General features: G+C 65.8%; 42 protein-coding genes. 22 read left to right on the forward strand and 20 right to left on the reverse strand.

What is annotated here, in order from left to right; translation table 11 throughout:
• Positions 1-34 precede the first annotated feature (34 nt).
• Entirely contained in the window at positions 35-433 is a 399-nt protein-coding gene (locus VVR85_RS09705; protein WP_368520692.1) for a PaaI family thioesterase, read from the reverse strand.
• Between the two features lie 86 nt (positions 434-519).
• On the opposite strand from VVR85_RS09705, the gene paaZ reads away from it, so the two are divergent.
• From paaZ to VVR85_RS09735, 6 genes are all read left to right on the forward strand, one after another.
• A complete protein-coding gene (gene paaZ, locus VVR85_RS09710; protein ID WP_368520693.1) occupies positions 520-2,628 on the forward strand; it encodes a phenylacetic acid degradation bifunctional protein PaaZ in 2,109 nt (702 codons plus the stop codon).
• A 44-nt stretch (positions 2,629-2,672) separates the two neighbouring features.
• Positions 2,673-5,525, forward strand: coding sequence for a leucine--tRNA ligase (gene leuS / locus VVR85_RS09715; RefSeq protein ID WP_368520694.1), 2,853 nt, complete (start codon positions 2,673-2,675; stop codon positions 5,523-5,525).
• A gap of 226 nt (positions 5,526-5,751) precedes the next feature.
• On the forward strand, positions 5,752-6,966 hold the full coding sequence (locus tag VVR85_RS09720; protein ID WP_368520695.1) for an ABC transporter substrate-binding protein: 1,215 nt from the start codon (positions 5,752-5,754) through the stop codon (positions 6,964-6,966).
• A 15-nt stretch (positions 6,967-6,981) separates the two neighbouring features.
• Positions 6,982-8,088, forward strand: a complete 1,107-nt coding sequence (locus VVR85_RS09725; RefSeq protein ID WP_368520696.1) for a FecCD family ABC transporter permease — start codon at positions 6,982-6,984, stop codon at positions 8,086-8,088.
• Positions 8,089-8,090: 2 nt separating this feature from the next.
• Positions 8,091-8,849, forward strand: coding sequence for an ABC transporter ATP-binding protein (locus VVR85_RS09730; RefSeq protein ID WP_368520697.1), 759 nt, complete (start codon positions 8,091-8,093; stop codon positions 8,847-8,849).
• 77 nt (positions 8,850-8,926) lie between these two features.
• The gene (locus VVR85_RS09735; RefSeq protein ID WP_368520698.1) at positions 8,927-9,796 is read left to right on the forward strand and encodes a hypothetical protein; all 870 of its coding nucleotides are present in this window, start codon (positions 8,927-8,929) and stop codon (positions 9,794-9,796) included.
• A gap of 169 nt (positions 9,797-9,965) precedes the next feature.
• On the opposite strand, the gene VVR85_RS09740 is transcribed toward VVR85_RS09735, so the two are convergent.
• Together VVR85_RS09740 and VVR85_RS09745 are read right to left on the reverse strand one after the other, a co-directional pair.
• A complete protein-coding gene (locus VVR85_RS09740) occupies positions 9,966-10,721 on the reverse strand; it encodes a hypothetical protein (protein WP_368520699.1) in 756 nt (251 codons plus the stop codon).
• On the reverse strand, positions 10,721-11,701 hold the full coding sequence (locus tag VVR85_RS09745; RefSeq protein WP_409338205.1) for an MDR family oxidoreductase: 981 nt from the start codon (positions 11,699-11,701) through the stop codon (positions 10,721-10,723). Before VVR85_RS09745 ends, VVR85_RS09740 begins: the two co-directional genes overlap by 1 nt.
• A gap of 124 nt (positions 11,702-11,825) precedes the next feature.
• On the opposite strand from VVR85_RS09745, the gene VVR85_RS09750 reads away from it, so the two are divergent.
• Positions 11,826-12,386, forward strand: coding sequence for a VanZ family protein (locus VVR85_RS09750; protein ID WP_368520701.1), 561 nt, complete (start codon positions 11,826-11,828; stop codon positions 12,384-12,386).
• On the opposite strand, the gene VVR85_RS09755 is transcribed toward VVR85_RS09750, so the two are convergent.
• From VVR85_RS09755 to VVR85_RS09765, 3 genes are read right to left on the reverse strand one after another with little or no spacing between them, the layout of a single operon-like run.
• Positions 12,383-13,405: an FAD-dependent oxidoreductase gene (locus VVR85_RS09755; protein ID WP_368520702.1), complete on the reverse strand. Its 1,023-nt coding sequence runs from the start codon at positions 13,403-13,405 to the stop codon at positions 12,383-12,385. The two genes, VVR85_RS09750 and VVR85_RS09755, sit on opposite strands and share 4 nt — an antisense overlap.
• Positions 13,405-14,010: a response regulator gene (locus tag VVR85_RS09760; protein ID WP_368520703.1), complete on the reverse strand. Its 606-nt coding sequence runs from the start codon at positions 14,008-14,010 to the stop codon at positions 13,405-13,407. Before VVR85_RS09760 ends, VVR85_RS09755 begins: the two co-directional genes overlap by 1 nt.
• Positions 14,011-14,057: 47 nt before the next feature.
• Positions 14,058-15,218 carry a sensor histidine kinase gene (locus VVR85_RS09765; RefSeq protein ID WP_368520733.1) on the reverse strand — a complete coding sequence of 387 codons (1,161 nt, stop codon included), beginning with the start codon at positions 15,216-15,218 and terminating at the stop codon, positions 14,058-14,060.
• A gap of 165 nt (positions 15,219-15,383) precedes the next feature.
• On the opposite strand from VVR85_RS09765, the gene VVR85_RS09770 reads away from it, so the two are divergent.
• Genes VVR85_RS09770 through VVR85_RS09780 form a run of 3 tightly spaced genes read left to right on the forward strand, consistent with a single transcriptional unit; the run spans position 15,384 to position 17,876 of the window.
• Complete coding sequence (locus VVR85_RS09770) at positions 15,384-16,397, forward strand: ABC transporter permease (RefSeq protein WP_368520704.1); 1,014 nt, start codon at positions 15,384-15,386, stop codon at positions 16,395-16,397.
• A gap of 1 nt (position 16,398) precedes the next feature.
• On the forward strand, positions 16,399-17,079 hold the full coding sequence (locus VVR85_RS09775; RefSeq protein ID WP_368520705.1) for an ABC transporter ATP-binding protein: 681 nt from the start codon (positions 16,399-16,401) through the stop codon (positions 17,077-17,079).
• 59 nt (positions 17,080-17,138) lie between these two features.
• Complete coding sequence (locus tag VVR85_RS09780; RefSeq protein WP_368520706.1) at positions 17,139-17,876, forward strand: TIGR02206 family membrane protein; 738 nt, start codon at positions 17,139-17,141, stop codon at positions 17,874-17,876.
• Here the strand turns inward: VVR85_RS09780 and VVR85_RS09785 are convergent.
• Both VVR85_RS09785 and VVR85_RS09790 read right to left on the reverse strand, forming a co-directional pair.
• Entirely contained in the window at positions 17,859-19,343 is a 1,485-nt protein-coding gene (locus VVR85_RS09785; protein WP_368520707.1) for a bifunctional ADP-dependent NAD(P)H-hydrate dehydratase/NAD(P)H-hydrate epimerase, read from the reverse strand. The two genes, VVR85_RS09780 and VVR85_RS09785, sit on opposite strands and share 18 nt — an antisense overlap.
• Positions 19,344-19,352: 9 nt before the next feature.
• Positions 19,353-20,165: an Fpg/Nei family DNA glycosylase gene (locus tag VVR85_RS09790; RefSeq protein ID WP_368520708.1), complete on the reverse strand. Its 813-nt coding sequence runs from the start codon at positions 20,163-20,165 to the stop codon at positions 19,353-19,355.
• 577 nt (positions 20,166-20,742) lie between these two features.
• Here VVR85_RS09790 and VVR85_RS09795 point away from each other — a divergent pair.
• Positions 20,743-22,239 (forward strand): DUF1846 domain-containing protein, encoded by a 1,497-nt coding sequence (locus tag VVR85_RS09795; RefSeq protein ID WP_368520709.1) that lies wholly within the window; start codon positions 20,743-20,745, stop codon positions 22,237-22,239.
• A 53-nt stretch (positions 22,240-22,292) separates the two neighbouring features.
• Entirely contained in the window at positions 22,293-23,231 is a 939-nt protein-coding gene (locus tag VVR85_RS09800) for a rhodanese-related sulfurtransferase (protein WP_368520710.1), read from the forward strand.
• 603 nt (positions 23,232-23,834) lie between these two features.
• Here VVR85_RS09800 and rplI read toward each other — a convergent pair.
• The 7 genes from rplI to VVR85_RS09835 form a co-directional block, all read right to left on the reverse strand.
• Positions 23,835-24,287: a 50S ribosomal protein L9 gene (rplI, locus tag VVR85_RS09805; protein WP_368520711.1), complete on the reverse strand. Its 453-nt coding sequence runs from the start codon at positions 24,285-24,287 to the stop codon at positions 23,835-23,837.
• A 51-nt stretch (positions 24,288-24,338) separates the two neighbouring features.
• A complete protein-coding gene (locus VVR85_RS09810; protein WP_368520712.1) occupies positions 24,339-24,944 on the reverse strand; it encodes a single-stranded DNA-binding protein in 606 nt (201 codons plus the stop codon).
• Positions 24,945-24,997: 53 nt separating this feature from the next.
• Positions 24,998-25,288 carry a 30S ribosomal protein S6 gene (rpsF, locus tag VVR85_RS09815; RefSeq protein ID WP_210400092.1) on the reverse strand — a complete coding sequence of 97 codons (291 nt, stop codon included), beginning with the start codon at positions 25,286-25,288 and terminating at the stop codon, positions 24,998-25,000.
• A gap of 127 nt (positions 25,289-25,415) precedes the next feature.
• Positions 25,416-25,604 carry a hypothetical protein gene (locus VVR85_RS09820; RefSeq protein WP_368520713.1) on the reverse strand — a complete coding sequence of 63 codons (189 nt, stop codon included), beginning with the start codon at positions 25,602-25,604 and terminating at the stop codon, positions 25,416-25,418.
• Positions 25,605-25,606: 2 nt separating this feature from the next.
• Positions 25,607-27,010, reverse strand: coding sequence for a glycosyltransferase family 87 protein (locus VVR85_RS09825; RefSeq protein ID WP_368520714.1), 1,404 nt, complete (start codon positions 27,008-27,010; stop codon positions 25,607-25,609).
• 28 nt (positions 27,011-27,038) lie between these two features.
• On the reverse strand, positions 27,039-29,303 hold the full coding sequence (locus VVR85_RS09830; protein ID WP_409338206.1) for a transglycosylase domain-containing protein: 2,265 nt from the start codon (positions 29,301-29,303) through the stop codon (positions 27,039-27,041).
• A 105-nt stretch (positions 29,304-29,408) separates the two neighbouring features.
• Entirely contained in the window at positions 29,409-29,783 is a 375-nt protein-coding gene (locus tag VVR85_RS09835; protein ID WP_368520715.1) for a DUF5318 family protein, read from the reverse strand.
• 231 nt (positions 29,784-30,014) lie between these two features.
• On the opposite strand from VVR85_RS09835, the gene VVR85_RS09840 reads away from it, so the two are divergent.
• From VVR85_RS09840 to dnaB, 5 genes are all read left to right on the forward strand, one after another.
• The gene (locus VVR85_RS09840; protein WP_368520716.1) at positions 30,015-31,109 is read left to right on the forward strand and encodes an inositol-3-phosphate synthase; all 1,095 of its coding nucleotides are present in this window, start codon (positions 30,015-30,017) and stop codon (positions 31,107-31,109) included.
• A 74-nt stretch (positions 31,110-31,183) separates the two neighbouring features.
• Positions 31,184-31,672: a MarR family winged helix-turn-helix transcriptional regulator gene (locus VVR85_RS09845; protein WP_368520717.1), complete on the forward strand. Its 489-nt coding sequence runs from the start codon at positions 31,184-31,186 to the stop codon at positions 31,670-31,672.
• Positions 31,673-31,734: 62 nt separating this feature from the next.
• A complete protein-coding gene (locus VVR85_RS09850) occupies positions 31,735-32,703 on the forward strand; it encodes a universal stress protein (protein WP_368520718.1) in 969 nt (322 codons plus the stop codon).
• A 33-nt stretch (positions 32,704-32,736) separates the two neighbouring features.
• Entirely contained in the window at positions 32,737-33,237 is a 501-nt protein-coding gene (locus tag VVR85_RS09855) for a hypothetical protein (protein WP_368520719.1), read from the forward strand.
• Positions 33,238-33,443: 206 nt separating this feature from the next.
• Positions 33,444-34,901: a replicative DNA helicase gene (dnaB, locus tag VVR85_RS09860; protein ID WP_368520720.1), complete on the forward strand. Its 1,458-nt coding sequence runs from the start codon at positions 33,444-33,446 to the stop codon at positions 34,899-34,901.
• Here dnaB and VVR85_RS09865 read toward each other — a convergent pair.
• The 4 genes from VVR85_RS09865 to VVR85_RS09880 form a co-directional block, all read right to left on the reverse strand.
• The gene (locus tag VVR85_RS09865) at positions 34,868-35,410 is read right to left on the reverse strand and encodes a VanZ family protein (RefSeq protein WP_368520721.1); all 543 of its coding nucleotides are present in this window, start codon (positions 35,408-35,410) and stop codon (positions 34,868-34,870) included. The genes dnaB and VVR85_RS09865 overlap by 34 nt on opposite strands.
• A 36-nt stretch (positions 35,411-35,446) precedes the next feature.
• Positions 35,447-36,778, reverse strand: a complete 1,332-nt coding sequence (locus tag VVR85_RS09870; protein ID WP_368520735.1) for an MFS transporter — start codon at positions 36,776-36,778, stop codon at positions 35,447-35,449.
• An 84-nt stretch (positions 36,779-36,862) separates the two neighbouring features.
• Positions 36,863-39,148, reverse strand: coding sequence for a heavy metal translocating P-type ATPase (locus VVR85_RS09875; protein ID WP_368520722.1), 2,286 nt, complete (start codon positions 39,146-39,148; stop codon positions 36,863-36,865).
• Positions 39,149-39,349 carry a heavy-metal-associated domain-containing protein gene (locus tag VVR85_RS09880; protein ID WP_070768798.1) on the reverse strand — a complete coding sequence of 67 codons (201 nt, stop codon included), beginning with the start codon at positions 39,347-39,349 and terminating at the stop codon, positions 39,149-39,151.
• Positions 39,350-39,531: 182 nt separating this feature from the next.
• On the opposite strand from VVR85_RS09880, the gene trxA reads away from it, so the two are divergent.
• On the forward strand, positions 39,532-39,915 hold the full coding sequence (gene trxA / locus VVR85_RS09885) for a thioredoxin (protein ID WP_368520723.1): 384 nt from the start codon (positions 39,532-39,534) through the stop codon (positions 39,913-39,915).
• 102 nt (positions 39,916-40,017) lie between these two features.
• A complete protein-coding gene (locus VVR85_RS09890; protein WP_368520724.1) occupies positions 40,018-40,869 on the forward strand; it encodes a PspA/IM30 family protein in 852 nt (283 codons plus the stop codon).
• A 13-nt stretch (positions 40,870-40,882) separates the two neighbouring features.
• Here the strand turns inward: VVR85_RS09890 and VVR85_RS09895 are convergent, their stop codons facing one another.
• Positions 40,883-42,049 (reverse strand): NYN domain-containing protein, encoded by a 1,167-nt coding sequence (locus VVR85_RS09895; protein ID WP_368520725.1) that lies wholly within the window; start codon positions 42,047-42,049, stop codon positions 40,883-40,885.
• A 254-nt stretch (positions 42,050-42,303) separates the two neighbouring features.
• Between VVR85_RS09895 and VVR85_RS09900 the strand changes: the two genes are divergently transcribed.
• From VVR85_RS09900 to VVR85_RS09910, 3 genes are read left to right on the forward strand one after another with little or no spacing between them, the layout of a single operon-like run.
• Positions 42,304-42,678, forward strand: coding sequence for a GntR family transcriptional regulator (locus VVR85_RS09900; protein WP_368520726.1), 375 nt, complete (start codon positions 42,304-42,306; stop codon positions 42,676-42,678).
• A gap of 27 nt (positions 42,679-42,705) precedes the next feature.
• Positions 42,706-43,524 (forward strand): ATP-binding cassette domain-containing protein, encoded by an 819-nt coding sequence (locus VVR85_RS09905; protein WP_368520727.1) that lies wholly within the window; start codon positions 42,706-42,708, stop codon positions 43,522-43,524.
• Complete coding sequence (locus tag VVR85_RS09910; RefSeq protein ID WP_368520728.1) at positions 43,517-44,530, forward strand: hypothetical protein; 1,014 nt, start codon at positions 43,517-43,519, stop codon at positions 44,528-44,530. Before VVR85_RS09905 ends, VVR85_RS09910 begins: the two co-directional genes overlap by 8 nt.
• Positions 44,531-44,730 lie beyond the last annotated feature (200 nt).

The raw sequence follows: 44,730 nt of genomic DNA on the forward strand, positions 1-44,730 counted from the left end.
GCACGGCACTTCGACTTGGTACCGGGTAACGGTGTTAGCGCTTGTCCACTACGGCGTTGGTGATGCGGGCGGTGCACAGCCGGGTGCCGGCTTCGTCCGTGATGACGATTTCGTGGCTGCAGAGCGTGCGGCCTAGCCGGATGGCCGTGGCGGTGGCCGTGACCAGTCCCTCCCGCCCGGAGGCGTGGTGGGTGGCGTTGAGATCCACGCCGACGGCCACTTTTCCCAAGGTAGAGGCGTGGATGACCGCGGCCCAGCTACCTACGGCCTCTGCGAGGCAGGCCATCGCCCCGCCGTGTAGGAGCCCGAAGGACTGGGTATTGCCGCTAACCGGCATGGTCGCCACCACTCGTTCGGGGGACTGTTCGATGACCTCGACGCCCATCTTCTTGTCCAGCTCGCCCAACTCGATTTCCCAAGGCTGGTTTTCCATCCTGACTCCTTCCACTGTGATGTGGGTTATACTACTCTCAAATACTGACCGACCGTTCGGCAACTAATGAAAGGATACTTTCTCCCGTGACTACCGCCAGCAACACTGTCTTTGACGCGACTACCCACAGCCCGGGCGTGGTTCCGAGTTACCTGAATGGTCAGTGGGTCACCCCCACTGATGTCGAAGGGGCCAAGGAGGTGCGCGACTCCTCCACCGGAGAACTCGTCGCCACGGTCTTCGCGGAAGGCCTCGACATCGCCGCCGCGGTTGACTACGCCCGCAGCACCGGCCGCGCCGGGATGCAGGAACTTACCATCCATGAGCGCGCCCTGAAGATTAAAGAGCTGGCGCTCTACCTGCAGGATCACAAGAAGGAGCTGAACGAACTGGCGCATGCCGCCGGCGCCAACAAGCGCGACAACTTCGTCGACATCGACGGCGGTATTTCTACGCTGTTTACCTTCTCTTCCAAGGGGCGCCGGGAGATGCCGAACTCGATGGTCGTCACGGACGGCGAGCCCGAGGTCTTCTCCCCCGACGGCAGCTTCATCGGCCGCCATATCTACACCTCCATTCCCGGCATCGCCGTGCAGATCAACGCCTTCAACTTCCCGGTCTGGGGCATGCTGGAGAAATTCGCACCGGCCTTCATCGCAGGCGTGCCGACCATCGTGAAGCCGGCGACCCCGACGGGTTACATCACCCAGGCCTGCGTCCGCCTGATGGTCGAGTCGGGGGTGCTGCCGGAAGGATCCATTCAGCTCATCTCCGGTTCCGCCCGCGACCTGTTGGACTACCTAGACTACCGCGACCACGTGGCGTTTACCGGCTCGGCGGACACCGCTCACAAGCTGCGCAGCCACGCCAACGTCATCGAGGGCGGGGTGCAGTTCAGCGCCGAGGCGGACTCGCTCAACGCGGCCATCCTCGGCACGGATGCCACCGGGGACTCGCCCGAGTTCACCGCCTACGTCAAGGCCGTCTTCGGGGAGATGACCTCGAAGGCCGGGCAGAAGTGTACGGCCATCCGCCGCGCCATTGTGCCGCACCAGCTGGTCGAGCCTTTCATCGCCGCGCTGTCGCAGCGCTTGGACGATAAGGTCGTCGTGGGTGACCCCCGCGAGGAAGGCTCCACCATGGGCCCGCTGGTCTCCGTGGAGCAGCGCGACGACGTCGCCGCAGCCGTCGGCGCCCTGGAAAACGCCGGCGGCGAAGTGGTCTACGGCGGCGCGGACAAGCTGGAGGGCGCGTTTTTCGCCCCGACCATCCTGAAGTTCGCGGACGCGAAGAATCCCACGGTGCACTCCACTGAGGCCTTCGGCCCGGTCGTTTCCGTCCTGGGCTACGAGACCGTCGACGAGGCCGTCGAGCTGGCAGCACTGGGTGCGGGTTCCCTGGTGGCCTCCGTCGTGACCCACGACCCGGAGCTGGCCACGCAATACGGGCGGGGCATCGCGGCCCACCACGGCCGCCTGCACTTCCTGGACCGCGACGACGCGAAGACCTCCACGGGCCACGGCTCTCCCCTGCCCCACCTCATCCACGGTGGACCGGGTCGCGCGGGCGGCGGCGAGGAGCTCGGCGGCGTGCGCGGCATCAAGCACTTCATGCAGCGCACCGCCGTCCAGGGCACGCCGGATCACCTCACGGCCGTCACGGGCCAGTGGCACCGCGGCGCCCAGGTCAACCGGGTCACCCGTGCGGACGTGGAATCCGGGAAGGGCACCCACCCGTTCCGCAAGGACCTCGCCACGCTGCGCATCGGTGACCAGTTCGCCTCGGATCTACGGAAGGTCACCCTGGAGGACATCACCGCCTTCGCGGAGTCGACCGGGGACACCTTCTACGCGCACACGAACGAGGAGGCCGCCACTGCCAACCCCTTCTTCCCGCGCCGGGTCGCCCACGGCTACCTGCTGGTCTCCTGGGCCGCCGGCCTGTTCGTCGAGCCGGCCCCGGGCCCGGTCCTGGCCAACTACGGCCTGGAGAACCTGCGGTTTATCACCCCGGTCACCTACGACGACTCCATCCGAATCGAGCTGACCGCCAAGCAGATCACCCCGCGCGTGACCGATGACTACGGCGAGGTTCGCTGGGACGCCGCGCTCTACAACCAGGAGGATGAGCTGGTCGCTTCCTACGACGTGCTGACCCTGGTGGAGAAGGAAGAGACCATCTATGCCACGGTTTAACCTAAACTGACACCGCTAACCTGCGGCGACTACACTAAGTGCCTATGACTAACCCGAGTGATTCCACGGATACTACCGCGCACCGCTATACGCCGGAACTGGCTAACCAGATTGAGAAGACCTGGCAGCAGTACTGGGCAGATAATGGCACTTTTAACGCGCCGAACCCGACCGGCGACCTGGCTACGGATGGCGAGTTGCCGGCGGAAAAGCTCAACGTGCAGGACATGTTCCCCTACCCCTCCGGGGCGGGGCTGCACGTGGGCCACCCGCTGGGTTATATCGCTACGGACACCTTCGCCCGCTACAACCGCATGCTGGGCAAGAACGTGCTGCACACTCTGGGTTATGACGCCTTCGGCCTGCCGGCTGAGCAGTACGCCATCCAGACGGGCACGCACCCGCGGACGACCACGATGGCCAACATTGACAACATGCGTCGGCAGCTGGGCGCCCTGGGCCTGGGCCACGACCCGCGCCGCAGCGTGGCCACCACGGATCCGGAGTTTTACAAGTGGACGCAGTGGATCTTCCTGCAGATTTACAACGCCTGGTTCGATGAGGAGCAGGGTAAGGCCCGCCCGATTTCGGAGCTGATCCAGGAGCTGGAGGCGAACAAGCGCACCACCAAGGACGGGCGCTACTACGAGGATCTCACCGCGGCGGAAAAGGCCGAGGCGGTGGACGAGTTCCGCCTGGTCTACCTGTCGAATTCCACGGTGAACTGGTGCCCGGGCCTGGGCACCGTGCTGGCCAACGAGGAGGTGACCGCGGACGGCAAGTCCGAGCGCGGTAACTTCCCGGTCTTCCGCAAGAACCTGAAGCAGTGGATGATGCGCATTACCGCGTACTCGGACCGGCTGCTCGACGACTTGGAGCTGTTGGACTGGCCGGAGAAGGTCAAGTCCATGCAGCGCAACTGGATCGGCCGCTCCCGCGGCGCGGACGTGAACTTCACCGCGGAGGGCCAGGAGATCACCGTCTTCACCACCCGCCCGGACACCCTGTTCGGCGCGGAATACGTGGTGCTGGCGCCGGAGCACGAGCTGGTCGACCACCTGCTGTCCCCCATCCCTTACGACGACGACATCGATGAGCGCTGGACCTACGGCCACGATGACCCGAAGGAGGCCGTGGAGGCCTACCGCGAGGACATCGCCGCGAAGTCCGACCTGGAGCGCCAGGAAAACAAGGACAAGACCGGCGTCTTCCTGGGTACCTATGCCACCAACCCGGTCTCCGGGAAGCAGGTCCCGATCTTCATCGCGGACTACGTCCTGACGGGCTACGGCACCGGCGCCATCATGGCGGTCCCGGCCCACGACATCCGTGACTACGAGTTCGCGCAGACCTTCGGCCTGCCGATCACGGAGGTCGTTAGCGGCGGCGACGTCAGCACCGAGGCGTGGACCGAGGACGGCACCCTGGTCAATTCGGCTAACGATGCCGGGCTGGATCTCAACGGCCTGGACAAGAAGGCCGCCATCGCCCGCACCATTGCCTGGCTGGAAGAGACCGGCAAGGGCGCGGAGAAGATCCAGTACAAGCTGCGCGACTGGCTGTTTGCCCGCCAGCGCTACTGGGGCGAACCGTTCCCGATCGTCTACGACGCGGACGGCCACGCCCACGCCCTGCCGGAGTCCATGCTGCCGGTCGAGCTGCCGGAGGTAGAGGACTACGCGCCGGTCTCCTTCGATCCGGAGGATCGCAACTCGGAGCCGCAGCCGCCGCTGGCCAAGGCCCGCGAGTGGGTCGAGGTCGAGCTGGACCTGGGCGACGGCCCGCAGACTTACTACCGCGACACCAACGTCATGCCGCAGTGGGCCGGGTCCTCCTGGTACCAGCTGCGCTACGTGGATCCGACCAACGACGAGCAGTTCTGCGACCTCGAGAACGAGCGTTACTGGACCGGCCCGCGCCCGCAGGAGCACGGCGCCAACGATCCGGGCGGCGTCGACCTGTACGTCGGCGGCGTGGAGCACGCCGTGCTGCACCTGTTGTACTCCCGTTTCTGGCACAAGGTGCTCTACGACTTGGGCTTTGTCAGCTCCAAGGAGCCGTACCGCCGCCTGTTCAACCAGGGCTATATCCAGGCCTATGCCTACACGGATTCCCGCGGCGTTTACGTCCCGGCCACCGAGGTCGAGGAGAAGGACGGCAAGTTCTACTACAACGGCGAAGAGGTCAACCAGGAATACGGCAAGATGGGCAAGTCCCTGAAGAACGCCGTCGCCCCGGATGACATCTGCCGCGACTTCGGCGCGGACACCCTGCGCGTCTACGAGATGTCGATGGGCCCGCTGGACACCTCCCGCCCGTGGGCGACCAAGGACGTGGTGGGTGCGCAGCGCTTCCTGCAGCGCCTGTGGCGCCTGGCCGTCAACGAGGAGACGGGTGAGCTGGCGGCTACCGATGCCGCCCTGACCGAGGACGATCTGAAGGCCCTGCACCGCACCATCGCGGGCGTGCGCGACGACTACGAGAACCTGCGCCTGAACACCGTCGTGGCCAAGCTGATCGAGTACGTCAACTACCTGACCAAGGCCTACTCGGACGGCGCGCCGCGGCAGGCCGTGGAGCCCATCGCCCAGATGGTCTCCCCGGTCGCCCCGCACATCGCGGAGGAGATCTGGCGCCGCTTCGGCCACGCAGAGACCATCACCTTCGAGCCCTTCCCGGCCTACGAGGACAAGTACCTGGTGGACGATGAGATCGAGGTCCCGGTCCAGATCAACGGCAAGGTCAAGTCCCGCATCCACGTCGCCGCCGATGCCGACCAGGACACCGTTCTGGCCGCCGCCTCCGCCGACGCGAAGATCGCAGATCTGATTAGCGGCAAGAACGTGGTCAAGCAGATCTACGTGCCCGGCCGTATGGTCAACCTCGTCGTGAAGTAGCGGGGAGTCTCCACTAGGGAGACGGGCGGATACTTCCTTTTGGGGTAATCCGCCCGAAAACCCGCGGTGAGGTGGGGTGATCCCGCCGCGGGTGAACTGCGGGGACCGCTCGGAGGGCTTGTTTAGGGCAGGGTCGCCTAAAATATTTTGATGCCCACCCTCAGAGGACTAAGGTTAAGCTGTCCTTGCTTACATGCTTATTACTCTGAAAGGGTTCCAGCACATCATGAAGAAAATCCTGGCCGCTGTCGCGGCGTCTGCGCTGATCTTCGGCGCAGCGGGCTGTTCTAGCGACTCTGCCGACAACGGCTCCACCGGGTCGAATGGCTCGAATGGAGCTTCTCAAGTAAACCAAGACGGCAAGAAGGTGGAGAACGCGGCCCTGACGGTCCACGACGCCGCCGGACGCACCGTCGAATTCGCGGAACAGCCGGAGCGCATCATCCTGGCGGAAGGCCGCAACACCTTCGTCACCTCGATCCTGCAAGACGACCCGTTCAAAAACGTCGTCGCCTTCGGCTCGGACCTGACCAAGGCCGCGCCGAAGTTCGAAGAAAAGCTGTACGAGCTGAACCCGGCGGCCAAGGACCTGCCGGAGATCGGCAACATCGCCAAGGGTGACGTGACCGTGGAAAACCTGCTGGCGCAGGACCCGGACGTCGTCGTCATGTCCCTGGACCACAAGGAGGGCGCGGAAAAGACCGGCTTCCTGGACGACCTGGACAAGGCCGGCATCACCTACGTCTTCACCGACTTCCGCCAGAAGCCGCTGGAGAACACCACCACCTCCGTGAAGCTGCTGGGCGACCTGCTGGGTGAGACCGAGCGCGCCGAGAAGTTCAACGAGTTCTACGACGGCAAGGTCAAGGAAATCACCGACCGGATCGCCGACGTTAAGGACGAGGACCGTCCGGAGGCGCTGGTCTGGACCGCCGCCGGCATGATGGACTGCTGCTCCGTCTCCGCGGACAAGAACTTCGGCGCCCTGCTGGACGCGCTGCACGCCAAGAACCTGGGCGAGGACATCACCTCGGCCGAGAACAACACCCTGACCGCCGAGAAGATGATCGAGATGCAGCCGGAGAACCTCATCGTCACCGGCGGCGAGTGGTCCGACGAGACGGACAAGACTCCGGACGTGCGCCACGTCCAGCTGGGCTATCAGTCCAGCCCGGAAAAGGCGCAGGAGACCCTGGACGGCCCGCTGGAGACCCAGGGCCTGGACCTGCTGGAAGCCCCGAAGAACGACAAGTACTTCGCCGTCTACCACCAGTTCTACGACAACCCGTTCAACGTCTTCGCCCTGGAGGCCTTCGCGAAGTGGCTCTACCCGGAGAAGTTCCAGGACATGGACGCGGCCCAGGACTTTGAGGACTTCCACAAGGACTGGCTGCCGTTCGACTACTCGGGCGCCTTCTTCGCCCAGAACCAGGACAACTAACCTGCGATGGCGTTAATGCAAGCAACAGACGCAACTGGTCACCGCCCGGCCCAGCCTGTCACGAGCGAGGAGAACGCGGGGCTGAAGCAACTGGCCATCAAGGACTACCGCTCGCGGGGGCGCCGGAAGGTGGTGGCCATCGTCGGGCTGTTCTTGCTCGCCTTCGTCGCCTTCGTCGTGGCGACCATCGTCGGCCCCATCGACCTGAGCGTCCACGATCTCTTCCTGGCGCTGACCGGCTCCGACGGGGTGGATCAACGCACGCACACGGTGCTGTGGCAGCTGCGCCTGCCGGCCTCTGTCATGGCGCTGCTGGTCGGCGCGGCCCTCGGCCTGTCCGGGGCCTTCATGCAGACCATCCTGGATAACCCCCTGGCCGAGCCTTTCACCCTGGGCATTTCCGCGGCGGCGGCCTTCGGCGCGGCGTTTTCCATCGTGATGGGCTGGACCATCTTGGCCAACCCGCAGTTCAACCTCGCGCTGCTGACCTCCGTCTCGGCGCTGCTCGCGGTCGTCGTCGTGGCCGCGGCATCCCTCTGGCGGGGCGCCAGCGCGGAGGTCATGATCTTGCTGGGCATCGCTCTGTCCTTCTTCTTCCAGGCCCTGCTGTCGCTGATGCAATACGGCGCCTCCACGGAAGCTTTGCAACAGATCGTCTTCTGGACCATGGGCTCCATGCAGCGGGCCAACTGGACCTCCAATGGCATCATCGGCGTGGTCCTGCTCCTGGCCCTCCCCTACGCGGCCGCCAGCGCGTGGAAGCTCACGGCGCTGCGCCTGGGCGACGACCGGGCGGCATCGTTGGGCGTTAACGTCAAGGCCCTGCGGATTGCGACCCTGGTGGTCGCCTCGGTCTTGGCCGCCGCGGCCGTGGCCTTCGCCGGGATCATCGGCTTCATCGGCCTGGTGGGCCCGCACATCGCCCGCATGCTGGTGGGTGAGGACCAGGCCTTCTTCCTGCCCGCCTCGGTCGCCTCCGGCGCGGTCCTGATGACCGTGGCTTATGCGGTCTCCATCTCGATCGTGCCCGGCGTCGCCATCCCAATCGGCATCATCACTGCCCTGGTGGGCGTGCCCTTCTTCGTTTTCCTCATCTTCTCGCGGCGGAAGGGAAGGAGCTAACCATGGCAATCACGGTTGAAAACCTCACTTTCCGCTACGGCAAGCACACCATCTTGGACGGCATGTCCTTCGGGCCGCTGAAGGAAGGCCGGGTAACCGGGCTGCTGGGCCCGAACGCGGCCGGCAAGTCCACGCTGCTCAACACCATCGCCGGGCTCAAGCAGCCGGCGGACGGCCAGGTGCACCTGACCCGCGGGGAAACCGAGTTGGGCAAGAAAGAGCGCCGCACGGCTATCGGCTACGTGCCCCAGGACATCCTGTCCACCGCCTCTCTCACGGCATTCGAAAGCCTCATGGTCACCGCCCGGCGCAGCCACCGCCCCGGGGTCGAGCCCGTCCAGGCCAGCGCCGACACCCTTGAGCTGCTCGGCATCACCTACCTGGCCGACCGCCTGGTCTCCCAGATGTCCGGCGGCCAGCGCCAGCTGGTCAGCGTCGCGCAGGTCTTGGTGGGCAACCCCGACATCCTGTTGCTGGACGAGCCGACCTCCGCGCTGGACCTGCGCCACCAGATCAAGCTCCTCAAGGTGGTGCGCGGCACCGTGGCCGACGGCGCGCGCCAAGCCGTCGTGGCCATCCACGACGTGAACCTGGCCGCTCGCTACTGCGACGACCTGCTGGTCATCAAGGGCGGCAAGGCCCTGGCCCACGGCACCCCGGCCGAGGTGCTCACGCCGGAGCTCATCGCCGAGGTCTACGGCATCGAGTCCACCATCCTGGATGACGCCGGGACCCCGGTCATCTGCCCGGTGTCGGCCTAGGCCTCCCGGCGGGCCCGCGGGCGCTAGCCAAGACGCGCTTACACTGGAAGGCATACCACTCGTTCAAGGAGGTTTGTATGTCTGAATTGCTCGTCTTGCTGCACCAGAAGGAAGAAATCGTGGCCGTGGATACTGCGACGGGATCCGCGCGCACGGTGGTGGAAAGCACCGGCGGTGGGCCCGACGGTATCGCGTTGGCCGAAGGATATATCTTCTACTCCACGATGGGCACCCCGCGCCCCAACGGCACCCAGGAGGGGGATTATTCCTCCCCGGACGGCGGCATCCACCGCGTCGCCTTCGACGGCACCGCCGCCACCGGCCCGGTCGAAGACCTCGTCGCTACGGATGACGCGCGCTTTACCACCGGCAAGCAACTGATTTACGCCGACGGCGCGCTCTACGTGGGCGACCGCGAAGGCCACAAGGTCTGGCGGGTGACTGACCCGGCGGGCGCTGCCCAGCTGGAGCAGCTAGTGGCCACCGACCCCGCCGGCAGCTGGCGGACCACCCCGGTCGGCGTGGCCGTGCACGACGGCACGCTGTACTGGACGCAAAAGGGCCCGTCGAAGGGCGGCCACGGCAGCATCCACGCCGCCGAACTAACGCAGCTGGGCGCCGACGCCGTCGATCCGGGAAGCACCCTGGTGGACGGCCTGCCCGAGCCCATCGATCTGGCCGTGGTGGGCGACTATATGTACTGGACCGACCGCGGCGCGGAGCCGGACGGCAACTCCCTCAACCGCGCTCCCCTGGCGGATCTGAGCCAGGTCGAGGTCGTGGTGCGCGGCCTGCACGAGGCCATCGGGCTGGCCCTGGACCCGGCAGGCTCCGCGGTCTGGGTCAGCGACCTGTCCGGCACCATCTACCGCGTCGACACCGAAACATCCGAGGCCACGGCCGTCGCCCACCTGGATACCCCGGCCACCGGCATCGTCTTCGTCTAACCAGCCGACCCACGAGGAGGCCGGCTGGGCTACGGGGACGCCGGCTGGCCCGCGAGGGCAGGAAAAATTTTCAATCGATCTTGTTCCTTTTGTAGAAAAGCGCAAACTTAGACAGTTAAGTTTTCGTGTTTTTCGAAAAGGGACAAGATCTCATGCAACAACAGCGGGCTTAGCGAGCCAGGGCGGTCTCCCAGAAGCCGGCAGAAGCCAGCATGCAGGCCGCGCCGAAGAAGACCTGGCCCTCCTCCGGAACCTCGCCGGTCAGTAGCAGTGGGAGGTTGCCCGCCGGGGTGGCCAGGGTAGCGACTACGAATTCGTTGCCGGTCAGCTGGTTGGTGCGCTTCTGCGCGCTGCGGATGACCCCGCCGAGGCGGGCGAAGGGGTTGACATTGCCCGGGTGGAAGTCGCGGTAGAAACGCTCGGTCGACGGCGAATAGAGCATGGACGGCTCGGCGGCATCGTAGGCGTCTTTGGACTCGCGCCAGCTTTCCACCGAGTCGTACAGCGTGTAGTCGGTGCCGGCCGCGGCCATGCGTAGCTCGGTGGCGCGCAGCTTGCGCCCGCCCGCAGGATTGCCGGCGGGCAGGGCGAAGGCCTCGTCCGAGGCGGCGGCGAACTGGTTGAAGACTTCCCCGTCGCCGGCGCGGCGTAGCTCCACCAGCGACAGGTAGGGGCTGACGCGGTAGGTGGACGCGTCGACCGTGTTGTCGGAGCGGAAGCCCGGCAGGGTGGCCCATTCGCCCTCGTACTGCAGCGCGGTCATGCGCGCGCCGGAGGGATCCTGGTAGGTCATGGCGGCGTCGAAGCCGTCGACCGGGATGGTCCGCTGCCCCGGGGCCTCCTGGATGAGCTCCAGCAGCTCGTCGAAATCACCGAATTCGAAACCCAGGGCGGCATAGACCTGGGCCATGGCCTCCTCGCCCATTAGAGCTCCACCACCGTGCGGCCGTGGCGGGTGCCGGCCAGCAGGGCCTCGCCCGCGTCGGCGACCTTATCGATGCCGATGGTCGTCGTCAGGCTGTCGAGGACCTCGACCGGCAGCTTGTCCGCCAGCAGGTCCCAGGCGCGCTGGCGGTAATCCAGCGGGGCGTCGACCGAGTTCACGCCGGCCAGGATGACGTTGCGCAGGATGAACGGCAGCACGGTGGTCTCCAGCTTGGGGCTGGCGGCCATGCCCGTGGAGGCGACCACGCCGCCCCAGGTGACCTGCGCCAAGACGTTGGCCAGGACGTGGGAGCCGGCGGTATCCACCGCGCCGGCAAACCGGGCCTTTTGCAGCGGCTTGCCGGCCTCCGAAAACTCTGCGCGGTCCAGCACCTCGTCCGCGCCGAGGCGGCGCAGGTAGTCGCCGTGTTCTTCCACGCGGCCGGTCAGGGCGGTGACGGAAAAGCCCAGCTGCTTGAGCAGTACGACCGCAATCGAACCCACGCCGCCGGTAGCGCCCGTGACCAGGATCCGCGGCGAATCCTCGGGAGAAAGACCGTGGTCCAGCAGGGAGTTCACGCAGAGCGCGGCCGTGTAGCCGGCCGTGCCGATGGCCGCGGCCTGCGCCAGGCTGAAGGCCTCCGGGACGGCGACGGTGGCCTCCGCGCGCACGCGCTGGCGGTCGGTGTAACCGCCGTGGCGGAACTCGCCCAGGCCGTCGCCGTTGCAGACGACCTGGTCGCCCGGGTTGAAGCGCTCCGAGTCGGACTCTTCCACGGTGCCGACCACGTCGATGCCGGGAACCAGCGGGTTGGTGCGCATCACGCCCTTGTCCCCGTTAAGGGCCATGGCGTCCTTGTAGTTCAGGGAAGAATGGCTGACTGCGACTACGACGTCACCTTCGGTGTTGACCGAGCTCTGCTCGGAATCCTGCGAGTGTTGGACAGAGCCGTCATCGTTGCGAGTTACCCAAATAGTCATGTCCGCCATGTTACGCGCCCCACGGCTAACCTGCATTGTTAGAACGGACACCCTCGGGGAGGACTCAGGTTCCTGCCAGTGTCTCCCCTCCCGATTAGCAGGGCGGGCGGTTACGGTAGAGGACATGTCAGCCAACTACCGCCTCGCCGTTGCCGAGCCCACCGCCGCTCGGCCGCGTCGTGCTGGGCGCGGGCGGATGGCCCTCAGCTTCGCTGTCATCCTCGCGATGGTGGGGCTGGTGACCTTGGCCAAGCCGTGGATCGAAATCCCCGGCCTTATTAACGGTTCGGCGCACGCGATCCGCAGCCTGGATCTGCAATTCCTGGATGGCTGGGAGACCCCGCCCATCTGGTACGGGCCGTACACCAATACCTTCGGCAATATCTTGCTGTTCGTGCCGGTGGGCGCCGCCTTCTACACGCTGACGCGCGGCACCGGCCGGGCGGTGCTATTGGGCCTGGCCACCAGCCTGAGCATCGAAATCATCCAGTACATCTTCGCCCTCGGCTACAGCGACGTCGACGACCTGCTGTTCAACACCATCGGCGCAGCACTCGGCGGCATCTGGTTCGCCCGTTGCGACCACGCGGCCCGGACCCGCCTGTTGTGGCGCCTGACGCTGATAGGCGCCATCGTCACCGCGTTGATGCTCGCCGCCTTGGGCTTTACCTTCCTGCGCGGCTAAGCGCGGACGATCTTCTCGACCGCGGCGGCGGTCTGCTTAGCAAACGGCGAGACCCCCGTGATGGTGGCCGAGCCGGGGCCGGTCCAGCTGCCGTAACCCACCAGGAAAAGGCCGGGCACCTGGGCCTTGCCCTCGGCGACCAGGTGCCGGATGGGACCCAGGGCCGGGCGGAAGCCCGTGCACCAGATGAGGTGGTCGTGGTCGAGCTCGTCCAGCCGTCCGAAGATGGGTTGGGCGACCAGGCGCCCGGCATCGCGCGCCGCCTTGACCGGCGGGACCATGACGATATCGCCGAGGGAAGACTCCGAACCCGGATCGGGGCGGCCCTCCTTCTGGGCCAGCAGCCGCGCGCGGCTGTGGTGGAAGAGATCCCGGCCGTCGATGTTGTCCGGCATCCAGCGCGGCGGCCGGTGCGTAAACCAGTCCACTTGGGCCGCAGTGTCCAGCAGGTCCGCAGCAATTTGCGCGCCGGAATTGGCCCCGCCCACCACGGCCACGCGCGCGCCGGCAAAGGGGGAAGCACCCGGGTACCACGCCGAATGCCACTGCTTGCCGCGGAAGTGCCCGGGATAAAAAGGGATAAACGGGCTGGACCACGTGCCGGTCGCGGCCACGACGGTGCGGGCGGCAACCGTCGGGGCATCGCCGCCGCGGAGGGCCACCACGAAATGATCCCTGGCGTCCTCACTGTGGTTATCCCCGTGGCCCTCGCCGTGGTGGTCGACCCGCGTGACGGTGACCGGGCGGATTACCGGCAGGTCGTAGCGCTTTTCGTAGGCGCGCAGGTAGTCCACCACGTGGCTGGCCGGCGGGTAGCCGGGGTAGGCGGGCATCGGCATGCCCGGCAGGTTCGAGGCCGTCGCCGGGCTGAACAGGTGCAGCGAATCCCAGGTGTGCTGCCAGGCCCCGCCCGGGGCGGGCTCGGCGTCGAGGATGCGGAAATCGAGGCCGCGCTTGCGCAGGTAGTAGCCGCAGGCGAGCCCGGATTGCCCGCCGCCGATAACGAGACAGTCCAGCATTAGATGAGCTTCAATTCCTGCGCCCGGTGGATGGCCGCGGTGCGGGTGTCCACGCCTAGCTTCTGATAGATGTGAATCAGGTGCGTTTTCACCGTCGCCACGGAGATAAACAGCTGGCTGGCCAGCTCCTTGTTGGACACGCCCGTGGCCAGCGCGCGCAAGATCTCAATCTCCCGGGCCGACAGCGCCTGCTGCCCGCGGCCCAGCCGGTCGGCGAGCATCCCGGCGACCTCCGGGGACAGCGTGCGGCGCCCGGCGGCCGTGTCCAGCACCGCCTGGTGGAGCTCCTCTTCCGGCGAGTCCTTCAACAGGTAACCGCGGGCGCCGGCCTCCAAGGCGGCGACGATATCGGCCTCCGTGTCATAGGTGGTCAGGATGAGCACCGGCGGCCCGCCGCGCTCCACCACCCGCTGGGTGGCTGTAATACCGTCCACGCCGGGCATCTGGATATCGCAGACGATGACCTCCACCTGCGGGTCTAAGTCATCGACCGCGGAGCCGTCCGCGCCCTCGGCCACGACCTCGATGTCGTCGAAGCTGTCCAAAATGGCGCGCAGGCCCGCGCGGACCACGGGGTGATCATCAATCAGCATCACTGCCACCATGGTGCTCGTCCTCCTCGTCTAATCGTGCGTCCGCGTCCGGAGCGCTCCTACTGTGTGCCCGTTTCTGCCGGGCCGGGGCGCTGGGACTCGGCCGCGTGCTGGCTGGTCAGGGGAATGCAGACTGCCAGGGCGGTGCCGGCGGCGCCGGTGGATTCTAGGCTCAGGCTACCTCCTAAGTCCTCCACGCGGCGGGCCAGCCCGCGCAGCCCGTAGCCGAAGCGCCCGTCGGTCCCGTCGCCGTCATCGACGACGTCGACGGTCACGGCGTCCGCAAACAACCCCAGGGTGACCACGGCGCGGGAGGCGTGGGCGTGCTTGACCACGTTGTTGAGGCCCTCCTGCACGCAGCGCAGGGCGGCGGAGAAGACCGGCTCCGGCAGGGCGGCGGCCTGGCCGTGGGTATGCAGCTCAAAGGTGGTGAGCTCCCCCAGCGCCTGGCCCCGCCGGCGCATCCGCGCCAGCACCTCGGCGGCGGCCTCCGGGAGAGGGCGGGCGGACTCCGGCGCCGTCAGATCCCGCACGAAGCGCCGGGCCTCGGCCAGGTTTTCGCGGGCCACGGACTCGATGGTGGACAGGCCCTCCTGCGCGCTGCCCGGGGCCTGCGCGCGGGTCGCACGGGCCAGCAGCACGATGGAGTTCAGCCCCTGGGCCACGGTGTCGTGGATTTCCCGGGATAGGCGCTCGCGCTCCTCCAGCCGGCCGGCCTGGTGCTCCGCGGCGGCGAGCTCCTCGCGCGTGGCCCGCAGCTGCTCGGCCACCTTCCGGTGGTGATCCGCCTCCCGCGCCAGGGCCCGGTAGGAGTAGTAGATGGCCACGGCGAACAGCGTGCCGATAGCCGGCCCGATGGCCGCGGCCACCGTCCAATCCGCCGGGTGGAGCCAGGCCGGCACGAAGGCCGCCACTGCCCAGGCGCCCGCCACCGCTATCAGGCCGGGCGCGGTGGGCAGCAGGTGCAGGTACAGAAAGGCCAGCGGGAATTCCAGCCACAAAAAGTCCGGCGTGTGGACGACCAACCCGAGCCACAACATGGTCACCAGCACCAACCAGGTATACCGGGTGGCCCGGCGCAGCGGCACGCCCCGCTTTTCCTGCCAGGTGCCGGCGACGTAGACCACGGCCAACACCCCGGCCAACAGGACGGCGCGGTAGTCCAAGCGCCCGTCCACGCCGGCGCGCAGCACGCCGAAGCCCAGCAGGAAGGCGAACATGACGTGCAGGCCCACGCGCAGCCCACTCAATACGGAGTCGAAACCAAACCTCACAGCGATCCAAGCTAGTCGGGCGGGAGGTTGATTTTCATCAACCAGTCGGTTGACTGGCAAATCAACCGCCGCCCCGATTACTTTCTGAGCTGGGCAAACCATGATGAAGGTATGTTCTTAGCACTTCGAGATATCGTTTATGCCCGCGGCCGGTTCGCGCTGATGACCGCCGTCGTCGGGCTCATCACCCTATTGCTCGTCATGCTGAGCGGACTCACCGGCGGCCTCAGTAAGCAAAACACCTCCGCCCTGGAGGCGCTCGATCCGGCCGGCGTGGTCTTCAGCAGCGACGAGCCCTCCTTCAGCGACTCCCAGATCGACCGGGCCTTCGCCGCCGACTACCCCGGCGCCACCGCCCTGGGAGTAAGCCAAACCCGGATCGCCTCCGGTGACGAGGCCGGCACCGTTGCGGTGATGGGCCTGCCCGAAGGCAGCCTCGTCCCCGGCACCGAGACCCCAGTGAAAACCGGGCAGTTGCAACTGTCCGAGACGGCCGCGGAAGATATCGCCGCCTCCGCCGGGGAGATGCTCCAGGTAGGCGGGGAGGACGCCCGGGTCGCCGGGACCGTCCCGGACGAGTTCTACTCCCACTCCCCCGTCGCCTGGACCACCACGCAGACCTGGCGCGAGGTCGCGCACGCCCCGCAGGACGTCGTTGGCACCGTCCTTTTGACTGAGGACGCCGACGCGCCGGGCGCGGTCTCCCTGAAGGAGGCACTCGGCGGGCTGGCCAGCTACCAGTCGGAGCGCGGCTCGCTGCTGACCATGCAGGGATTCCTCTACGCCATCTCCGCGCTGGTGACCGTCGCCTTCCTGACCGTGTGGACCATCCAGCGCACCCGCGACCTGTCCATCCTGCGCGCACTCGGCGCCGACGGTTCCTACCTCCGCCGCGACGCGCTCGGCCAGGCCGCCGTGGTCCTGGGGCTGGGCACCGTCCTCGGCGCCGTCGTGGGCTGGGGCCTGGGCGAAGCCGCCGCCCAAGCGCTGCCGTTCGAACTGTCCATCAACACCGTGCTGGTGCCCGCCGTGGGCATCTGGCTGCTCGGCCTGGCGGGCGCGGCACTGGCTACCCGCAAGGTCTCCCGTACCGATCCGATGCTGGCTCTAGGAGGGGCTGCCTAAGATGACTTACCCACTTGATCTACTCAATATCACCGTCACCTACCCCGATGGTCCCACCGTGACCACCGCCCTCGACGCCGCCGACCTGCAGGTTCCGGCCGGCCAGGTCACCGCGCTCGTCGGCGAGTCTGGCTCTGGCAAGTCCACCCTGCTGTCGGTGGGTGCTGGGCTGGTGGTCCCGGACAGCGGCAGCGTGCGGGTGGCCGGCACCGATCTCACCGATGCCCCGGACAAGCTGCGCTCTCAAACCCGCCGCAACCACATCGGCATCATCTTCCAACAGGCCAACCTGATTGCCTCGCTGACCGTGCGCGAGCAGCTCGAGATCGTCGATCACATCAGTGGGCGCAAGCGCCGCCCGCGCCATGCCGATGAGCTCCTCGAGCAGGTCGGCCTGGGCGGGCTGGGCGGCCGCCGCATGCAGCAGCTGTCCGGCGGCCAGCGCCAGCGCGTCAACATCGCCCGCGCCCTGATGGCCGACCCGGAGGTCCTGCTGGCGGATGAGCCCACCAGTGCGCTGGACTCCAAGCTCAGCCAGCAGATCATGGACCTGTTGATTCGGCTTACCCGGGAGCGCGATCTCGCCACGGTGGTGGTTACCCACGATCGGGGCCTGGCCGCCGAGTGCGACGCCGTAGTGGAGGTCAATGACGGAAAGGTTAAGGAGACGATAGTAACCTAGTTCGGGTCATGTTAAAACGCCCGCGTAAAGCACGTGTAGTCCCCACCGCGTATCCCCGGATGCCGCAGTGGGGATACGCGCATATCACCATGCTGGCCGTCACGGTCGCCGCGTGCGGAGTCTTCATCGTGGCCGCGCGGCGCGTGCGCGGCACCAGCAAGGAATCCTTCCTGCGGAAGATGACCGGCTGGGTCATGCTCGTCGCCGGCACCGCCTGGACGATTATCTCCCTGGACCCGAAGCAGTTCGACGTCCGGGAGTCGTTGCCGCTGCACCTGTGCGACGTCCTGCGGCCGGTGCTGGCCATCGGGCTTATCACGGAAAACGAGCGGGCGCTCAACCTCACGTATTTCTGGGGGATTATCCTCAACCCGCAGGCGATCATCACCCCGGACGTGATCTACTACTTCGAGCCGAAGTGGCTGCGCTTTGCCACCTACTGGTTCTTCCACATCACCGCGCTGGCCACTCCCCTGGCGCTCACCTTCGGCCTGGGCTACCGCCCGACCTGGGCCGGGTACCGCTCGGCCGTGGCCACCACCCCGGTGTGGATGGCCACCGCCATGTTGGTCAACCGTTTTACCGACGGCAATTACGGTTTCTTAAACCACCCGCCGGGCAGCCGCTCCATCATCAACTACCTGGGCCCGTGGCCTTTCTATATCGTCTCCGAGATCCTCGCGGTGGGCGCGGCCTGGGCTGCGATGACCGCGCCGTGGCAGCTGCCCTCCCTGCGCCGCCGCACCCGGCAGATCGGCCCGAAGGGCCTGGTCCGCAAGCTACTGGCGCGCAAGTAGCCGTGCGATAGCCGCGGGGATGGCGGCGGCTATCTGGCTGGCAGTGGCTACCGATACCCCGTACTCCGTCGTCGCCGCGATCTCCGCGGCGTGGATGTGGATGGTCACCGCGTGGACGATGGCGTCCATGGTCATGCCCTCCAGCGCTACTTGCGCGCCGAGGAGCCCGCTGAGTACGTCGCCGGAGCCGGCTGTGGCGGCCAGCGAATGGCCCGCGTTGATGCCGACCGGGGTGGTGCCGGCCCATTCCGGGCCCACGACGGTGGTGATCCGGCCCTTGTGCAGCACCCAGCACATCAGGTTTGCGGCTAGGTCTTCTTGCGCCTCCAGGCGCCCGGCGGGCTTTTCGCCCTGCACGCAGCCGGCGTAGAGGGCGTCGAATTCCGCGGCGTGCGGGGTCAGCAGGACCGCCGGGTGCGCGCGGACCAGGTTCTGGAGGCGCGGGCTGTCGGCCAGCTGGCGCAGGCCGTCGGCGTCGATGACCACCGCGCACTCCGGGCGCTGTAGTACGGCCTCCAGCTCCGCGGCGGCGGCCTCTGCCCTACCGGGGCCGACCACCCAGCTATCGACGCGGGCGTCTGTCCCGGTGGCCGAGACTATCTCCGGGAAGCGCTGCGTGGCGCCGGGGTTGTTGAGGACCTGGACCATGGAAGGCGTCGTGCGCAGGGCGCCGGCGGCGGCGAGCACCCCGGCGCCCGGGTAGCGCTGGCTGCCGGCGCAGATGCCGGTCACCCCGCCGCTGTATTTGTGGGAGTGGATCCCGGGGCGGGGATCCGGGATGGGGCCAGTGGTTTCCGCAGGACGCAGAAATGGCGAGTCCCAAACATAGCAGCTGCCCACGGTGGGTTCGGCCGCCAAATAGGCGTCCGGGATGTGCCGGGCGAGCGCCTCGGCGAAGTTGGGCACGTCTCCCACGATGACCTCGCCGCACTCGGCTGCCACGGCCTGGCCCAGCCGCCCGCCGCCGAAGGTGACGGTGACGTCGGCGGTGACCGCGTTGTCCGCGGCCACTCCCGAGTCGGCGTCCACCCCGGTGGGCATGTCGACGGCCAAGACCTGGGCGCCGGCCAGCAGGCCGTGGACGTCCGGGTCCAGGCCGCGGGCCGAGCCCAGCCCGGCGACCGCGTCGATGACCAGGTCGAACTGTCCCGCCTCCGGGGCCTTGTCGGTGATGGTGACGCCGGCCTGCTCCGCGGCGGCCCGGGCCCGCGGCTGGGCGGAACCGGTAACCAGCAGCGCCTCGACCGAGCGGCCGAGCTGCGCCAACAGCGCGCCGGCGTAGAGGCCGTCGCCACCGTTTCCCCCGGAGCCGGCCAGCACCAGGATGCGCCCGGAGCCCGACATCGCCGCCGCGGTGCGGGCGACGGCCTGGGCGGCGGCGCGCATGACGTGATCCGGCTCGGGCTCGGCGGCGAGCAGCTCCTTTTCGGCGGCGCGGACAGCGGCAGTGCTATAGGTGGCTAACATGCCTCCAGCCTAGGCCGGCTGGCAGGTCGGGCACCAGAAAAGATTGCGGGATTCGAGCGCGCGCTCGGCAATCGGGGTGCCGCACACGTAGCAGCCCAGGCCGGCCCGGCGGTAGACGTAAACCTCTCCCCCGTGATCGTCCTTGCGCGGATCGCGTCCCATCGCCTCTGGGGTGTGCTCGTCGCGGACGGTGTCGATCCGTCCGCGCTCTACGCCCACCTGCATGAGGAAGACCAGGTCCGCCCAGAGGGCATCGAAAGCCGCGCGGTCCAGTTCCTTGCCGGGCAGGAACGGGCTAATGCCCTGCCGGAAAAGGGCCTCCGCGCGGTAGATGTTGCCCACCCCGGCGAACAGGTGCTGATCCATCAACAGGGAGGCGATGCTGCGCCGGGAGCGGTGCACCTTCTCCCATACCACCTCGGGATTCGCGTCCGCGCGCAGGGGGTCCTGGCCCACCTTGGTCAGGCGGGCGGCATAGTCCTCCTCGGTGATCAGCCGGCAGAACTGCGGGCCGCGGAGGTTGGCCGCCAGCTCGTCGGTGGTGATCCGGAGCCGGATCTGGCCCCAGACGTCTTCTGCCGGCTCGAAGCGCAGCGAGCCGATGAGCCCCAGGTGGATGTAGACGATGTGCTCCGGCTGGGGTGCGTCGAAGTGTACGAAGAGGTGCTTGCCGAAGGTCTCGGCCCGGTCGATCTCGCACCCGTCCAACTGCGCGGCCTCGGCGGCGAAGCGGCCCTGCGGGCTGGTGACCTGCAACGCGCGGTGCCGGAAATCGTGGTTGAGGCGGTTGGCTAGACGGTGAATAACATGACCTTCGGGCATACTGATCCAGTCTAGTCGGCGGCGCGCGCGTGGCCCTCGGCGGCAGTGAGTGACGGAAATCATAATACCTATGACATCTTAGGAACCTGTGTATTGCGGTTGCCGTCTTCCCTGCGCACAGCGTTAACATCAGGAAACTCCAAGGTAGACGAGGCAATTGTGGACGAGACAACGATTAAGCAGATTCATAACTTTGGTGCTATCTGCGGTAGGGTGACCACCAGTCGACGCCGTCCGAGAGGGTTGACGTCGGGTACGGGCGTGACGGTTGTTGGGTAAGAGCGGCAACCGTCGGAAACGCCTATTCCTGGAGAGAGGCGAACGGCGCCGCTAACCCATATTCCTTTCCGTGGGTGGCGGCGCCGTTTGACATATCCCGGCCTCCCCCGCGCTTATCTCTTCTCGGGGCCCAGATCACTGCCAACGTAGAGGAAATGACAAATTTTTCGGGCCTCGTTATAGGCTGACTAGGATTTCTATGACTTTTAGGTCGGGGTTGCGTAGACTGTAGCGGCGTACATAAATCGATAAGACGGCAGTAACGCCGCCCATGCTGATGGAGCAAGAAGGGCCATTTATGACGCACGCACTTGGATTTGACCGCGAAAAATACATCCAACTCCAGTCCGAACACATCAGCGCCCGGCGGCGTGACATCGGGGGAAAGCTTTACCTGGAGATGGGCGGCAAGCTTTTTGATGACATGCACGCCTCCCGCGTGCTGCCCGGATTCACCCCGGACAACAAGATTGCCATGCTGGAGCATATCCGGGACGAGGTGGAGATCCTCGTCTGCATCAACGCCAAGGACATCGCCCGACAGAAGGTGCGCGCGGATCTGGGCATCCTCTACGAAGACGACCTGCTGCGCCTGGTCGACGTCTTCCGCGAACGCGGCTTCCTGGTTAACAACGTGGTCATGACCCAGCTGGAGGACGGCAACGGCCCGGCTGAAGCCTTCATCGACAAGCTGGAGCGCCTGGGTCTCAAGGTCGCCCGGCACCGCATTATCCCTGGCTACCCGACCGACACGGATCTGATCGTCTCCGAGGAGGGGCTCGGCCGCAACGAATTCGCCGAGACCACCCGGGACCTCGTCGTGGTTACCGCGCCGGGGCCGGGCTCCGGCAAGCTGGCCACTGCGCTGAGCCAGATTTACCACGAGCACCAGCGCGGCGTGCAGGCCGGTTACGCCAAGTTCGAGACCTTCCCCATCTGGAACCTGCCCCTCGAGCACCCGGTCAACCTGGCCTACGAGGCCGCGACCGTGGACCTGAACGACTCGAATATCATCGACCACTTCCACCTGTCGGCCTACGGGGAATCCACGGTGAATTACAACCGCGACGTGGAGGCCTTCCCGCTGCTCAAGTCGCTGCTGGAGCGCCTGACCGGCCAGACCCCCTACCAGTCCCCCACGGATATGGGTGTCAACATGGCCGGCCTGTGCATTACTGACGACGCCGTCTGCCGCGCCGCCTCCCAGCAGGAGATCATCCGCCGCTACTTCAAGGCGCTAGTCGAAGAAGCCCGCGAGGGCCTGGATTCCACCCAGTCCGACCGCGCCGCGGTCATCATGGCCAAGGCCGGCATCCGCGCTGAGGATCGCCCGGTCGTCGAGCCGGCGCGCCAGCGCGCCCAGGAGACCGGGGATCCGGCCTCCGCACTGGAGCTGGCCGACGGCACTATCATCACCGGCCGTACCTCCGCGCTGCTGGGTTGCTCGGCGGCCATGCTGCTCAACGCACTCAAGCACCTGGCCGGCATCGACGACGAGATCCACCTGCTCTCCCCCGAGGCCATCGAGCCGATCCAAACGCTCAAGACCAAGCACCTGGGCTCCCGCAACCCGCGCCTGCACACCGACGAGGTGCTCATCGCCCTGTCGACGTCCGCGGCGAAGGACGAGAACGCCCGCCGCGCCCTCGAGCACATCAAGGAATTGACCGGCTGCGACGTCCACACCACCACCATCCTGGGCTCGGTAGACGAGGGGATTTTCCGTAACCTGGGCGTGCTGGTGACCTCGGACCCGGTCTTTGCCCGCAAGAAGGGCTTGTACCACAAGCGCTAAACCGCAGGTCAACAATTCGGAATTTGCCGGTGCCCCGCCTAAGATTTTAAGGCGTGAGCATCGGCAAAATTCTCCTGTACTACTGCTTTACCCCGCTCAAGGACCCGCAGGCCATCATGCTGTGGCAGCGGGACCTGTGTGAATCTTTGGGGCTCAAGGGCCGGATCCTGGTGTCCGAGCACGGGATCAACGGCACCGTGGGCGGGGACATGGACGCCTGTAAGCGCTACGTGCGCAAGACCCGCGACTACCCCGGCTTCAAGAAGATGGCCTTCAAGTGGTCGGAGGGCTCCGCGGACGACTTCCCGCGGTTGTCGGTGAAGGTACGCGACGAGATCGTGGCCTTCGGCGCGCCCCAGGAACTGCAGGTCGACGAGGACGGCGTCGTCGGCGGCGGCGTCCACCTGCGCCCCGAGCAGGTCAACGAGCTGGTCGCCGAGCGCGGCGACGACGTCGTCTTCTTCGACGGCCGCAACGCCATGGAGGCCGAGATCGGCAAGTTCAAGGGCGCAGTCGTGCCGGATGTAAATACCACGCACGACTTCATCAAGGAGCTGGAGTCCGGCAAATACGACTGGATGAAGGACCGGCCCGTCGTGTCCTACTGCACCGGCGGGATTCGCTGCGAGGTCCTCTCCGCCCTGATGAAAAACCGCGGTTTCAACGAGGTCTACCAAATCGACGGCGGGATCGTGCGCTACGGGGAGAAATACGGAAACGACGGGCTGTGGGAAGGCTCGATGTACGTCTTCGACAAGCGCATGCACCACGAATTCGGCATCGGCACCGAGGACCCCGGCTTCATCCAGCTGGGCCACTGCGTGCACTGCGGCGCCGGGACGAACACCTTCCATAACTGCATCAATGAGGATACCTGCCGGCGTCAGGTCCTCATCTGCGACGACTGCGCCCAGCACACCGAGACCCAGCACTGCGGCCGGCCCGACTGCGCGGCGGTAGCCGCCGAGGCCGCCGGGAAAAAGGGCAACTAGGGCGAATACCCCGGGGCATGGTTCGGGGGAGGGCGAGGCAAATCCAGTCGGGGAGAGGTGCCCGCTTTTACCCCCGCTGCGTTGGGCTCGGGGGTACAAATCGCCGCCCCTGGTGGATAAGGCCGGGGGAGTTATCCACAGGTAGCTGTAGAATTCCCTCTCACCTTTGCTTTCGTCGTCGAAGTATCCACCGGGCGCTGTGGATAACTCTCTAATTTTCTGACCAGCGGTTTTAATAATTGCAGGTCAGACGGTTTTTAAAGGTGTGAATACTTTAAAGAAAAACGTGAATAACTTTCCTACCTGCGGCGACGGGGCGTCACTTTGAACCTGTATATTTTTCGTAACAGTCGTCCCCGGGTAGAAGTTATCCACAGCTGGAGCCGAGTTATCCACAGTTACTCACAGGCCCGTAGTCCGCGTTCGGGTTCGCGGTCCGACCAGGCGCCAGATCGCGGGGATCTGCGCGATAGGTGCCGGGGATGACCGTGTGGGCATGCAAAAAGGCCCCGGGGCGAAATCCCACCTCACATAGGATTTCGGCCCCAGGGCCTTCAAGCTGCTGTTGTCTTTGGGTCTATGGTTTGACCGTCGAGCGCCTAATTAGGCAGCTACGACCGAGAAGTTCACCTTGCCGAGAACGTCAGCGTGCAGCTGGAGCTCGACCTGGTAGTTGCCGGTCTTCTTGACCAGGCCCTTGGGCATCTTGACGATGCGCTTGTCCAGGTTCGGGCCGCCAGCCTTCTTCACGGCGTTGACGATGTCCTCAGCGTTCACGGAGCCGAAGAGCTTGCCCTTCTCGGAGGTCTTAACCTCGACCGTGACGTCGTTGAGCTGCTCAAGCTGATCGCGGACCTCGCGAGCGTGGTCCAGGTCGCGGATTGCGCGAGCTTCCTGGGCACGCTTGATGCCCTCGATCTGCTTTTCTGCGCCGCGGGTGGCAACGATGGCCAGGCCGCGCGGCAGCAGGTAGTTACGTCCGTAGCCGTTCTTAACCTCAACAATTTCGCCGGGGGCGCCGAGGTTCTCAACGGCAGCGGTGAGGATCAGCTTCATGATCCCTGCCTTTCAATTGAGTCGTTTATTCGATGATTACTGCGCACTTAGTTAGAACGGGGGTTCATCATCAGCGCCGGAGAAGCCTCCGGCCTGCGGTGCAGAATTCCACGGATCGTTGTCCTGCGCGGACTGCTGGTTGCCGCCAAAGCCACCCTGGCTGAAACCGCCCTGGTTGCCCTGGTTACCGCCGAAGCCGCCCTGGTTTCCGCCCTGATTGGAGCCGAAGTTGTTGGAACCCGAGTTGTTTCCGCCCTGGTTGTTGCCAAAGTTGCCGCTGCCGCCCTCACGCGGGTTGCGGTGAACCTGGGCCTTGGCGTACTTCAACGAGGGGCCAACCTCATCAACGTCAATCTCGAAAACGGTGCGGTTGTCACCGTCTCGGGTCTGGAAACTGCGGGCCTTCAGGCGGCCGTTGACAATAACGCGCATGCCCTTGGTCAGGGTCTCTGCGACGTTTTCAGCCATGTTGCGCCAGGCGTTGCAGGTCAAGAACATAGCTTCGCCGTCTTCCCACTGCTGTTGCTGCGCATTGAAGTAACGCGGGGTAGAGGCCACCCGGAAATTAGCTACGGGTGCGCCAGACGGGGTGAAACGCAATTCCGGATCGGCGACGATATTGCCTACTACGGTGATTGGGGTATCTCCCTGTGCCATGTTCTTAAACTCCTTTTCGTGGAAACTGTAGTTTTTACAAACCCCAGTATCCGCTATTTAGCGTCGGTGCGCAGAACCTTGGTACGCAGAATGGCGTCGTTCAGGTTCAAACGGCGATCGAGCTCGAGCACCGAGTGGGACTCGCACTCCAGGTTGACGACGGCGTAGATGCCCTCTTCCTTCTTGTTGATGGGGTAGGCCAAGCGACGCTTGGTCCAGACATCGACGTTTTCAACCTTGCCGCCGTCCTTGCGGACGGAGTCGAGGAACTTGTCTAGGGACGGGGTTACGGTGCGCTCATCCTGGCTAGGATCCAGAATGATCATTACTTCGTAGTGACGCACGGACCTCATCACCTCCTATGGTCTAGTAAATGGTTTTCGGCCACATCACCTTTGCGGATGTGGCAGGAGGGTACGTTGCGTCAAGCAACCCCACCACAGTACCGCACTCGGGGCCCAAAACTGAAATCTAGCCGCCCTGGGTAGCGGCGAAAAACACGGCGCTGCCCGCGGGCACGAGCGTCAGGAAAACCAGGGCCAAAAGGCCCAGGACGATTGGCGCGGTGCGCTGGCCCTTTTGCTGGTAGAGGTAGTAGGCCGTGCCCACACAGGCAAAGCCAATGACGATAGAGATAATGCCAATGATGGTGATGAGCATGATTAGTGCAACGGTTGTAGGGGATCGGAATATGGACGGTCGGGGTGGACGCTGCGCACGGCGTCGTGGGCGCTGCCGCGAAGCTGCCGCAGCACCAGCACGACCATGGCGATGATGAGGCCGTCGCGCACCAGGATGGCGGTATCCAGCAGCTCGTGCGGGATGCCGCCGTTTTCGGCGCCCAGCATGTGCCACATCAACAGCGGCCAGACCGCGAACTCGGCGCAGGCCCACGCGGTAATCAGCCGCCATCGCGGCACGGCCAGCACCGCCGGGATAAGCAGCCACAGCGAGTACTGCGGCGACCAGACCTTGTTGACCAACAAGAACGCGGCCACGATGAGGAAGATGAGCTCGCCCACCCGCGGGGTGCGGGCGGCCTTAAGGCCGACGACGAGGATGGCCAGACACAGGGCGGCAAAGAGCCCGAAGGAGATGACGTTGAGAACGCCGGGGGAGACGTTAAACGGTGTGTTGCGGGCCAACACGGCGTAGACGGTGGTCCACTCCCAGGACCGCTCCGAGTTGAGCCGGAAGAATTCTCCCCACGCCGCCGGATAGGCCAGCGCCACCGGCAGGTTGACCGCCAGCCACGTCAGCGTGGTGGTCCCCAGCATCTGGCTGAACGGCCGCCACGACTTCGTGCGGATGGCCAGCACGAGGTAGGCGCCCAGGATATAAAGCGGCCAGAGCTTGACCGCGGTGCCAATGCCAACCCAGAACCCCGCCCAGCCCGGCCGGGAGCGCTGGAAAGCGGAAACGGCGGCGACCATGCAGAAGATGGAAGGGATGTCCCAGTTCGTGAAGGCGTGGACGATAACCAGGGGGCTGGCCGCGATGAGCAGCGTGTCCCAGAAGCGATTGCCCACCAGGCGCATCACGAGGGTGATGGTCGCGACCCAGAGGACGGACATCGCCAGCGCCGTGAGCGCGAAGTACCAGCCGGCGGCCGGGATGCCCGCCCAGACCACCAGGGGGTGGGTCGCGCGCGACACGGCCGCGATCGCGCCTTGGAAGAGCCCGGCCAGCACCGGGTATTCCATGTAGCGGGTGACGCCGTCCTCGACCCAGGAGAAGGCGTAAGGGAAGCCGCCCTGGTCGAGGCCGCGCCCGGCAAAGAGCGGCACGATGTCGTTGTAGCAGGCGGAGGTGTAGTGCCGGTTGCCGGACCAGTCGAGCTGGACCGCGCCGTGCTCGTCCCGGATGCCGCCCGCGCAGTTGGCCTTGGCCAGAAAACCGAGGGCGAGGAAAACCCACGCGACCGCGATGACCGCCCGGGCCGGGGTCATCCAGTGCGGGCGGGGGCGGGCAAAGCGCCCGGCCGGCCCACCCAAGAAGTCGACGATGCCGCGGGCCATGGGCTCCGCGCTCAGCGGCACCCAATTGCGCGGGGCGGTGTCGTGCATATGCGTGTGTACTCCTCCGCCTCGGCGCCTAGCCCAGGATGTCGGCTAAGCCGCCCTGGGGATCTTCGAGGAAGTCCTCGAGCGAGGGGTTGCCCCCGCCGCCACCGCCGCCGTTTCCGCCGCCATTGCCGCCGCCGTTACCGCCGGACGGGGCGTTGCCGCCGCCGTTACCGGAGTTGTCGTTCGGGTTACGGCTCGGCTCGGCCGGGGCCGGCTGCGTGGGCTGTTCGCCCTCGCCCTCGGCCGGGGCTTCTTCGACGCCCTCCGAGTCGCTCGGGGTGTAGGTGTCCTCCGTCGGCGCGTAGTAGGTCGCGCCGCCGCCGGCCCCGCCGGTGCCGTAGCGCACGGGAGCCGCCTGCGGGAAGGTCTCGTAGTCGGCCTCGGCCAGCGAGGTGTCCAGGATGGACTTCCAGATCTGGGTCGGGGCGCCGGCGCCGTACATGTTGCCGCCGTAGGCGTTGAAGATGGCGTCGGTGTTTTCCGCGGTACCGACCCATACGGCGGTGGCCAGCTGCGGGGTCGCGCCGACCATCCAGGTGTCCTTGTTGTAGCCGGTGTCGCCCAGCTGGGCGGTACCGGTCTTGGAGGCGGACTCGCGGCCGCCCGCCAGGGCGCCGTTCGACCAGGCGGCCACGGGGCGCATGGCGTCGATGACGTTGTTGGCTACCTGCTGGCCGACGCGGCGCTCACCCTTATCCGTCGGGTGCTCGTAGAGGACCTCGCCGTTGATGGTCTCGACCTTCTCGACGAAGTGCGGGTTGTGCCAGACGCCCTGGTTGGCCAGGGTGGCCATGGCGATGGCCATGTCCATCGGGCGGGACTGGTACTGGCCCAGAACGATGCCCTCGTAGGGCTGCTTGCCGTTCTCGGTCAGGGTCTTTTCAATCCCCGGCAGGGAGCGGGCCACGCCCAGGGCGTGGGCCATGTCCGCGGTGTCCTGCGTGGTGTTCTTCAGGTCCTCCTGCAGGCGGATGAAGGAGGTGTTGTAGGACTTCTTCGTCGCCTCGCGCAGGGAGCACACGCCACAGCCGCTGCCGTTGACGTTGTTGACCACCTGCGAACCGGGCAGCTGGTACGGGGCGGAGGAGTAGTTGGTATCCAGCGAGATGCCCTGCTGGAGGCCGGCCGCCAGGGCCATGATCTTGAACGTCGAGCCGGTCTGCAGGGGAGCGTTGGCGTAGTCCCAGCCGTGCTCCTCGTGGCCGCCGAAGTAGCCGCGGATAGCGCCGGTGGACGGTTCAATGGTCACGGCCGCCGCGCGGGCGTCTTCCTGCAGCGGAGCCAGGTTGGTATCCACGGCGTCGATGCCGGCGTTCTGGACGTTCATGTCGATGGTTGTGGTGATCCGCAGGCCCCGGGTGTTGACGTCTTCCTCGGTGATGCCGACCTCGCCCAGCTCCCGGATGACCTGGTTCTTGATGTGGCCGTTGGCGCCGGGGGCCTCCGTGTAGGCGGAGTACTCGCCCTGCTCGCGGGTCTGCGGCATCTGCATGCCGGCGCGCTCCGCGGCGTCGAGCTCGCCCATGTCGACCAGGCCGTCCATGACGTAGTTCCAGCGGGCCTCGGCCGCGTTCTCATCCACCGCCGGGTCCAGGGCGCTGGGGGCCTGGATGACGCCGGCCAGCAGGGCGGACTCTTCGACCGTCAGGTCCTCGACGTTCTTGTCGAAGTAGGCGTTGGAGGCGGCCTGGATGCCGTAGGCGTTCCGGCCGAAGTAGACGGTGTTGAGGTAGGCGTTGAGGATGTCTTCCTTGGACCACTCGTTGGTCATCTTGATCGAGTAGATGAGCTCGCGCGCCTTGCGCACGTAGGAGCGCTCGTCACCGACCAGGGTGTTTTTCACGTACTGCTGCGTGATGGTGGAACCGCCGCCGGCGGAAGAGTTGCCGGTGATTTCACCCAGCACGGCGCGGGCGAAACCGCTCAGGGAGAAGCCGGAGTTGGTCCAGAACTCGCGGTCCTCGGCTGCCAGGGCAGCGTTTTCCGTGTGATCCGGGATCTCGTCGAGCTTGACCTGGCTACGGTTGCCCTCCGGGGGCACGATGCGCGCCAGCTGCGTCGACGAGTCGTTGGCGTAGATGTAGGAGATCTGGTTGTTAGTCAGCTCCTCCGGCTCCGGGACGTCGTATTGCGCGTAGGCGTACGCGAAAATCGCCAGGGGAAGGAAGACGATTACGCCGACGACCGCGAGGACGATCCACGGCCAACGGCGCTTGTTTTTCGCCTGGCCAGCGGAGGCTGGTTTAGCCGCGCCCTGGTTATCGCGGGTGCGGGATCCACTATTGTCAGTCACTGCGACCTTAGCCCTTACTTAACTTGTAAACCTAGACTTCAATATTCGCAGCTTACCGGCTAGGTGGGCCCGCAGAAAACTAACACGCACAACTCACAGCTTCGGTCAATCTGTGCGGTGGCGGGCCTCCGCCGTTTCTAGCAGGTAATTCCAGCGGCAGGACGGGCATACCTCCACGGTGTGCACGGTGAATTCCAAGCCTTCGGCCGCGAAGTCGGCGATCTCGCTCAGCCGGCGCGCGCTGCCCGCCCGGCGCCCCAAGCTATCCCCGTAGACCCACCGGGTCAGCCGCATGCTCTCCGCCCCGCAGACCGGGCACGCCTTGGGCAGGTCGACCCCGTGGTGCTGGGCGGCCGCCCGCAGGAGGAAATCGGCGTCGCAGACCTCCTCGCGCAGGATCCGGCCCGCCCGGAGATCGCGGATGCACTGGGCGCGCTCCCACTGGTGGGAGACCGCCTGGGTGAACACGAGTCCGCTCATCAACTGTCCCTTCCTGTCTCAAAGCCCCGGCGTTTGCTCGGAGGTTAAGGTTCCGGCCGCCGGTGGCGCCCCAATCTAGTGGGTTTTGTGCCATCTTGATCGATCCACTTGCTGTCCCGCCCACACCCGTGCCGGGCCGCGGCCTAGGCTCAGCGATGTGAACCGGCGGCGTCCGTGCCGCTTTTAGGTATCAGCCACATATTCAGCCGAACCAAGGAGTTAGACCCGACCGTGTCTGGAAAAGTCAAAGTCGCCATCGTGGGCGTCGGCAACTGCGCCACCTCCCTCATCCAAGGCGTGGAGTACTACCGTAACGCCGCCGAGGACGAGAAAATTCCGGGCCTCATGCACGCGCGGCTCGGCGACTACCATGTCGGCGACATCGAATTCGTCGCTGCCTTCGACGTGGATGCCGCCAAGGTGGGCGCGGATCTGGCCGCCGCCACCCGCGCCTCCCGCAACTGCACCATCACCATCGCCGAGGTCCCGGACCTGGGGGTTAGCGTGCAGCGCGGCCCCACCCTGGACGGGCTGGGCACGCACTACCTGGACAGCATCGAGGAATCCGCCGAGCCGGCCGTCGACGTCGCCCAGGCCCTGCGTGAGGCCGGCGCGGAGGTGCTGGTCAGCTACCTGCCCGTGGGCTCGGAGGAGGCCGACAAGTTCTACGCCCAGGCGGCTATCGATGCCGGCTGTGCCTTCGTCAACGCCCTGCCCGTGTTCATCGCCTCCGACCCGGAGTGGGCTAAGAAGTTCACCGACGCGGGCGTGCCCATCGTCGGCGACGACATCAAGTCGCAGGTGGGCGCCACCATCACCCACCGCGTCATGGCCAAGCTCTTCGAGGACCGCGGCGTGCGCCTGGATCGCACCATGCAGCTCAACGTCGGCGGCAACATGGACTTCAAGAACATGCTGGACCGCAACCGCCTGGAGTCCAAGAAGATCTCCAAGACGCAGGCGGTGACCTCCAACCTGCAGTCCGGGCCGCTGGCCGGCAAGAAGGAGGACCGCAACGTCCACATCGGCCCCTCGGACTACGTGGAGTGGCTGGACGACCGCAAGTGGGCCTACGTCCGCCTGGAGGGCTCCGCCTTCGGCGAGGTCCCGCTCAACCTGGAATACAAGCTGGAGGTCTGGGACTCGCCCAACTCCGCCGGCATCATCATCGACGCCGTGCGCGCGGCCAAGATTGCCCTCGACCGCGGGCTGGGCGGGCCGATCCTGCCGGCCAGCTCCTACCTGATGAAGTCCCCGCCGCAGCAGCTGCCGGACGATATCGCGCGGGCCCAGCTGGAGGAGTTCATCCGCGGCGGGCAGTCCTAGCCGGGCAAGCGGGCCTCCGGCGGGAGCGGGAAGGTGTTAACGTTTGCTGCACAAAACCGCTAAACTTAGGTTTCATGAATGAATCTAGCCCCGCAGAAAGGCCCCAAGAGTCCCCGTCCAGCGCGGAGGAGGCTTTCGCTGTCGCTGCGAAGATTCAACCGGCTCTGAACAAGCTGATGGTGATTTTCCAGCGCACGACCGAAGGATCGAGCCTGACCACCTCGCAGGTCTCCATCATGAACCAGCTCAAGGAGCGGGGTCCGTCCCGCGTCAGCCAGATCGCGCAGGCGGAGCTCATCCGCATGCCCACTGCCTCGAACGCGCTGTACCAGCTGGAGCGGCGCGGGCTGGTCAAGCGCATGCGCGACGAGAACGACCGCCGCGGCGTCCTGGTCGCGCTCACCCCGGAAGGAGACCGGGAGCTCGAGGAGGTCTCGAGCCAGCGCGCGCACGCTCTGGCGGAGATTCTGCGCTGGCTGGACAAGGACGGCCTCCAGACTGCCGAGGAGGTCGGCGACCTGATTAACCAGCTGGCGGAGATCTACCGGCCCAGCCGGGATTAGGTAATAGGGGAGCGACATTTATAAAATGGTCAGACAGCAAGCCCCCGTAATGAATTAGGTTCATGCCCACAGACAACCTCCCTGACGATCTCGCCGAAGTAGCAGAATTGCCGCAGACCATGCGCATTTTGGTCTCGTGGACCCCGAGCTACTCCGGCACTGAGGCGATCGGTTTTGCCGCCTGGTTGTCGCGGACCATGCCCGTCAAGGTGCGGGTTTTGTCTACCCTTTTGCAGCCCTGGGCGGCCACGCCTTTGTTCAAGCTGGGCAAGAAATACAAGAAATACTTCCGCAAGGAAGCCGAGGCCTGCCGCGCCGAGGTGGAAAAGGCCCTGTCCGCCGCGGGACTGGATGAGTCCTACTGGGACGACGAGGTCTCGCTGTTGTCGAACGGCTCGTCCAAGCCGCAGCTCATCACGGAGGCGGCGAACGACTTCGCGGCGGACATGATTTTCTTAGGGCCCAACCAAGCCGCGCCGAAGGGCCGTTTCATGGCCGGCTCCACCGCGGATACCCTCCTGCATTATTCGCCCGTGCCGGTCGGGCTGGCGCCGAAGCAAGTCAAGCTGTCCAAGCACGGGGTGACCCGCGTGAACTTCGCCTTCACCGAGGAAGACGGGCAGAAGGACGATCCGGCGCTCGGCCGCGCGGCGGAGATGGCCCACACGTGGGGAGTGCCGCTGCGCATCGTGGCCTTTTCCCCGTCCGGCATCATCCACGCCCCCTTCGACAACCACCGCGATGTCGCGGACGAGCTGACCAACCAGTGGCGCGAGCAATCCCTGGCGCTGCTGGACGTCGCCCGCGACTGGGTGATGGAACGGTACCCGGAGCTGGACGTGCGCACCGACATCGGCATCGGCAGCGGCTGGCGCGGCGCGGTCGACGCCCTGAAGTGGAAAAAGGGCGATTTCATGGTCATGGGCTCGAATCCGCTGGGCCCCATCGCCCGGGTCTTCATCGGTTCGACCGCCACGGAACTACTGCCGCACATGCGCGTGCCGGTCTTGGTCTATCCGGCGGGTCACTAAGCGGCTAGCGGCTGGGCTAGACTAGGCCCCACTATGTCCTATAATTCGCGGTCCCATAATTCGCGCGGCTTCGAGCACCCGGAAAACGATCTGTCTACGGACGCCGATTTCAGCAACGTGCCCCGGCCGGAGCCGCACAGCTTCGACGAGCTCGCGGACGAGCCGGACCCGGCTGTCATCGCCCAGAGAAACGAGCAATCCAGCCGGCAGGCCCGCTGGTACGTCGGCTCGGTGCTGGTGGCCTCGTTCGCAGTCGCTTTCGTCCTCGGCATCATCATGCGGCTTATCGGCGGCCCGCTGTGCGAGGCCGGGGAGGCCGCCTGGCTGTGCAGCCCCGGCCAGCAGATCTTCTGGGGCTTTGCCGTGCTCGTGGTCCCGGTCTTCGGCATGTTGGGGTGCGGCGCCATCCTGGTGCGCAAGTACCGCGGCTATATCCGCTGGCGGCCGTGGATGGGGGTTATGTGGGTGCTCATCCCCAACTGCATGATCTGGATCTTTACCGGCCTCCAGTACGTCATCGTGGCGACCATGTAGGCGGCGGCCGAGGGCGTCCCGCGAGGGATTCCAGGACAAAGGCAAAAGAGCAGGAAGAGGCCCGGAAGGGGCAGTGCCTGAGCCAGTGTCTGCGGTGGCGGTTAAACTGAGTTGACCGCGCTGACAGAGATGACTGAGATTACCGACACTAAAGAGACTACCGAGACTACTGCGGACATTATTTTCTGAAGGGGAGCGAGACGACCATGGCGGCTGAGGCGAACGCGAGTTTCGACAGCTTTGACGACGGGTACATCCCGCCGGAACCGCCGGACGAGGGCGGCTACCGCAGCTATTCCCGTCCGGCCAAGCGTGGCGGCCGGGAGGATTTCAACCAGCTAGCGGAGTACCGGCACCCGCCGGCCAACAAGGACGCCGAGCAGGGCGTTCTGGGCTCCATGCTGCTCAACCCCAGCACGCTCATCGAGGTCATCGAGGAGCTGGACCCGGAGGACTTCTACTACCCGGCGCACAGCATCATCTACCACGCCATGCTGGACCTGTACTCGGAGAACAAGCGGATCGACCCGGTCATTTTGGCCTCCCGGCTAGACCGCTCCCACGATCTGGACCGCGTCGGCGGCGCGCCGTACCTGCACACGCTGCTGTCTAGCGTGCCGACGGCCGCGAACGCGCGTTACTACGCCGAGATCGTGGCGGAGAAGGCGGTGCTGCGCCGCCTGGTGGACGCCGGCACCCGCGTGGTGGAGCTCGGCTTCGAGGGCACGGAAGACCAGGAGCTGGAGGGGCTGCTGGACAGCGCCCAGCAGCAGGTCTTCGCGGTCGCGCAGAAGAAGACCGCGGAGGACTACCACGTCCTGGGCGATCTGATTACGCCTACCATCGATGAGCTCACGGAGCTGCAAAACGGCGGCCAGGAAACCGGCGTGCCGACCGGCTTCTACGATCTGGACAAGCTCACCCACGGCCTGCGCGCCGGGCAGATGATCATCATCGCGGCCCGCCCGGGTGTCGGTAAGTCGACGCTGGCCATGGACTTCATGCGCTCGGCCTCCCTGGCCCACGGCCGCACCTCCGTCATCTTCTCCTTGGAGATGTCCGCGTCCGAGATCGTCATGCGCTTGCTCTCCGCCGAGTCCGAGGTCAAACTGTCGGACATGCGCGGCGGCAACGTCAGCGGCGACGACTGGACCAAGATCAATGACACCCTGAACCGCATCCAGGACGCGCCGCTGTTTATCGATGACTCGCCGAACCTGACGATGATGGAAATCCGCACCAAGGCCCGCCGCCTCAAGCAGCAGCACGGCCTCGACCTCATCGTGCTGGACTACCTGCAGCTGATGTCCTCGGGCAAGAAGGTCGAGTCCCGCCAGCAAGAGGTCAGTGAGTTCTCCCGCTCCCTGAAGCTTCTGGCCAAGGAGCTGGAAGTGCCCGTCATCGCCATCTCCCAGCTGAACCGTGGCCCGGAGGCCCGTACCGACAAGCGCCCGCAGCTGGCCGACCTGCGTGAGTCCGGCTCTCTGGAGCAGGACGCGGATATGGTTATGCTGCTCTACCGCCCAGACTCCCAGGACCGCGACAACGAGCGCGCCGGCGAGGCCGACATCATCCTGGCCAAGCACCGTGGTGGGCCCATCGGCGACGTCGGCGTCGCCCACCAGCTGCACTACTCCCGGTTCGTCAACATGGGGCACGGATAGGCGCCGGCCAGATCGACCACCTTGTCCGCGTCGCCCAGGCGCGGGCCGAGTACCACGAGCACGAGGAAAACCGCGGTCAGGACGAAGGAGAGACCCCGCCAGACGGGGTAGGCCCGGCGGCCGCAGGCGCGCGCAATCAGCGCGCCGATGAGCGCCCCCAGGGTGTTAAACAACAAATCATCGACGTCGGTCCGCCCCAGTGCGCCCAGGTACTGGACCACCTCGACGGCCAGGCTCACCGCGAAGCCCCACGCGGTCACCCGGCTAACGCTGGGCACCAGGATGAAGGCCAGCACCCCGAAGGGGACGAAGAACGCCGTGTTGCCGGCGTACTCAAAGAGCGGGGCAAACCAGGTAGAGCCGGCGAATTCGTCGAAGGGGACCAGGTGCAGCTCCCGGACCCGCTGGCGCGCCGGGTCCCACAGGTAGCCGATCTGGTAGAAGGGCTTCAGGGTGGTGATGGCCACCATCACGGCGAGGTAGCACAGGAGCGATAACCAAGTACGCATGGGCATTATTAAAGCACGCCGGGCGCGGGGTGAGCCCTAATCGGCGGGCTCCTTGTTCGCCTGCTCCGGCAGGGCCCAGGCCGCCGCGGCGGCGATGGCGAAGGAGACCGCGAAAAGGACAAAGAGCCACGGGGTGCCGGCCGCGGCCACGATCGGCGGCACGATGAGCGGGGCGGCGATGGAGGCCAGCCGGCCGAAGCCGGCGGCCGCACCCGTGCCTCGGCCGCGCAGGCGGGTGGGGTAGAGCTCTGGGCCGATGGCGTAGAGAGCGCCCCAGGCGCCCAGGTTGAAAAACGACAGCAGGCAGCCGGCGACGATGATGAGCGCGTCGGTGCTAGCCCAGCCGTAGAGACCGGCGGCCAGCGCGGATCCCACCAGGAAGACGGTGAGGGTGGCCCGCCGCCCCCAGACCTCAATGAGCCAGGCGGCCGCGGCGTAACCGGGCAACTGCGCCAGGGTGATAATCAGCGTGAAGCTGAAGGACTTCACCAGGCCGAAACCGTCCGCGACCAGCAGGGAGGGGATCCAGATGAACGCGCCGTAGTAGGACAGGTTGACGCAGAACCACACGGTCCAGAAGGCCGCGGTGCGGCGGCGCAGGCGCGGCGAGAACAGGGATTCCTTCTCATCCTCCGGGGCGGTTTCCACCGCGGCCGGCGGCTCGGTCTCTACGGTGGCGCCGGATTTTTCGGCGGAGTCTTCGAAGGAGCGGACGATCTTCTCGGCCTCCGAGTGGCGGCCGCGATCCTCCAGGAAGCGCACGGACTCCGGGAGTCCCAGGCGCACGTAGGCGGCGTAGGCGGCGGGCACCATGCCGATGAGGAGCGCCCAGCGCCAGCCCGAGTCGGAGGCGCCGACGACGAAGGTGCCGATGACGGTGGCGGCGATCCACCCCAGCGCCCAGAAGGCCTCCAGGATCACCACCAGCCGGCCGCGGATGCGGCGCGGGGAGAACTCCGAGACGAGTGTGGAGGCCACGGGCAGCTCGGCGCCCAGCCCCAGGCCGACGATGAAGCGCAGGACGATGAGCACCGCCAGGCCCGTCGCCATCGCGGAAGCGCCGGTGGCGAGGCCGTAAACGAGCAGAGTGGCGGCGAAGACCTGGCGGCGGCCCAGCTTGTCGGCGAGTAGCCCGCCGACGGAAGCGCCGATGGCCATGCCGATGAAGCCGGCCGAGGCCAGCCACGAGGTCTGGGTGCTGCTCAGGTCCCAGTGCAGGGCGAGTGCGGCCATGATGAAGGAAATCAGCCCGACGTCCATCGCGTCGAGCGCCCAGCCGAGCCCAGAGCCAAAGATGAGCCGCCGGTGTTTAGGGGTCACCGGCAGGCGGTCCAGGCGTTGGTTGCGGGTCAGGGAAGTAGGAGTGATAGGGGGTCATGGAAACCTAACTGTAGGACGTGCCCCCGCCCAAGGCCAGTGTTTTATGCGGCTGCCCAGGACTTTTCTTTTCTCCTACCCCCGAATTGTGCTCTGAAAGCCGCGTAGCCGCAGGGAGTTGCTGACCACGAAGACGGAGCTTAGCGCCATGGCCAGCCCGGCGAAGAGCGGGTTGAGCAGACCGAAGGCGGCCACGGGGATAAGCACCACGTTGTAGGCAAAGGCCCAGAACAGGTTGCCCTTGATCGTGCGCAGCGTGCGGCGGGAGAGGCGGATCGCATCCACCGCGGCGCGCAGGTCGCTGTTCATCAGGGTGATGTCGGAGGCCTCGATGGCCACGTCCGTGCCCGCACCCATGGCCAGGCCCAAGTCGGCCTGCGCCAAGGCGGCGGCGTCGTTGATCCCGTCGCCGACCATCGCCACGTTGTGCCCGCCTTCTTGCAGCCGCCGGATGACCGCGACTTTGTCTTCCGGCATAACACCCGCGGTCACGTCCGCGCTAGCGATGCCGACCTGCTCGGCCACGGCCCGGGCCGCGCCCTCGTTGTCGCCGGTGAGCAGGTGCGGGCGCAGGCCCAGCTTACGGAGTTGGGCGATGGCCTCGGCCGAGGTGTCCTTGACCGTATCGCGCACGTCGATGACCCCGATCGGCTCCTCGTCGCGGGTCACGACCACGGCGGTGCCGCCGGCTTCCTCCGCCCGGGTAAAGGCGCTGGCCAGGCCCTGGGCATCGGAAAGCTGCGCGGCCGGGCGGCCGACGCGGACGGTGCGGCCGTCGACGTGGGCCTGCGCGCCCTGCCCGGCCACGGTGGTGAAGTCGGTGGCGGTCGGGACCGCCGAGTCGCCCTGGGCTTCGGCGCAGATCGCGCGGGCGATGGGGTGCTCGGAGCCGGCCTCCACGGCGGCGGCTAGGCGGAGGACCTCCGCCTGGCTGGCGGTGCCGTCGGCGCTGAAGACCTCGGCCACCCGCATGGCGCCCTCGGTGACGGTGCCGGTCTTGTCCAGCACGATGGTGTCGACCTGCTTGGTCGACTCCAGGATCTCCGGGCCCTTGATGAGCAGCCCCAGCTGGGCGCCGCGCCCGGTGCCCACCAGCATGGCGGTGGGAGTTGCCAGGCCCATGGCGCAGGGGCAGGCGATGATGAGCACGGAGACCGCGGCGACGAATGCCGCTGCCACGCCGCCGAAGAAGAGATGGACCACGAGGGTCAGCGCGGAGATGGCCAGCACCACGGGAACGAAAATCTGCGCGATGCGGTCGACCAGCCGCTGCACCGGGGCCTTGGAGGCCTGGGCGGCGGTGACCAGCTCGGCCATCTGCTGCAGGGTCGTGTCCTTGCCGACGCGCGTGGCCTTGACCTCCAAGCGGCCGGAGGAGTTGATGGTCGCCCCGGTGACCGTGGAGCCCTCGGTGACCTCGACGGGCAGGGACTCGCCGGTGAGCATGGATTCGTCGACGGCGGAATTGCCCGCGATGACCACGCCGTCGGTGGCGATTTTCTCGCCGGGCCGGACGACGAAGACATCGCCCTCGGCGAGCTCCTCGATAGGCACGCGCACCTCCTTACCGTCGCGCAGGACCGTGGCATCCTTGGCCCCCAGGGTCAGCAGCTCGTTGAGGGCCGCGGAGGATTGGCCCTTGGCGCGGGTCTCGAACCAGCGGCCCAGCAGCAGGAAGGTGATGACCATGCCCACCGACTCGAAGTAGATGTGGTCCATTTCGGCGTGGTTGGAGCTAAACGTCATGTGCATGGTCATGCCGGGCATGCCGGCGTTGCCGAAGAACATGACGTAGAGCGACCAGAAATAGGCCGCGGAGGTGCCCAAGGAGATGAGCGTGTCCATGGTGAACGCGCCGTGCTTAAGGTTCGCCCAGGCGGCGGTGTGGAAGGGGGCGCCGCCGACCACGTAGACCACGGTGGCCAGGAGGGCGGCCGCCCACTGCCAGTGCATAAACTGCCAGGCCGGCACCATCGAGACGACCATGATGGGGGCGGAGAGCATCGCCGCCCAAGCGGTGCGGCGGGCCAGCTGCCGGGCCTCGTCGTCGCGGGCCGCGGACAGCGCGTCCGTGGGGGAGTCACCCGCCGCGCCACCGGAACCGTTGTCCCCGGCGCCGGAGAGATCGAAGGCGTCGTAGCCGGCGGCCCGGACGACGTCGATAAGCGATTGCGGCGTGGACAGTTGCGGATCGAAGTCGATCGCCGCGGTCTCGGTGGCGAAGTTGACCTGGGCGTCAACGCCCTCGACCTTGTTGAGCTTGCGCTGCACCCGTGAAGAGCAGGAGGTACAGGTCATCCCCGTGACGCCGAGATCTAGGTGGGCGGTGTCAGCGGAGCGGGCAAGATCGGGGGCGGTCATTTACTTCACCTGGTATCCGGCCTCGGTTACGGCGGCGGCGACCTGCTCGTCGCTGAAGTCCTCGCCCGTGACGGTGAGCGTGCCGGTGGTGTGATCGGCGTTGGCCTCGGTCACGCCGGCGATCTCGCTGACCTCTTCCTGGACGGAGAGTTCGCAGTGCCCGCAGGTCATGCCTTCGACGGTGTAGTTCTTGGTGGCCATGGTGGCTCCTTTCCTCGCGTTGCTTTCTCTCTCATGGTATACCCCCAGGGGGTATAGGGCAAGGGTAGGTTCCCTCCCGATTGGCCCGGGAAAATGCCACACCGGAAGAAACGGAATAAAGGCGAGTCCGGTACCGTTGTGGCCAACGTACCCGTACCGCGAATTTAAGGAGAACGTTACAGATGGCGACCATCGATGTGACCGAAGATAGCTTTGAGAAGACTGTTACCGAGGACGGCATCGTCCTCGTAGACGCCTGGGCCGATTGGTGCGGTCCGTGCAAGCGCTTTGCCCCAATTTACGAGGAGGCTTCGGAAAAGCACACCGATCTCACCTTCGCCAAGCTGGACACCGAGGCCAACCAGGGCCTGGCTGCCGCCCTGCAGATCCAGTCCATCCCGACCCTGATGATCTTCCGCGACTCCATCATGGTCTTTCGCGAGGCGGGCGCCCTGCCGCCGGCCGCCCTGGAGGACCTCATTGAGCAGGTCAAGGGCCTGGACATGGACGAGGTCCGCAAGCAGGTTGCGGAACAGAACGCCCAGGCAGACGCCGAAAACAACTAGGCTTTCCGCAGCTTTCGCCGCACGCTTTCTCGTGAGTAACGCTAAACTCGCGAGAAAGCGATTTTTTATGCTCGATGTACCCGAGGAGTTGACTTAAAAGCTATGGCTAATCCGTTCAGCAAGGGCTGGAAGTACTTGATGAGTTCCTTCGATCAGAAGATCGATGAGAACGCTGATCCCAAGGTCCAGATCCAGCAGGCCGTCGAAGGGGCCAAGAAGCAGCACCAGGAAATCTCCGATCACGCCGCGGAGATCATCGGCAACCGCAACAAGCTGGAAATGCAGCTGAACCGCCTGGTCAAGACCCGGGAGGAGTACCAGAACCAGACCAAGCGCGCGCTGGAGCTGGCGGATAAGGCCACCGCGGAAGGCGATAGCCAGAAGGCCCAGGAGTACAACGACGCCGCTGAGGTCCTGGCCTCCCAGCTGGTCTCCGCAGAAAACGAGCTGGAGAACCTGAAGACCCAGCACGCGGCTGCGGAGCAGGCCGCGGAGCAGGCGCAGCGCCAGCAGAAGGAGTCTTCCGCCCGTCTGAAGGAGCAGCTGGCCCAGGTGGACCAGCTGATGGCTCAGGCGGACCAGGCGGAAATGCAGGAGAAGAACTCCCAGGCGCTCGACTCCATGAACGAGCTGACCCCGGACGGGGATACCCCGACCCTGGACTCGGTGCGGGCCAAGATTGAAAAGCGCTACACCGACGCCCTGGGCGCGCAGGAGCTCTACCAGGACTCCGCCGGGGCCCACATGCAGGAAATCGCCGCGAGCGGCACGGACATGAAGGCGGCCGCCCGCCTGGACGAGATCCGCGCCTCGATGAACAGTGGCAAGCAGGTGGAATCCGGCGCGGATACCACCGCCGAGCTGGAATCCGGCGAGGAGGGCGAGGCCCAGGACGCCGCTGACTCCACCACCTCGGCTGAGTCCGCAGAGTCCACCGACTCCGCGAAGGACTAATCCCTAGCGGAAGCTAGTTATCGCGGCGGACGTTGATGAGGACGCCGCGAATCCCGGAGTGGAAGCCGTCGCGCAGATTGACGCGCTGGCTTTCACTCAACGTGTATTCGTGCAGCGTCTCGCACGCGAACTGCAGCAGCGGGCGGTCGATTTCCGGGGGAAGCCCGCCGCCCGAGAGCAGGTGGGCCTGGTCGCGCTGCTCCGCGTTGGCGGCGTTGTCGAACCACCATGACGCGTACTGCTGGCCCACGTCGAACGGGGTCTGGAAGCCGGCGGAGGTCCACACCTCCTCGGGGAGCGGGACGTAGCGGGAGCGCAGCTTCCGCCGCGGCGCCATCATGGACGGCTTCGGGGCCGGTTTCTTGTTGTCGGGCTTCTTGTTGGCCGGCAGCTGGTCCCCGGGCTTTGGGGCCGGCTTGGGCGCCGGTGCGGCGGCCGACGCCTGGGCCTGGTCCGGCTTGGCGTCCGGCTGCGGCTTGGCTGCGTCGCCGGCGATTTCCTTTTCTACCCGGGAGTCTTCCTCCGGCGGCAGCGGTGCGTCGGCCTGTTCCGGCTCGGCATCCGCGCCCTCGGCGCAAGGATCGCCGGATCCCTCGGCCGAGCTGGTGTCCCGGACGGCGGGAGGCAGCGGCCCCTCGAGGACCTGCAGCTCCATCGCGTCGGCGAAGTCTTCGCGCGGGTCCAGAATGGTGGTCGAGTCGCAGGCGTGGCGCAGGGCGGAGGACATAGAGTCCCAGCCGAAGCCGTAGAGGTGGACGCGCACGCCGTTTTCCGTTGCCTCCTGGACGCCGGGGATCATGTCCGCGTCGCCAGAAACCAACACGAAATCCGTGAACTGGCGGCCATAACCGGCGATGACCATGTCGGCGACCAAGCGGGTGTCAACGGCCTTTTGGGTACGCCGTTCGCCCCACTCGATGAGCTGGCCCGTCCGCAGTTGGACGCCGTCGCAGGTACGCAGCGCGCGCTGGTAGCGGTGGGGGCCGGTGTCCGGGATGCCGTCGTACCAGTTTTGGCGGTGGACGGGGTTGCCAATCTGGTTTTCAATCATGGACCCGAGGGTGGATACCACCTCGGGAAGGTCGATTTCTAGCTGCGCGCGAGCTCCAATTTCCCAGGAGTTGTAAAAGCTCGCCAACAAATACGAGGTGTCGACGAATACAACTGTGCGTTCAAGCATGGCTCCTAAAATCCGTTTCTCTTTGTTCTAACTAAGTTTCGGTACCTCCCAGTCTGCCTCATTCACGTGTGAACGTCGATCTCTTTTTCCAAAACTGCAGGCAGAGAGTTGAAATCTAGAAGTTAACGCCGAAATTTCGCCCGAAGGGTTGTGGAAAACCGGCGCCTGGGTATAGGTTAGTTATGTGAGTAACTAACCGACTAACTAACCAACTACCCTTCACCAACGAAAACACGACAGATCCCGAGGTGGACATGGATAACGCGACCCAACCTTTGTTCCGGCAGATCGCCACATTGGTCGAGGACTCCATCGTGGACGGAACGCTGGCGGAGGGCGCGCAAGCGCCCTCGACCAACGAGCTGGCCGCTTTCCACAACATCAACCCGGCCACCGCCCGCAAGGGCCTGACCGTGCTGGTTGACCTCGGGGTCCTGGAAAAGCACCGCGGGATCGGCATGTTCGTGGCGGACGGAGCAACCGAACTCATTCGCAAGCGGCGCCGCGGGGACTTCGCCGCGGAGTATGTTGCCCCGCTCATCGATGAGGCGGTGCGGCTCGGCTACGAGCGCGAGGGGCTCCTCGACCTCATCGTGCGCGTGGCCGAAAGCCGCGGTCTCTACCACTAGACCCGCAAAACACAAAGGAGTACGACGATGATTACGACCTCCGATTTCGCCTTCGAACCCGGCTTAACCCACGGCTTGGTGGGCCGCAACGGCATTGGCAAGACCACGTTGCTGCGCCGGATAGCAGGCCACCTCCCTGCCGCGGGCGTGCGGGTGGACGGGCAAGAGCCCTTCGATAACCCGGCTGTGCTGGACAAGACCATCCTCATGGGGATTGACACCCCGCTCATCGACGGGTGGAACACGCGCAAACTCATGACCATCGGTAAAGCGCGCTGGCACACCTGGGATGCCCAACGCGCCGAAGAGTTGATTGAACGCTTCGACCTGCCGAGCACGAACTACGCGAGCCTATCGCGCGGCCAGAAGTCGGCCCTCGGCATCGTCTTCGCGGTCGCCTCCGGCTGCGAGAACATGCTTCTCGACGAGCCCTACCTGGGCCTCGATGCGCGCAACCAGGAGGTCTTCTACGAGATCCTGCAGGAAGAGCACGGGCGCACCATCATCGTGGCCACCCACCACCTCGACGACTTGGCGGCCTACCTGGACACCGTCTCCCTGATGGGCGAGAACCCGGTCACGGGCCGGGTCGAGGAGATTTTGGAAGGCGTACTCGAGCTCACCGGCAATCCGGAACAGCTCGACAGGGCCCTGTCGCGCCTGGACGTGCCCGTCCTGGATCGCCACGAAGGAAAGCTCGGTTCCAAGGCGCTTGTCGATGCCCGCCCGAACCTCACCGACGCCGTCTTCGAGCAGGCCCGGGAGCTGGGGCTGCGCGCCAGCGAAGTCACTCTCGCCCGCGCCGTGGCGGCCCTGGCCCAGGTGGGAGGCGAGCACAATGCCTAACCGATTCCGTCTTCTTTGGGCCATAAGTACGAAATGGAAGCTCGTCGCATACGGAGTCTTCTTCCTGATGTGGGGAGCGGCCATACTTCCGGATGCGAGTGCCTGGGAATCGGTGCTCATCAGTGCCTTTATCGCGGTGTCGGCGTGGTTTACGGTCCCCGAATTTGCTCCCTTCCAGTTGTTGGGCTTACCTGCCCGCGAGTGGCAGAAGCTGCGCAAAGTCCATGCCAGTTTATTTCTGCTGCCGGCCGCCATCTCCGCGCTAGTCGCCCAGTGGTGGATTGCCCTGCCGACCGTCGCGGTTGTCGCGTTGATTTGGTTCAGGCCGGGCGAACCGGAACGCCAGTCCCTGTCGGAACGTCTACCGGAAACCGACGGACGGACCGACAACGGGATTTTCCCGCCGATGCCGGCGGCGCAGATTGTTTACCGACCCCTGGTTCGCAGCTGGCTAGCGCTTTGGGCGGTAGTAGGCCTGGTGGCGATCATTCTTGGCATCACTAACTACTTCTGGGGCTGGGCGAACCCCGTCGTGGCGGCGTCAGGGGTCGCGGGCGTGCTGGTGCCGGGCGTGCTGGTGCCGTTCGCGATGGATACCGTCCGCCAGTCCTGGCGGGACAACCTCGTCTTCGGTGGCACGCGCCGGGCGTGGGCAAATGCCGCGTGGCTGACCGGCTGGTTGAACGTCGCGTGCGCGTTGTTGTCGGGAGCGCTGGGCTTTCTCTTCGGCTACGGCGATATCTGGCAGGTCGTCTTTGTAGCCTTCTGGATTGCGCCCATTGCCGTTACGCTAGAGCTCATCTCCATAAAAAATTGGTGGGCGTTCGCCGCGGTGCTGGTCATGCTTGCCATAAGCATTAGCGCGTGGGTGAAGTTCCCGGGATGGGGAGTGGCGCTGCTCGGCTTCCCCTTCGCCGCCTACTTCATTTCGTGGGGCCTGTTCCGGGTCTCCGCCGGCGGTGCGAACCTGGGCGGCGGAATAGTGCGCAAACTCGGCCTCGAATAAGCGCGTTAAAAAGTGGTCCTGCCAGGCGATTTGTGGAATGTAATACCGGTGTGTAAATTCATATGGGTCAGCGCGACCGACAGCGCCCCTCCTTGAGACAGAGTCCAAGGAAGAGAGGCGGCAGGAAAACAGGCCCTGACAAAAATCTTTTCAAAGCTCTTAAATGAGCACGTACTTTTTGTGTGTGTTCGTTTGGGTGG

It is taken from the genome of Corynebacterium sp. LK2590, from assembly GCF_040946105.1.
In the GTDB taxonomy this organism is placed as follows: domain Bacteria; phylum Actinomycetota; class Actinomycetes; order Mycobacteriales; family Mycobacteriaceae; genus Corynebacterium.

Coding starts and splice junctions, on each gene's coding strand:
- VVR85_RS09895 (WP_368520725.1), bottom strand. CDS start 42,049: ATGCTTGAACGCACAGTTGTATTCGTCGACACCTCGTATTTGTTGGCG.
- VVR85_RS09900 (WP_368520726.1), top strand. CDS start 42,304: ATGGATAACGCGACCCAACCTTTGTTCCGGCAGATCGCCACATTGGTC.
- VVR85_RS09730 (WP_368520697.1), top strand. CDS start 8,091: ATGGCAATCACGGTTGAAAACCTCACTTTCCGCTACGGCAAGCACACC.
- VVR85_RS09865 (WP_368520721.1), bottom strand. CDS start 35,410: ATGCGTACTTGGTTATCGCTCCTGTGCTACCTCGCCGTGATGGTGGCC.
- VVR85_RS09735 (WP_368520698.1), top strand. CDS start 8,927: ATGTCTGAATTGCTCGTCTTGCTGCACCAGAAGGAAGAAATCGTGGCC.
- VVR85_RS09750 (WP_368520701.1), top strand. CDS start 11,826: ATGTCAGCCAACTACCGCCTCGCCGTTGCCGAGCCCACCGCCGCTCGG.
- dnaB (WP_368520720.1), top strand. CDS start 33,444: ATGGCGGCTGAGGCGAACGCGAGTTTCGACAGCTTTGACGACGGGTAC.
- VVR85_RS09720 (WP_368520695.1), top strand. CDS start 5,752: ATGAAGAAAATCCTGGCCGCTGTCGCGGCGTCTGCGCTGATCTTCGGC.
- VVR85_RS09850 (WP_368520718.1), top strand. CDS start 31,735: ATGCCCACAGACAACCTCCCTGACGATCTCGCCGAAGTAGCAGAATTG.
- VVR85_RS09855 (WP_368520719.1), top strand. CDS start 32,737: ATGTCCTATAATTCGCGGTCCCATAATTCGCGCGGCTTCGAGCACCCG.
- VVR85_RS09770 (WP_368520704.1), top strand. CDS start 15,384: ATGTTCTTAGCACTTCGAGATATCGTTTATGCCCGCGGCCGGTTCGCG.
- VVR85_RS09820 (WP_368520713.1), bottom strand. CDS start 25,604: ATGCTCATCACCATCATTGGCATTATCTCTATCGTCATTGGCTTTGCC.
- VVR85_RS09835 (WP_368520715.1), bottom strand. CDS start 29,783: ATGAGCGGACTCGTGTTCACCCAGGCGGTCTCCCACCAGTGGGAGCGC.
- VVR85_RS09875 (WP_368520722.1), bottom strand. CDS start 39,148: ATGACCGCCCCCGATCTTGCCCGCTCCGCTGACACCGCCCACCTAGAT.
- rplI (WP_368520711.1), bottom strand. CDS start 24,287: ATGAAGCTGATCCTCACCGCTGCCGTTGAGAACCTCGGCGCCCCCGGC.
- VVR85_RS09725 (WP_368520696.1), top strand. CDS start 6,982: ATGCAAGCAACAGACGCAACTGGTCACCGCCCGGCCCAGCCTGTCACG.
- VVR85_RS09890 (WP_368520724.1), top strand. CDS start 40,018: ATGGCTAATCCGTTCAGCAAGGGCTGGAAGTACTTGATGAGTTCCTTC.
- VVR85_RS09905 (WP_368520727.1), top strand. CDS start 42,706: ATGATTACGACCTCCGATTTCGCCTTCGAACCCGGCTTAACCCACGGC.
- VVR85_RS09825 (WP_368520714.1), bottom strand. CDS start 27,010: ATGCACGACACCGCCCCGCGCAATTGGGTGCCGCTGAGCGCGGAGCCC.
- VVR85_RS09795 (WP_368520709.1), top strand. CDS start 20,743: ATGACGCACGCACTTGGATTTGACCGCGAAAAATACATCCAACTCCAG.
- VVR85_RS09705 (WP_368520692.1), bottom strand. CDS start 433: ATGGAAAACCAGCCTTGGGAAATCGAGTTGGGCGAGCTGGACAAGAAG.
- VVR85_RS09845 (WP_368520717.1), top strand. CDS start 31,184: ATGAATGAATCTAGCCCCGCAGAAAGGCCCCAAGAGTCCCCGTCCAGC.
- VVR85_RS09790 (WP_368520708.1), bottom strand. CDS start 20,165: ATGCCCGAAGGTCATGTTATTCACCGTCTAGCCAACCGCCTCAACCAC.
- VVR85_RS09745 (WP_409338205.1), bottom strand. CDS start 11,701: ATGACTATTTGGGTAACTCGCAACGATGACGGCTCTGTCCAACACTCG.
- VVR85_RS09785 (WP_368520707.1), bottom strand. CDS start 19,343: ATGTTAGCCACCTATAGCACTGCCGCTGTCCGCGCCGCCGAAAAGGAG.
- leuS (WP_368520694.1), top strand. CDS start 2,673: ATGACTAACCCGAGTGATTCCACGGATACTACCGCGCACCGCTATACG.
- VVR85_RS09880 (WP_070768798.1), bottom strand. CDS start 39,349: ATGGCCACCAAGAACTACACCGTCGAAGGCATGACCTGCGGGCACTGC.
- VVR85_RS09775 (WP_368520705.1), top strand. CDS start 16,399: ATGACTTACCCACTTGATCTACTCAATATCACCGTCACCTACCCCGAT.
- VVR85_RS09780 (WP_368520706.1), top strand. CDS start 17,139: ATGCCGCAGTGGGGATACGCGCATATCACCATGCTGGCCGTCACGGTC.
- VVR85_RS09810 (WP_368520712.1), bottom strand. CDS start 24,944: ATGGCACAGGGAGATACCCCAATCACCGTAGTAGGCAATATCGTCGCC.
- VVR85_RS09910 (WP_368520728.1), top strand. CDS start 43,517: ATGCCTAACCGATTCCGTCTTCTTTGGGCCATAAGTACGAAATGGAAG.
- VVR85_RS09765 (WP_368520733.1), bottom strand. CDS start 15,218: ATGTTCGCCTTCCTGCTGGGCTTCGGCGTGCTGCGCGCCGGCGTGGAC.
- VVR85_RS09760 (WP_368520703.1), bottom strand. CDS start 14,010: ATGGTGGCAGTGATGCTGATTGATGATCACCCCGTGGTCCGCGCGGGC.
- VVR85_RS09740 (WP_368520699.1), bottom strand. CDS start 10,721: ATGGGCGAGGAGGCCATGGCCCAGGTCTATGCCGCCCTGGGTTTCGAA.
- VVR85_RS09755 (WP_368520702.1), bottom strand. CDS start 13,405: ATGCTGGACTGTCTCGTTATCGGCGGCGGGCAATCCGGGCTCGCCTGC.
- trxA (WP_368520723.1), top strand. CDS start 39,532: ATGGCGACCATCGATGTGACCGAAGATAGCTTTGAGAAGACTGTTACC.